This window comes from Pseudoalteromonas sp. OFAV1 (genome assembly GCF_021532595.1).
Classification (GTDB): domain Bacteria; phylum Pseudomonadota; class Gammaproteobacteria; order Enterobacterales; family Alteromonadaceae; genus Pseudoalteromonas; species Pseudoalteromonas lipolytica_C.
Genome location: NZ_JAKGBG010000003.1, coordinates 1 through 57,671 on the forward strand (window position 1 = coordinate 1; position 57,671 = coordinate 57,671).

Below are 57,671 nucleotides of genomic sequence, written 5' to 3' on the forward strand. Positions count from 1 at the left end.
AGAAGAAGAAATTTATAACATCAGTTACTGGAAAAAGCAGGAGTATTGAATTATTGATTGAAAAAGATCAGTTACCTGAATTTAAGTAGGGGCAACTGATCAAAATATATGTGAAAGAGTACTAGGTTCTAGGTTCTAGGTTCTAGGTTCTAGGTTCTAGGTTCTAGGTTCTAAAGTAAATTGTAAGAAAGAAGGCATCATTCATACCAGCTAATAAATCGGTGTAATTTAATAGAAAATTAAAGCGGGTATCGAAAGCGTGTTTAAAAAAGAGATAAGTATGAAGAAAGTCACCCAAAGAAGATTTTGGGTGGCAGTCTTACCAGCCACATCTCGGCACACACGTCACACGCTGTGGCTGCTCCCTTCCGGGCCTGACCAGATTCACCTGCTAGTGTTGCGAGAGGACCAATAAGACTACCATTGAGAGCCTCGTTCGGCGCGGGAGAGATTATCTCTAGTTTTAGCCTGTTATTCAAGGGGTATTCGAAAAAGAAAGTGCGATTGCATGCTTAGTATACAATCGCACAGTAAATAAGTGATTTTCGTTAATTACTTTTCAAGCTCAGCTTTAATGTTGCGCAGAGCTGCTTTTACTTTTTTCATGTTCTCTGGACCCATACGCAGCAATTGTTTTTGCGCATCAGGTAAATTTTCCCACTCAGAATAAGCATATTGATAAGTAACTGAGTTACGTACTAACGGCATTTCACCTTTTGGTTCTGGAGTATCAAGCAGAACGTCAATCGCCTCTTCTAGCGTGCCAGTGAATGCATCACCTTCGTAGCCAATTTCAGCATAAGCTTCGTTAATCAGCGGTTTGTATTCGTCATACATACGTATAACTTGTGCAGCACTTAAACTAGTAAATAGTTTTACGTAAGGGGTGTAACGCTCATAGCTATTTGGATCGATTGTTAAAATATCCCCTTCAATCACTTTAAATGACTCTTTAGGGCGCTCAACAGGCGCATGGCTTAATGCCACTTTACCTTTGGCGATATTATCAACATACACAACACCGCGACGAATAAGGTCATCGGTCACCATTAAGCTCATCACTTGATCGCTTAATAACTCATCCATACGTGCTACAACCACTTCATCGCTTTCATTGAGCGTAGGCAGTGGCTCTACCTCTGGTACTGGCTCTGGGGTTCGCTCTGGAGCCGTTTCAACCACAACTGGCTCTGGTTCTGGCTCTGAGGTTTCAGGTTCAGGCTCAGGGTTTTGATACTCAACCACAGGCACTTCTTCAGTGACAATGTCTTCAACAACTTGCACTGGCTGCTCTTCTGGTTTCAATAAAATAAACGCCGCAACACCGGCGATAATAATTAATATAACAACCGCAAAAATAAGATTATTATTTGATGAACCTGATTTAACTGTAGGCTCTGACGAATGCTCAGACATACACACTCCCTTTAAAAACAAACAAAAAGACGAAAATTAACGTAACTCGCGAGCTAAACTTTGCTTCTTCTAGCTTAAAGACTTACAGTTGATAAATAAAGTAAAGACGCACAACTAGTTAAATGCAAATATGGGTACTAAGTTAAAAAAAACACAGCATTCAAAAGTCGCCTTACTACTTACAGGTGGTGGCGCTCGTGCTGCTTATCAAGTGGGCGTGCTAAAAGCAGTTACTCAAAGCATGCCGCGTACTGCCCCTTTACCGTTTACTATAATTAATGGGACATCAGCAGGCGCAATTAATTCCGCTGCATTAGCATGTTATGCTTCTTGTGCTCATTTAGCGAGCAAAAAACTAGAATGGGTATGGAAGAACTTTTCTACTTCGCAAGTTTATAAAAGCGACTTCATCAGTGTTTTTCTGCATATTCTGCGCAATATGCTAACGAGCTTCCAGTCAGAGCATATAAACCACCCACCAGCGAGCTTATTGAATAACAAGCCGCTTAGAAAACTGCTCAATGAAATACTCGATTTATCACGTATTGAGCGAAATCTGCATAAAAATTATTTAGATGCTGTGTCTATTACTGCTTCTAGTTATACCACGGGTGACTCTGTGGCGTTTTTTCAGTCGCTTACTCAAAAGCCTTGGCGCCGAGCGAAGCGCGAGGGACAAGCAACACGTATAAATGTAGAGCATTTAATGGCATCAAGTGCCATTCCTATGGTTTTTCCAAGTGTGAATGTACATAACCATTATTTTGGTGATGGCTCAATCCACCAGCTATCGCCCTTGAGCCCTTCTGTGCATTTAGGCGCTGAGAAAATTTTTATCATTGGTGTAGACGAACCAAAAGCACCACATCCTCCGGGCTATCAACCACACTACCCAGGACTTTCAAATATTGCGGGTCACTTACTCGACAGTGTATTTACCGATACCTTACAGTCTGATTTAGAGCGTTTACAACGTATCAACCGAACCTTGAGCCTGTTGCCTGCTCGCGACAAACATCAAGAATTAAAGCAAATCGAAACCTGCGTGATTAACCCCTCACAGAACTTTAATGTAATTGCCGCACAGTTTTATGACGATATGCCAATGGCGATTAAAGTGTTATTACGTCTTATCGGGGTAAAAAAACGCTCGCAATCAAGCTTAACCAGCTACTTATTGTTTGAGAAGCGTTACACACAAAAGCTCATCGAGATTGGCTACCAAGATGGCCTTAATAAACTCCCTGAAATTCGTAAATTCTTAGAGCTGGATTAGCTACTCCAAACCATCCAGCAAAAACCGCTCTACTCGCTCTACTCGGCGCGGTTTACCTTGTAGCACTAAAATGTCGCCAGCCAGTAAAATAGTTTGCGATGATGGAGCGTCAATTTCACGGTCTTGCCTACGAAGTGCCCTTACAGATACACGGCGCTGTTCAAGTTTTAATTCGCTGATTTTTTGGTTCACAGCATAAGCTCGCTCGGGTAAAGCAATAACATGCAAATATTCTAGGCGGTCTGAACTTGCTTCTTCTCCATCGAGCTTGTCGCCGGTAAAAAAGCCATTTAAAAATTGGTAACGGTTACTACGTTCTTTACTTACTCTGCGGATAATGCGAGTCATAGGCACTCCCGACATATAAAGAACATGAGAAACTAGCATCAAGCTTGCCTCAAGGGTTTCGGGCACCACTTCTGTCACACCCAGTTCTTTTAGTGTTTCGAGTTCACTATCATCACGCATACGCACAAGAATCTTGACCTTGGGAGCGATTTGCTTGATGGCATCAACCACTATTTGTGTTTGCTCAAAGTCGGTAAAGGTAATGATCACTAGCCTTGCTCGCTCTACCCCAGCTGACTTTAAAATATCTTTTTGATTTACATGACCAAATATAACAGGCTCGCCAGCGGCTTTTGCTTCTTGCAATAAGATTGGATTACTCTCTACTGCTACGTACTCAATTGCCTCGGGCTTTAAAAACCGCGCGATGGTTTGTCCAACCCGTGAAAACCCACAGATCACAACATGGTTATGGTACAACGGACTACTCGCAGCGGGTTGCTGCCAATGTTGCCCTGTTTGACTTAAAAGGCCGAGTTTTTTTATAATTAACGGTGTTTTTTCGATAAGATAAGGCGTGAGTGCCATCGATAGCACCCCTACTGCAATTAAAAACGATGCTTGCTCTGCACTGATTAAAAGGTGCTGCGAAGCAAGGGCAATAAGTACAAAACCAAACTCCCCCATTTGCCAAAGCATGATCCCCGCAGAAACAGCATCTTGCTTACGCTCACCCATTACTTGAGCAGCAATCGATAACACCGCTATTTTAAAGAACAACAAGCCAACCAGTACAGTGATGATCCAATACCAACTACTAAGCACATAAAGTACATCAAGCTGCATACCTACTGTGACAAAGAACAGCCCCATTAAAATATCGCGAAATGGCCGAATATCCGCCTCTAGCTGGTGACGGTAATGACTTTCTCCTAACATCATCCCTGCTAAAAAAGCGCCTAATGCCATTGATAAGCCAAACAAGTATGTAAGCCCAGCTGCGAATAATGCAACCAATAGCGTGGTTAACATAAATAGCTCATCGGTTCTCACTAATGCGATTTCGCTAAATACCTTGGGGAGTATCCACTTACCTATAGCAAAGAGTAAAACACAAACCAATGCGCCTTTAGTGAGTGCAAACGCCAATGCGCCTACAATTTCCTCTGAGCCGCTTTGTGCTAGCAGTGGATAAACAATAAGTAATGGCACAACCGCGATGTCTTGGAATAGCAATACGCCAATGGCAAGTTGGCCTCGTCGTTGGTTAAGCTCTCCAGATTCTTTAAGTAGCTTTACAACCACTGCGGTTGAAGATAGCGCCATTAAGCTGGCAATAGTAAAACTATTTAGTAAGCTGTAATCAAGCAGCAACAAAATCAGCATAAACACAATGCTGGTGACAACCACTTGTAATGAGCCAAGGCCGAAAACGATATTACGCATAGCCCTTAAACGGGGTAACGAAAACTCTAGACCTAAACTAAATAATAAAAACACAATACCTAGCTCAGCCACAAAGTGCATTTCATGGCTTTGCGCCATCCAGCCAATACCGTGACTCCCCGCCAACACCCCAGTTGCCAGGTACGCAAGAATAGGTGGTAAGCCAATTCGTTTGAAGAACCAAACAAATAATACGGCAGCAACTAGCAAGCCAAACACTTGAATCAGCACATTTTGCAAGCAATAAACTCCCTTCTACTTGATGATAAAGCTGTAGCCTTCTTTAACTATAGCAACCATTTGTTTTTCAGCCAGTTTAAAAAAGTGGCACAAATCTCGCTAAGTAGGAGTAACTAAACACTCCGGGGGGAGAATTTTAATGGAAAATGTCCATATTTTGACGCAGCGAGTGTCTGCGCGAGGCGAATTTCTGCCGTTTTCGGCAGAGCATTACCGAATAAATGAAACAAATAATCCACATGACTTAATTGCTAAGCTGCAAACCACACTTTCAATTGAGAATATACTGACGATTTTTGCTAATCATGCAAAACAACTGATTAATTTATCGGGATTACAGTTCCAGTCTTCACTCGGCGTGTCTCAGAGTGCAGGGAGTGATACATCTCAAACGCCTTACTCTTTTGATTTAGATATCGAAAGTGAGCGTTTAGGGCAATTAATTTACTTTAGCCAATTCCCAATGGGTAAAGGCATAGAAGCTAAATTAGAACAGTTACACAGTGCGCTGGTTTATCCACTTCGTAATGCCATTATGTATAACCGCGTATTACGTTTGGCAACGAAAGATGCCCTAACAGGCTTAAATAACCGAAGTCAATTTAATGACAGTTTGGCGCAAAAGCTTGAACGTTGTCGTCGCCAAAACCGACCATTTAGCCTAATGTTGCTTGATTTAGATAATTTCAAACAAGTGAACGATAGTTTCGGTCATAAAATTGGTGATGATGTTTTACAAGAGTTCTCAGAAGTACTATGCAGTAGTGTTAGAGGAACAGACTCAATTTTTCGCTTTGGTGGCGACGAGTTTGCACTATTAATTGACGACCCAGAATTCACAACTAACAAAGTAGTTGCAGAGCGAATTATGCGGCTGGTGAAAAAGTCTAACTTGATGACACAATACCGCGTAACTTCTAGTATTGGTTATACTTTAGCAACTAACCAAGATTGCGAAAATGATGTATTTGCCCGTGCAGATAAAGGTCTGTACAAAGCTAAAGCAGCAGGAAGAAACTGCGCCAGAGCTTTTTAATTAACAGAAAGCCTAGCATCCCCCGCTAGGCTTTTTTAACTTTAAACTTATAGCAAAGTAATACCAGCCAAAAGCCAGCAAAAAAGCCGCTTAACAAGTAGAGCAGTGCAGCCATGGTGGTAAGGGGTGATACCATCACTAAGGCCAATGGCGTAAGTACACCTAAAATAAAGAATATACCACCTTTACCTGACCAATATCCTAGTAGCAATACTGAACACAACAGGCCGCCAGCTAAGGCATAAAGTAGTGTCAGTAAGCTCAAGTCTGTATAAACAAAACCAGCAATAACAGCAACTAACAGTGACAACACCAAACCTAGTGGTGCCTTATTAACTAGTGATAAACCAACATGTGGTTGTTCACTCATAGAATATCTCCCAAAAAATTCCATCTTCAACACTGTGCTCAGCGCTAGTGAAATAGCCCACTACTTGCACGAGTTGATCGTTATAAAAAATAAGTGGTGTTTGCGCACGTAACCAAGGGGCCACTTTGGCATCTTTAAACCAATGTTTTAAGGTGTTTGAGCCGGGTTTTTTTAATGGTTTTATACGTGCTTGCGGCTTATTAAATTCAACGCTTACTTGCTCATTTTTTAAAGGCTTTCTGATGCCCTTCCCCTGCTTAACGATAAGTTTACGGCCATCAGTGAGCTCTATAGGCTGTAAGTTAATATCCATTGCCTGTGGTATTGCCTGCTCAGTCACAAAGTACCAATGTTGCTGATGACGACGAACATCGCCGCTTTGCAAACAAATTTTTAGCTGCGCATCAGCTTGTGCCGTTAAACCTTGTTCAATAATTTGCTGTAGCTGATTTTCTGAAGGTAGTTGATGAGTAAACTGATTTAGCCACGCACGCACAAGATTTGCTTGTCTGGGCTTACTAAACTCCGCAATTGCCGCGCAGCTTAAACCACCCTGTGAATTTTGGCAGTGTGCAAGGTCACTTTGCGTATATTCATCGAGCAGCGATTGCTGTTGTTGTAACAGCCGAATACTGCGCGCTGCACTTTTTTCAAATCCTTGAAAACGCTCCATTAAAATAGGCAAAACTTGATGACGTAAAAAATTGCGGTCAAAGCGCTCATCAATATTTGAGTCATCGGTGATATGGCTAATGGCAAATTTAACGGCAAACTGTTCAATTTGCTCACGTGTGATATTAATCAGCGGTCGAAAACATACTCGCCCAGACGCTAATAACCGCGTTTGTGGCATTGATGCTAAGCCTTGCAGGCCTGAGCCGCGTTTAAGCCGCAACAAGAAGGTTTCGAGCTGGTCATTTAAGTGCTGACCAAGCAGTATTACACTGCCTACCTCGCAGTTTTCGTCAAGAGCTTGGTATCTTGCCTCGCGCGCTTGTGCCTCGAGTGAAGTTCGCGAGCGCTCTTGGATTTCAACGCGCACCGCTTTAAATGCTACACCGAGCTCTTCACATAGTGACTTACAAAATCCTTGCCACTCATCGGCATACTCACTCAAACCATGATTAACATACACAGCTTCAAGCTTAAGCTCTGGGCGCTGCTTTTGAACTTGGTTCATTAAATGTAACAACACAACAGAGTCAACACCGCCTGATAAGGCAACACTAAAGCAGCTGTGTTCAGCGTTCAGCAACGGCTGTAATTGTGCTAAAAAATGGTGATATAAGTCTGATGTTTGCATTAAAAACCAATGAGTATACAAGCGTCTGTGTTATCAGCATTATAAAACAAAAAAAGCCGCAAAAGCGGCTTTTTTCAATTTTAAGCAGTGTTTAGCAATAACCAAACGACATTAAACGCTTGTAACGCTGATCAAGCATTTCATCAAGTGAAAGGCCTTGTAATTCAGCTAGGTCGCGTTTAAGTTGGTTTTTAAGGTTACGTGCCATCGCATCGTAATTACGGTGCGCACCACCTAAAGGCTCTTCAATCACATTGTTGATTAAATCAAGCTCTTTAACGCGTGCTGCGGTTACACCCATTGCTTCTGCAGCTAATGGTGCTTTATCTGCGCTTTTCCATAAGATTGATGCGCAACCTTCTGGCGAGATCACAGAGTAAGTGCTGTATTGCAACATGTTAACGCGGTCACCCACACCAATTGCAAGTGCACCACCTGAACCACCTTCACCAATTACAGTACAGATCGTTGGTACTTTTAACGCAGCCATTACTTTAAGATTGCGTGCGATAGCCTCACTTTGACCACGCTCTTCAGCACCAACACCTGGGTATGCCCCTGGTGTGTCGATAAATGTCATAATTGGCATTTTAAAGCGCTCAGCCATTTCCATTAAGCGTAATGCTTTACGGTAACCTTCTGGCTTTGGCATACCAAAGTTGCGTTTGATTTTTTCAGCCGTGTCACGACCTTTTTGTTGGCCGATAACCATTACAGGTTGACCTTCAAAACGTGCAATACCACCTAATATAGCTGGGTCGTTAGCGAAGGTACGGTCGCCTGCTAGTTCGTCAAACTCCGTGAAAATGCGCTCGATGTAATCACGAGTATAAGGACGCAACGGATGACGGGCTAACTGAGAAACCTGCCAAGCACCTAATTCAGAGAAAATTTTCTCTTTCATTTCAGCACTTTTTTCTTTTAATCGACTGACTTCCTCTTCTAATCCAAGGTCTAATTCGCCAGCGCGGCTTACATTTTGTAATTCTTCAATTTTTGCTTCTAATTCTGCGATTGGAAGCTCAAAATCAAGATAATTGAGGCTCATGCTCTAAACTACCTAATTAATTAAATTCTAGTTCTACATCTTGCGCCGCCATCAATGACAACTTATGAATTAAGTCATCACTAGGCGTAACACACCATTCAGTCCCTAAGGTAATCTCAGCCAACGCATCCGGACGTTGATAGAATACTTTAATAGGACATGTACCAAACTTATAAGGTTCAAGTACTTTTTGTAAATTATCGAAGAAGTTTGCCTCGATCTGCACCATATTCAGCGTCATTTTAATCGCTTTTATACGTTTTTCTCGCGCTTCGGCAATGGTGCATATGTCTCTAGCGGTCATTGTAATGCCACCAGAGAAGTTATCAAAGCTGACCTGTCCGGATATTACCAAGATATTGTTAACTTGCAGCATATCTTGGTACATTTCAAACTGTTCTGGGAATAAGCGTACATCAATACGGGCACTCTTGTCATCTAAAGTTATAAGACCCCAACGATTTCCCTTTTTATTTATCAAGGTTCGGGCATTGATCACAAGGCCAGCCGCTGTTGACTGCACATCACGATTTGTGGGCTGCAAGTCTACTAGCCTTCCCGAGGTGTAATGCTTTAGTTCTTTACGATACTGGTTAATTGGATGGCCAGTTAAGTAAAGCCCTAAGGTCTCTTTTTCACCGTCTAGCCATTGCTTATCAGTTAAGTCTGTCGCTTTGATAAACGCCTGTTCAACTTCGTCTGGTTCAGTAGCCAATAAACCAAACAAATCTGCTTGCCCTAATGACTCTGCTTTATGATGTTGATCTGCCGCTCGCATGGCATCTTTTAAGCTCGCTAATAAGGTCGCACGACCTGGCTGGGTTTTATCTGGACCAAGTTGATCGAGTGCGCCTGCATAGATAAGTTTTTCGACCACGCGTTTGTTTATGCGTTTTAAGTCAACTCTGGCACAAAAATCAAATAAGTCTTTAAACGGGCCGCCTTCACTTCGAGCTTCTAAAATAGCTTCAACCGGTGCTTCACCCACGCCTTTAATGGCACCAATGCCATAAACAATCTCACCTTTTAGATTAACAGTAAACTTGTACTCACCGGCATTTACATCAGGCGGTAACAAGGTCAGTTTCATGTTTTCACATTCATCAACCAAGGTAACAATTTTATCGGTGTTATCCATATCCGCCGACATTACTGCCGCCATAAACTCAGCTGGATAATGGGTCTTCATCCACAGGGTTTGATACGACACCAGTGCATAAGCAGCAGAGTGCGATTTGTTAAAACCATAACCCGCGAATTTCTCTACCAAGTCGAAGATTTTCATTGCAAGTTCGCCGTCAACGCCATTATTTATAGCGCCTTCTTCAAAAGTCGAACGTTGCTTTGCCATCTCTTCAGGCTTTTTCTTACCCATTGCACGACGAAGCATGTCAGCGCCACCAAGGGTATAACCGGCAAGTACCTGCGCAATTTGCATTACTTGTTCTTGATAAAGAATGATACCGTAGGTCGGCTCAAGAATAGGCTTTAGGCTTTCATGTTGCCACTGAACGTCTGGGTAAGATATTTCTTCTCGGCCGTGCTTACGGTCGATAAAGTTATCTACCATGCCTGATTGCAATGGACCTGGGCGGAACAGTGCCACCAGTGCGATCATATCTTCGAAGCAGTCGGGCTTTAGACGACGAATAAGATCTTTCATACCACGAGATTCGAGCTGGAATACCGCGGTGGTTTCGGCGCGTAGCAATAACTCAATACTTGGCTTGTCATCAAGTGGAATGGCGTTAATATCAACCGGCTCTTTACCCTCGCGGGCTAGGCGCTCATTGGTCATATCAAGCGCCCACTGCAAGATGGTAAGCGTTCTTAAACCTAAGAAGTCAAACTTAACTAGGCCCGCCGTCTCAACGTCGTTTTTATCAAATTGAGTAACCGGGAATTTACCTTCATCATCACAATAAAGGGCCGCAAAGTCAGTGATAGTGGTTGGTGATATTACAACACCACCAGCGTGTTTACCGGCGTTACGTGTACACCCTTCGAGGATGCGACACATATCGATAAGCTCTTTTACCTCTTCATCACCGTCGTAGGCTTCTTGTAAACGAGGCTCTACATCAAACGCTTTAGCCAAGGTCATGCCCGGATCGCCCGGTACTAATTTTGAAATACGATCAACAAAGCCGTAAGGGTGACCAAGTACACGGCCTACGTCACGGATAACCGCTTTTGCAGCCATGGTACCAAAGGTGATGATCTGAGATACCGCGTCACGGCCATAAAGCGCCGCTACGTGGTCAATTACCTCATCGCGCCTATCCATACAGAAGTCGACGTCGAAATCGGGCATTGAAATACGCTCAGGGTTCAAGAAACGTTCGAAGAGTAGGTCAAACTCTAGCGGATCAAGATCGGTAATCTTCAGTGCATAAGCAACCAGTGAACCGGCACCCGAACCACGTCCTGGACCTACTGGAATATTGTTATCTTTACTCCACTGAATGAACTCCATTACGATCAAGAAGTAACCCGGGAAACCCATTTGGTTGATTACGTCGAGCTCTATTTTCAGACGCTCATCATACTCACCCCGTTTTTCTTTACGCTCTTGCTCATCAGGGAATAAAAACTGTAAACGCTCTTCAAGACCATCTTCAGAGACTTTAACCAAGAAGTCTTCAATTTTCAGTGAACCGGTTGGGTAATCAGGTAAGAAGTAAGTTCCTAGCTGCACGGTTACATTACAGCGCTTGGCAATTTCTACGGTGTTTTCTAACGCTTCTGGAATATCGCTAAATAGCTCAGCCATTTGCTCCGCTGTTTTTAGATATTGCTGCTCAGAAAAACGTTTTGGTCTGCGTTTATCTTCTAGGGTATATCCGTCATGGATTGCCACTCGGATTTCGTGGGCTTCAAAGTTTTCTGGTTTTAAAAACACCACTTCATTCGTTGCCACCACAGGTAACTGCTCTTTTGCGGCAAGCTCAACAGCCAGATGCAGATAATCTTCTTCTAGGGGGCGTTCAGTACGAATAAGCTCAATATAATAATGATCGCTAAAGTGCTGCTTATAAAAGCTAACCACAGACTCAATAAGGCCAGGGTTGCCTTTTAGTAGGGCTTTGCCTAAGTCGCCATCTTTAGCGCCTGATAATAAAATCAGGCCATTTTTATTCTCTACCAACCATTCGCGATCAACCACAGGGCGATGAAATAAATGCCCGCGCTGGTACGCTTTAGAGATCAATAAGGTAAGGTTTTTATAGCCTTCGTTATCTTTCGCTAAGATGGTAATGCGACTTGGTTCATCCTCAAATTCAGGGCTTCTTAACCAAAAGTCAGCACCAACAATAGGCTTAATCCCAGCGCCATGCGCCGCACCATAAAATCGCACCAAACCACATAAGTTCATCTGGTCAGTGATTGCCAGCGCTGGCATTTGCAACTCTTCAGCTTTAGCTACAATCGGCTTGGTTTTAGCAAGGCCGTCCACCATTGAGAAATCTGAGTGAACACGTAAGTGAACAAATTGCGGCGCAGGCATTACAATTGCTCTCCTTTCAACGCCAAAATGCGCTGAACAGGTTTAAAGCTCTTACGATGCTCTGCAATTGCCCCGTATTGTTCGAGTGCCGCAAAGTGCGCTTTAGTTGGATAGCCTTTATGACCTGCAAAGCCATAGTCAGGATAACGCTTATCAAGCTCAATCATTTCTTCGTCACGGGCAACTTTCGCTAAAATAGATGCCGCAGAAATCTCTTCAACGAGGCTGTCACCTTTTACTACCGCCTGTGCCGGCACAGTTAACTGGCTAGGCACACGATTACCATCAATAAAAACAAACTCAGGCTTTACACTTAAGCCTTCAACCGCACGGCTCATTGCAAGCATAGTGGCATGAAGAATATTTAACTCGTCAATTTCAGTTGGGCTGCAACGGCCAATGGCATAGCACAGAGCTTTTTCTTTTATTTCTATCGCTAATAATTGGCGTTTTTTATCTGTTAACTTTTTAGAATCAGCTAAACCTGCTATTGGCTTATTCGGATCAAGTATTACCGCAGCGGTAACAACATCACCCACTAATGGGCCACGGCCAACTTCATCTACACCCGCTATATAATTAACATTCGGTCGTTCAATTTGCATTTAGTAACTCCGCGACTGCAGCTGCAGCTTGTTCGTTGGCATTTAATCTTATGTCTTTATGAATAGCTAAAAAGCGCGCTCTTAATTCGCTGTTATCCGTATTCAACATAGGTGTTAGCGCAGCTGATAAGTTTTCAACATTACACTCAGTTTGTAAGTATTCTGGAACAAGTTCTTCATCGGCTAATAAATTAGGCAACGAAAAATATTTAATGTTAAAAGTGAATAGTGTTTTAAAAATCCAATAACTCAGTGGCTTAATTTTGTAGCCCACGACCATCGGCTTTTTATACAGCATGCCTTCAAGCGTTGCGGTACCTGAGGCAAGTAAAATGGCATCAGCAGCTTGCATTGCAAGGTTTGATTGACCATCCAATAATTGCAGTTTTAAATCAGGGGCTGTTCTTTCTAAAATCTCACAAAACTGTGCTTTTCGTTTTTCATTGACTAACGGCACTACAATTTTAAGATCAGGATTTTGCGCCTGTAATTTCGCTGCTGTTTGAATATAGGTTTCGCTTAAAAGCCCTACTTCAGAACCCCGGCTACCTGGTAACAAAGCAAGTACTTTATCTGTTTGTGATAAACCAAGCTGGTTACGCGCTTCGGTTTGGTCGTGCTCAAGCGCAATATCATCAGCTAATGTGTGACCCACAAATGTACAAGGTACATTGTGTTTATCGTAAAAAGCTTTTTCAAATGGCAATAGTGCCAGCACTAAATTAGTAGCCGCACTGATTTTATGTATACGTTTTTCGCGCCACGCCCACACTGATGGACTAACATATTGAATCGTTTTGATACCTGCATCTTTTAACGGTTTTTCAACACGTAAATTAAAATCAGGCGCATCAATGCCAATAAATACATCCGGTGGGTTGTCGATAAAATGCTGCACCAATTGTTTGCGTATTTTGAGTAGACGCGGTAATCGGCCAAGCACTTCGACTAAGCCCATCACTGATAATTCGTCCATATCGAATAATGTATTGCAACCAGCCGCTTGCATACGCGGGCCCGCAATCCCCTCAAAAATAGCATCAGGAAAACGGCGTTTAAGTGCTTTTATTAACCCTTCACCTAAAATATCACCTGATAACTCACCTGCCACCAAGGCAATACGTAACGGCTTTGTATGTTCTTTCATTCGTTGATAATTCGCAACTTTTGGCACTAATGTAAATGAGTTTACCGTGTTTTAGCAGTCGGATAAATGTCACAGAGTTAATAAATACTAGAAATCGAAATTACGCTAAAAAGTCGTCGATTCTTTATACACAGTTTACCGCTCAAAGTAGCGGTAGATAATTAGTCAGATTCTTAAAAATAATAAAAATTAACTAAGTAAGCCATAGTAAATGAGCTTTTTATAACGATTAAATATTTGAAAGTGTAGAGCATTATCTCTAACCTGTAGAAAAGATATACAGAGGCTGTCTGTCTTTTTTTCGTACTTTTCTATTGACTAAAATGGATACAAGGTTAGAATTCACAAAGCTTCAATAATTACTGAAACTTTATAACTTATTTTTGTCGTGTCTACCGCACCCGCTAACAAGGAGCTAAACGATGATAGATGAAACATTTGTGGATCTATCGCGATTGCAATTTGCAATCACTGCCCTATTTCACTTCCTATTTGTTCCACTTACCTTAGGTATGACGTGGATTTTGGTGATCATGGAATCCGTTTACGTGATGACTGGTCGCGAAATTTATCGTGATATGACTAAGTTCTGGGGGAAATTGTTTGGTATCAACTTTGCGATTGGTGTGGCCACGGGTCTAACTATGGAGTTTGAGTTTGGTACCAATTGGTCTTATTACTCTCACTATGTGGGCGATATTTTTGGCGCACCACTGGCAATTGAAGGCTTAATGGCTTTCTTTTTAGAATCGACTTTTGTGGGTATGTTCTTTTTAGGCTGGGAGCGTTTGAGTAAACGTCAGCATCTAGGTGCAACCTTCTTAATGGCATTAGGGACTAATTTATCTGCACTATGGATTTTAGTCGCAAATGGTTGGATGCAAAATCCGGTAGGTGCTGAATTCAATTACCAAACCATGCGTATGGAAATGACCAGCTTTGCTGAACTAGTATTTAACCCTGTTGCACAAGTTAAGTTTATTCATACTGTATCAGCTGGTTATGTTGCAGCATCTATGTTTGTACTGGGTATTAGTAGTTGGTACATCTTAAAAGGTCGTGACCTTGCTTTTGCCAAACGCTCATTTTCGGTCGCATCAGGGTTTGGTTTAGCGTCTATTTTGTGTGTGATTTTACTGGGTGATGAATCTGGCTACGAAGTTGGCGAGGTGCAAAAAGTAAAACTCGCAACGATTGAAGCTGAGTGGCACACCGAAGAGGCCCCTGCCGCATTTACGCTGGTAGGTATTCCTGACTCAGAAGAGCAAGTCACTCACGCCGCTGTAAAAATCCCCTACGCACTGGGTATTATTGCTACTCGCTCAATTGACGAGCAAGTAACGGGCATTAAAGACCTTGAAGAGCAGCATGAAAAGCGTATTCGTAATGGCATGATTGCATACGAATACTTAGAAAAGCTTCGCAGCGGTGAAGACACTCCTGAAAACATTGCAAAATTCGATACCTTAAAAGCTGATTTAGGCTATGGTTTGCTACTTAAGCGCTATACGCCTAACGTGGTTGATGCAACAGAAGAGCACATTCAAAAAGCAGTGAAAGATTCAATCCCTCAAGTGGGCCCAATGTTCTGGTCATTTAGGATCATGGTTGGTTGTGGTGTGATCATGCTTGGCGTATTTGTCTTATCGTTTTATTACAACGCACACCGAATTATTGAGCAAAAGCGTTGGTTATTGTGGGCTGCGGTATGGAGTATTCCACTGCCTTGGATTGCTATTGAGTTTGGTTGGATTGTTGCTGAATACGGCCGTCAACCGTGGGCTATTTCGGAAATTTTACCGACCTTCTTGGCAACCTCATCACTGACGGTCAATGACCTATTGATTAGTATTACTGGTTTCTTAGTATTCTACACAGGTCTTGCTGCGGTTGAAGGTTGGCTGATGCTGCGCTTTATAAAACAAGGGCCAAGCTCGCTTCATACTGGTAAATATCACCATGAACTTGTCAAAGCAGATAGTCTTGCAAGCCAAGGAGCTCAATCATGATTTTTGATTACGAAACTCTTAAACTAATTTGGTGGCTGTTAATTGGTGTATTACTGATTGGCTTTGCAGTGACCGATGGTATGGACATGGGTGTGGCTATTTTGCTTCGCCTAGTGGGTAAAACCGATGTTGAACGCCGAACGGTTATTAACACCATTGGTGCTCACTGGGATGGTAACCAAGTTTGGTTCATCACTGCTGGGGGGGCGCTTTTTGCAGCCTGGCCTATGGTCTACGCGGCTGCGTTCTCTGGCTTTTACTTTGCCATGATGCTGGTATTATTTGCGCTATTTTTCAGACCACTTGGCTTTGATTACCGCTCAAAAATAGATTCACCGCGCTGGCGTAATAACTGGGATTGGGGCCTATTTGCAGGTAGTTTTATTCCGGCTCTAGTATTTGGTGTGGCATTTGGTAACTTGCTACAAGGTGTGCCTTATCACATTGATGACCTACTGCGTGTTAGCTACCAAGGCTCATTCTTCGCGCTATTAAATCCATTTGCCATTGTTGCAGGCCTTGTGAGTGTACTTATGCTCGTTGGCCACGCTGGTATGTGGCTACAACTTCGTACTGATGCGGAGGTTGCAAAACGCTCAGCACAATATGGCCGATATGCACTGATGGCGTTTATTGTATTGTTTGCTTTAGCAGGTGTGTGGGTATCTCAACTTGATGGTTATACAATCGTCAGCATGGGCGATACTCAAGGCTATGCCAACCCACTGGCTAAAACAGTCAAGCAGGCACCGGGTGCATGGCTTGATAACTATACAAAAATGCCATTAACCATGCTGTTCCCTGCCCTTGCATTCGTTATGGCGGCATTGGCAATAGTGTTATCTAAATTACAAAAACCAGCGATGGCACTGATCGCTTCAAGCCTAATGCTTGCTGGCGTGATACTCACTGCGGGTATGTCAATGTTCCCGTTTGTTATGCCTTCGAGCAACAACCCTAATATTAGTTTAACCATGTGGGATGCGGTTTCGAGCCATATGACACTTAACGTGATGTTTATTGCTGCGGTTATTTTTGTACCACTTATTCTTATCTACACAACATGGTGTTATGTGAAGATGTGGCGCAAAGTAACCATCAGTGAAATTGAAAACAACACTCACGGTAGCTATTAAGGAGATTAAAATATGTGGTATTTTGCCTGGATTTTAGGTGTTCTATTAGCCTGTACACTGGGAGTGATCAACGTAATGTGGTACGAATTTCACCAACATAAAGATTCGATTGCTGATGATGAGCTAGAGCTGTACGCGAGACTCAAAAACACCGATGACAACTAAACCCCGACCAAATCGCGCGCAGCAGCAAACGCTGCGCGCTTTTTTAAAGCAGTATAGCCAGTCCGCTTCAGGACTTCTTAAATTAAGCATTAGTCTGGGCACACTCAATGCCCTGTTAATGATTGCCTCTTGTTACCTTCTTGCGAACGCGGTTCATCAAGTTATGTTTGAACAAGCAAACTTGCAAGCCGTAAGCCCATTGTTATGGCCTCTTGCGGGGCTCATTTTAGTTCGTGCTTTGTTGGTTGCGCTAAGTGAACGGGTGAGTAACCTTGCCGCGTTAAAAATAAAAAACGTGATGCGTAATACATTGCTAGAAAAGCTCAGCAAACTTGGGCCAGCATACACTGAACAAAAAGGTCACGGCGCAACACTTAACACCTTACATAATGGGGTTGAAGCACTGCATCAATATTACGCCAACTACATTCCAAGTGTGACTTACAGTGCACTTATTCCATTAGCGATATTAGTGGTGATTTTTCCAACTGATTACAAAGCAGGCCTCATATTCCTTTTAACAGCCCCGCTTATCCCCTTTTTTATGATTTTAGTGGGCCATAAAGCGGAGCAGTTAAACCAAGAACGCTGGCAACAGCTAGCGGTACTTGGCAATTACTTTTTTGACCGATTACAAGGACTGACTCAACTTAAGCTTTTTAATGCAACCAAGCGTGAGCTAAATAGCATAAGTCAGATATCTGATGATTACCGTGGTGCAACTATGGGGGTGCTGAAAGTTGCCTTTTTATCGTCTTTCGCCCTTGAGTTTTTAGCAACCATTAGTGTTGCCCTTGTTGCTGTGATCATTGGCTTTAGATTATTTTTTGGTACGCTCGATTTTGCGACCGGTTTTGTGGTGCTATTACTGGCCCCTGAGTTTTACTTACCACTTCGGCAAATGGGCACTCATTATCATGCAAAACTCGAAGGGATCAGCGCCGCTGCTGATATGGTCGATATAATCAATCAAAGCGACGCCGATGAACATTTGGGTACCTCTAAACTTGAGTTACCGATAAAAGACATACAGCTGAATGCGCTTACTTTTCACTACCCTGAGACAAACGAAGGGGTGACTGATATCAGCTTAAGCCTGCCAAGCACAGGCTTAGTTGCCTTTGTAGGTGAAAGCGGCTCGGGTAAAAGTACTTTGTTTGATTGTCTATTGGGTTTTCATCATCAAGCCAACAATGCCATTCACATTAACGGACAGCCACTGAGCGATACCGCCTTAGCTGATTGGCAAGCACAGCTTGCGTGGATCCCACAACAAGCCACATTATTTTATCGAACCGTTGCAGAGAACCTACGATTAGCAAAACCAGATGCAAGCCAAGCTGAACTTGAGGAAGCGGCTAATAAAGCTGGTGCGCTTGAGTTTATAAACGCCCTACCTAATGGCTTTGATACACAGCTTGGTGAACAAGGAGAAGGCCTCTCAGGGGGGCAAAAGCAGCGTATTGCCCTTGCCCGTGCATTTTTAAAAAATGCCCCTGTGCTAATGCTTGATGAGCCTACAGCTCACTTAGACAGCCAAACAGAGCATTTAATCAACCAAGCAATCCGAGATTATGCAAAAGATCATTTAGTGCTGGTTATTGCTCACCGACTGAATACAGTTAAACATGCCGACACCATTTACGTTATGCAACAAGGTCAAATTGTTGAGTCTGGTCATTATCAGCAACTCACCGAACAAGCAGGCCTATTTGCTAAGCTTGTGAGCCAAGGTGAAGCCCATGCATAACTTCATACGTTTATTAAAACTTTGCAAACCTCATGCAAGCATGCTGCTTTTGGGGGCTTTTTTAGCAAGCTTAACGGTACTTGCAAATGTCGGTTTACTCGCCATCTCGGGCTGGTTTTTAGCAGCCATGGCAGCGGCGGGTATTGCCGGTGTGCAGATGAACTACTTTACCCCTGCAGGGGTGATCCGCTTTTTAGCTATCGTGCGCACAGCGTCTCGTTACGGCGAGCGAATGATAACTCATAACGCTACCTTTTTGTTACTGAGCGAAATTCGCGTAAAAATGTTCAAGATTCTTAGCCAACTCAACAACGTTGACTTAGCAATGACTCGTAGTAGCGACTTGTTCAACCGCCTACAAAACGATGTTGATGCGTTAGATAAGTTTTACCTAAATGTGCTGCTGCCAATTATCGTCGCTCTTATCAGTATTCCTATCGTAATGGCATTCATGGCAATGTATAACGCTGATGTTGCGTTGCTATGCTTTATTTCATTAATGATTATTGGCGTGTTACTTCCGGCTCTATTGAGCCATAAACTTCGCCAACAAGCACATGCTGAAACACAGCTTTCAGCAGAGTTAAGATCTGAGCTTGCTGATACACTATCAGGTGCCAGAGAGCTGGCTGTATATCAAGCACACGCCGCGCAGCTTGCCCATTGTGATTCACTCAGTAAGCAATACAACAGCTTGCTATATAATCGACACAAAGCCATAGCAAACAGTAATGGCTTAAGCACTTTGGTGATCCAACTCACCATGCTTGCCAGTGTATTTATGATAATTCCACTGGTCGCAACAGCTACTATGAAAAACGTTGAACTAGCTATGCTCGCGTTATTTGTATTAGCCAGCTTTGAGACTGTACTAACTTTGCCAAGTGCGTTTATAGAATTACCAAATGCTGTAAGCGCAGCACAGCGACTATTTACACTTGAAGACAAACTCGAAGAGCATAATGAACAGAAGCAAACACATGCAATACCACACAGTGCTCTTGGCCTTGAGTTCAAAAATGTTAATTACCGATACCAAGGCGCAACCAGTAACGCACTGAATGAAATTAACTTATCAATTGCTTCAGGCAGTAAATTAGCTCTAGTTGGTGCCAGCGGCAGTGGCAAAACCACTCTGGTTAACTTACTAACAGGGCTTTGGCCTATCCAATCAGGCACGCTTGAACTAACCACTAAAGAAAATACTTTTGAGCTAAGCAAGCTTAGTCATCAGCAGCGCTTCAAATGCATGACTATCGTGGCTCAGCAGCATCATATTTTTGATGGCACGCTTCGGGAGAATCTTCGCTATGCAGCTTTTGATGCGACAGATGAAATGCTTATTGAAGCCTGTGAACAAGCAGAACTTGGCTCATGGTTAAGCAATTTAAAAGATGGGCTAAACACTCGTTTAGGCACCGCAGGCAGAAAGCTATCTCATGGTCAGTCGCGTCGTGTTGCCATTGCCCAAGCTCTATTAAGGCAAGGTAATTTAATCATTCTTGATGAGCCAACAGAGAGTCTAGATAACCACACTAAGCAAAACTTGCTGACTACGCTTGAGAAAATATGGGCAGATAAAACCATGCTAACCATTACTCACGACCCAGCAATGCTAAGTCGTGTTGATAAAGTGATTTGGTTAGAACAAGGACAAGTGAGAGCCCTTGCAAGTCATGCTGAATTAGTTGCTAATGAAGCTGACTACGTAGAGCTTATTACCCGCTTTTAATCTAGCTGTTCAACGGTAACGTCAATCACACCTTGCTTTGTTGATGCGATTTGTGAAAACGCCTTTTTTGATAAATCAATAATGCGACCGCGGATAAATGGGCCGCGGTCATTAATGGTCACAATCACGCTTTTATTATTAGCAATATTAGTGACTTTTACTTTACTACCAAAGCCAAGTGTTTGATGAGCCGCGCTCAATGCCTGTTGATTAAATACCTCACCACTTGCAGTAGTTCGGCCATGATATTTATCAGCGTAATAACTGGCTTTGCCTTTTTCTATCGTTCCCTTAGTTACCGAAGGCGCAGTACTACAACCAGTTATAATTAAACTTAATAAAGCAAAGAGGATAAGTTTGTTCATATTATTGAATCCTTTTTTTGCCATAAAGGTAGCAAGCGCTTACTTAGCGAAACCTGAACTATACTGATTTACCTAATTAAGCGAATTAGTATAAAAACAAAAAAGCCACCTTACGGTGGCTTTTAGTGTATCGCTTATAATTAGCGAATAATGCCGCGCTCAGAGCTTTTCACAAAGTCTATCATCAGCTGAACAGCAGGATACTTTGCTGCATCTTCAGTTAACTCGGCGATAGCTTCTTCAACACCTAAACTCTTACGGTAAAGCGTTTTATATGCACGACGGGTTGCCATAACTTCATCACTTTCAAAACCACGGCGTTTCATGCCTTCAGTATTGATTGCTACAGGGCCAGCCGGCGTGCCAATAGTAGTTACAAATGGTGGTACATCTTTATTTACGCCAGAGTACATACCTACAAAGGCATGAGCACCAATTTTACAAAATTGATGAACACCAGAGTTACCCGCGAGAATAACCCAGTCACCTACGTGTACGTGACCAGCAACAGAGGCATTGTTAGCAAATATAACGTTATCACCAATTACAGCATCATGTGCAACATGGGTGTACGCCATAAATAAGTTGTTACTACCAATTTTTGTCACACCTTGGTCTTGGATAGTACCACGGTGAATTGTTGCACACTCACGGATCACATTGTTATCACCCATGATCAGCGTAGTTGGTTCATTCGCGTATTTTTTGTCTTGGCAAGCTTCACCAACCGATGCAAATTGAAAAATATGGTTACCAGAACCAATCGTCGATGGGCCTTTAACAACCACATGAGATTCGATGATACAGTTGTCACCAATAGTTACATCGTTTCCGATATAGCTATAAGGGCCAACTGACACATTTTTGCCAAGTTTTGCACCTGGTTCGATTATTGCCGTAGGATGAATCACTATTAAAACTCTCTTCTCGCACACATGATTTCGGCAGTACACACCACTTTGCCGTCAACTTTTGCTTCTGCTGCAAACTTCCATATATTGCGGCGCTCTTTTACAAACTCTACATGCAAATGCATGGTATCGCCAGGTAATACCGGCTGTTTGAATCGTGCATTATCAATCGCAGCAAATAAATACAGTTCATTGTCACTACGGTTTTCAACTGTTTTAAAACCTAACAAGCCCGTAGCTTGAGCCATTGCTTCTAGGATCAACACACCAGGAAAAATTGGTTGGTTAGGGAAATGACCCGTAAAAATAGGTTCGTTCACTGTTACATTTTTAATTGCATGTAACGACTTGCCTGGCGTGTAATCTAATACACGGTCAACAAGTAGCATCGGATAACGATGCGGAAGTAAACTCAAGATATCTTGGATATCAAGACTATTTAATTCATTTGCCAAAATAGCATCCTTATTTGTCTTCAATATTGAGTGACTTTGTTAGAGACTCAAGTGCTTTAATGCGGTCTTTCATATCACCGAGGTTTCGGATATGGGCAATACTACGTCGCCATTCTTTATTGGTTAGATGTGGCAAGCCCGAAGAATAAATCCCAGGTTCTGTGATTGCCTTAGTCACCATACTCATGCCGGTGATTATAGCACCATCGCATACGCTAATGTGACCATTAATTGCAACCATGCCACCAATCTGACAATTCCGACCAATAACTGTACTGCCAGCAAATACCGTACAACCAGCAACTGCAGTACCTGAACCGATCTCGACATTATGCGCTATTTGACATTGATTATCGATAATTACATTACTATGAATGATAGTATCGTCAAGTGCACCACGGTCAATGGTCGTTGATGCACCTACTTCAACCTTGTTACCAATAATTACACGGCCTAGCTGTGGAATTTTAATCCACTCACCACGCTCATTCGCATAGCCAAAACCATCGCTACCCACAACTGTATTCGCTTGAAATAAGCAGTCACTGCCGATTTCGACTTCATGGTAAACACATACATTTGCCCAAAGCTTAGTGCCTTGGCCAATTTTTGTATTTTCACCGATAAAGCAGCCTGGACCAAGTTGTACGTCGTTGCCGATTACAGCCCCCGCTTCAATCACCACATTAGCAGCGATCGCGACATTATCACCAATACTGGCTGAATCGTGAATGACTGCACTTGGGTGAATACCAGTAGCAGCTGAACGCGGCGTGGTATCCATAAGCTGGGCAAGCTTGGCGTAACATACATAGGGGTTAGCAACCACAAGCTTATTGCCTGTAAAAAACGCTGCATCAGCCTCGGATAAAATCACCGCACTGGCTAATGTATCGTTCAATTGTGAGCGATATTTCTTGTTCGCTAAAAATGCAATATGCCCAGGTTGGGCATTTGCAAGTGTTGATATTTTTGTAATCTCTGTGGCGCCATCACCCTGAAGTTCGGCGCCTAAAAGATCCGCAATCTGCGAAAGCGTGTAATTATGCATATATGATTTCTATTGCTTACTTACTTTTTCAACTACTTTATCTGATAAATCAGATACTGTTTTAGGGTTAAAATAAATTGTTGTTTCTTTAACTTTAACTTCATCAAACTTGCCAGCTTTAGCCACTTCTTCGATTGCATCTAAGATTAGCTTTTGAACTTTAGCTAACTCTTGGTTTTGACGCATCTTGATTTCTTGCTCTAAAGGACGGCCTTTTTCAGCAAGTTGTTGCTGCATACCTTGAATCTTAGTACGTAATTCATCTTTCTGCTTATCGCTCATCGTTGTTGATTCACGCTTGAACTTTTCAGCTTCAAAACGAATATCGCCTTGTAACTTTTCTAACTCTTGACGACGCTCAGAAAACTCAGCTTCAAGTGACTGCTCAACTTTCGCCATTTGAGGGATTTGCTTGTAAATTTCTTGCATATCAACAACACCTACTTTGTGCGCAAATGCATTTGTTGAAAGGCCCATAGATAAAGTAGCAAGCAATGCGAAGGCTGTTGATTTAATTGATTTTTTCACGTAAAAACTCCTTTAGAATGTATTACTAATATTAAAGCTGATGGTCTTCGTATCGTCATCTTCTTCTTTTTGCAATGGATACGCAAAACTAATCAGCATTGGACCCATTGGAGAGATCCATTGTAATGAAAGACCCGTTGAAACCCTAAAGCGCATTGGATCTGAATAATCATCCAATTTTGCGCGTTGATCGGTCGACAGGTTTTGATAACGGTCAATGTTAAACTCTGTGTCCCATACGTTTGCTGCATCTACGAAGAAGCTAGTACGTACAGAGCTGGTGTTTTCTTCATCTAAGAAAGGTGTTGGAACGATTAGCTCCATCCCTGCTACCGCTTTGGCGTTACCACCAATTCGGCCTGCTGTGTATAACTCGTCAAACTCTGATGCACCACCAATGCTACCTGTTGTAGTACCATCAGGTAATGGTGTACCAGGAATACTTTGCGGAACACGAGAAACAGCACGTGGTAGAATCGTATTTCGATCGAAGCCACGTAATTCCATTTCGGTAATTCTGAAGAACTCCTGGAACGGCAATGTTTGGTCATAACCATTAGTTGTTCCATAACCATTACCATAACCAAGTGCTGCACGTGTTGAGAATACCCAACGGTGATCATTACTAATTGGCCAGTAGAAACGCGAATCATAATTTATCTTAAAGTACTGTAAATCAGAGTTCGGCGTTGTCGCTGTTAAGTTAAGTGATTGACGCGAACCAGCCGTTGGGAATAAACCACGGTTTACGGTAACACGCGACCAACCTGCACTAAGCTCATACTTAGTAAAGTCAAAACCTGCATCAGGGTTTTCTGGGTCTAAGAAAGTTTCACGCATTACACGAGTTTGCTCGTATTCAGCAATGTCAGATAACTCTTCTTGGATCCAACGAACACCAAAATTGATACGGTTAACAGCATCGATTGGGAAGCCAATATTGGTACCAATACCATAGCTCTTTGATTTATAGTCGATTAGACTGAATTTACTTGCATCATAGTTGCTGTAGAAGATACTACTCCCTTGCGATACACCATCTGGCGTAAAGTAAGGGTCTGTATAAGAAACACTGATGCGTTCAGAACCACGTGAGGTATTAATATTAAAACCAATTTGGTTACCGGTACCTAAGAAATTTGATTCACTAACACCGATATTAAATTGCAGACCTAAGTAAGAACCATAAGCAAGGCCAGCGTTAAAGCTACCAGCTGATTGTTCTTTAACAGTAAAATCGACATCTACTTGGTCATCAACTCCCGGTACTGGCACAACATTAAAATCAACACTTTCCATGTAAGGTAAACGTTGAATTTGTAGTTTAGAGCGCTCTAAGCTTTGATTTGATAACCACGCACCTTCAAGCTGGGTCATTTCACGGCGTACTACTTCATCAGAGGTATTTTGGTTACCACCTACGATAATACGACGAACATAGACGCGCTTACCTGGGTTAACTGACAAGGTTAATTGAACTTCTTTTTTCTCGTCATCAATCTCTGGGATTGTGCGTACTTCAGCGTTGGCATAACCAAAACGCGCTAAATAGCTTTTAATGAATTCTTCAGAAGACGTAACCACCGAGCCATTATAAAGCTCACCCGTTTTCAGCGGGATAACACTTTTGATTAACTCTTCGCGACCAAGCAAGTCACCAATAAAATCAAACCCTTTTACGGTGTACTTTACACCTTCAGTGATATTAGCTGTTACGTAAACTGAGTCACGTTCAGGACTAACTGAAACTTGGGTTGAATCGATATTAAAACGAAGGTAACCACGGTCTAAATAGTAACTACGAATTTTTTCTAAGTCGCCTTCAATGGTTTGCTTTTGATAGCGGTCGCTCGACATGAACTTCCACCACGGCAAATCTTGTTGTGACTCAGCTAATTTAAGTAGCTCTTCATCAGAGAATAATTCGTTACCAACGAGGTTAATTTGACGAATAGAAGCGGCATCGCCTTCATCAAATTTAAACAATAGCTTCACACGGTTACGTGGCAGCTTAGTGATAGTTACATCCACTTTAGCATTGTACTTACCGATACTATGGAAAAACTCAACTAAACCTTTTTCTATATTATCAAGAACAGTTTTATCAAGTGGCTCACCCGTACGAATATCTTGCTGATCGAGCGACTCATTTAACTGCTCATCTTTGATGTCTTTATTACCATCAAATTCGATCATGCTGATCGTTGGGCGCTCTGTTACGCGGAAAATAACACTGTTGCCATCGCGTAATGCTTTAATATTATCAAAGTGACCTGAACGATAGAGAGCCTTTATGGTTCTTGAAATTGTATACTCATCAATATTATCGCCCACGTTGATTGGAATATGCGTTAGCGCTGCACCTAGAGCAACACGTTGTAAACCTTCAACTTTTAAATCATCTACAATAAAGGAGTTTTGGCCTAGGGCTGCAAAGCTTGCACCTAATAAACTTGAAACTGCCAAATGTTTTTTTATAGCCATTTTATTATCTTTATCCTTTACAACTGTATTACCGCTCAACACCTTGTAAGTTAAACTTTTGCGGTGTTTTACAATCGTGTTCAAATTGGAATTTTTCGCTCATTTGTTATAAACGCGATACATCATTGAACAAAGCGAAACATGTTAAAAACAGGAGCAGCAACGCACCCACTTTAAAACCAAATTCTTGCGTCTTTTCAGAGACCGGCTTTTTGCGAAAAAGTTCAATTATGTAATACATTAAGTGCCCACCATCAAGCACTGGCAACGGTAATAAGTTAAATACACCTAGGTTTACACTTATTAATGCTAAGAAGCTTAAAAAAGCAACCAAACCATAGCTTACGCTAGTTCCCGCACCGACTGCAATGCCTACAGGGCCACTTAAATTTTTAACCGACACCTGACCGGTAATTAAATTACCAATCATGTCGAAACTTAGTGTGATTAAACGCCATGTTTCTTGTATGCCCAGCACAATACTATCGACAGGGCCATAATGTCTAGTTTCAATATAATTTTCTGGCCATGGCTCAACCACTGGAGACACACCTAAGAAACCTTGTTCAACACCTGAATCATTGATTTGGCCTTTAGGTGTAACAATAAGCTCTTTAATACTATCTTGTCTTTGTACACTAATTTGTAAGGATTTGTTAGGTGATTGCTGAATTAGTGAAACTAACTCGTTCCAAGTGCTGATATTTTCACCATTTACGGCAATAATTTTATCATTTACCTGTAATCCTGCCTGTTCTGCAGCTGACCCTTTACTGATCATCGCTACCTGCAGTAAGGCGTTAGGTCGAAAAGGTACTATACCAATCGATGTTAGTGGTGGTACATCTTGCTGATCTAATTTCCAGCCATCTAAGTTAAGGGTACGCACATGCTTTTGATAGTTTTGGTCACGAAGCGTAACAACAACGCTTTGCTCGCCTAAACGGCTCATCAATGAGAAGGTGGCATCTTGCCAAGTGCTGATATCGTCTTCACCGATTTTAATAATTTGTTGGTTCGGCTCAATATTAGCAGCTGCAGCACGGCTTCCTTGAGTCACTTCCCCAACCACAGGTTTTAATGACTGAACGCCCACCATGTACATGACAGCTAAAGCAAAAATAGCAAATAAAAAGTTCGCCATTGGTCCGGCTGCAACTATCGCTATACGTGCTTTTACTGATTTGGCATTAAATGATAAATGACGCTGTTCTGGCGGTACTTCGTCAACACGCTCATCAAGCATTTTGACATAACCACCTAGTGGGATTGCCGCTATCACATATTCTGTTTGCTGTTTGTCATACCACTTGATCAACGGCTTACCAAAGCCAATTGAAAAACGCAGTACTTTGACACCTGCCTTACGTGCAACCCAAAAGTGACCATATTCATGCACTGTCACTAAAATGCCTAAGGCAAGAATAAATGAACCCAGATTCCAAAAAAAATCAAACATGCTAATTAATGCCTCTTCTAACAAACTCAGTGGCTTTAATGCGAGCAGCTTCATCACAAGCCAGGATCTCGTCTAATGTATGCACATTAACATCCTGTGTTGCTGCTAGGGTTTGTGAGTTAATACGAAAGATATCTGTAAACTTAATCTGGCCAGCTAAAAATGCAGCAACTGCAACTTCATTTGCAGCGTTGACAGTGGTTGTTGCACCCTGCCCCATTTCGCATGCTTCAATCGCAAGTTTTAAATTTGGATATCGTGCATAATCTGGCTTAGTGAAAGTAAAGTCTGCAATCTGTGCAAAGTCGAGAGGTTTAACCCCAGCATCAACGCGCTCAGGAAATGCTAAAGCGTGAGCTATAGGAGTGCGCATATCTGGATTACCCATTTGCGCAAGCACTGAGCCATCTTGATATTGCACCATAGAGTGAATAATACTTTGCGGGTGTATCACCACTTCAATATCGCTTGCTTGGCAATTAAATAACCACTTAGCCTCAATAAATTCAAGGCCTTTATTCATCATGGTTGCTGAATCAACAGATATTTTTTGGCCCATCGACCAATTAGGGTGCGCCACAGCTTCAGTCACGGTCACAGCTGATAATGTTGCGACATCGCGAGTTAAAAATGGCCCACCAGACCCTGTTAATAAAATTTTGCTAACGCCATTATCGGCCAGTAAACCCGACCCGTTTTGTAAAGCCGCAGGCATACATTGAAAAATAGCATTATGTTCACTGTCGATAGGCAATAAAGTAGCACCATGCTGTTTTACTTTATCAATAAACAGCTGCCCCGACATAACTAGAGACTCTTTATTAGCAAGCAATACTTTTTTGCCCGCCTCAACGGCGCTTAAAGTAGGTAACAAGCCTGCTGCACCGACAATAGCCGACATAACAGTGTCAACATCAGTATGAGCAGCAAGCTCGCTCATAGCACTTGTACCTGCAAGAATCTCTGTTTTACAAGAGCTACTGGCAAGTAAGTTAGACAGCGCAGCCGCGGCGTGTTGATCTGCCATTACGGCAAACTTAGGTTGATGTGCAATACATAGTTCAGCCATTTTCTCGGCATTTTTACCAGCAGCTAAGGCAAAAACAGCAAAGCGCTCTGGGTTACGAGCAACAACATCTAAGGTGCTTAAACCGATTGAACCAGTTGCGCCTAATACGACGAGTTGTTCTACTTTGCTCATAAACTCAATGTCCATGCGTAACAAAGTACAAAAATAGGTGCAGCAGCTGTTAAGCTATCGATGCGGTCTAGAATACCACCATGACCTGGTAAACATGAACCGCTGTCTTTCAAGCCAACTTCACGTTTAAACATACTTTCTAATAAATCGCCTACCGCTGAAAACAGCGCAATAAATGCTGTCATAATCGCATAAATTGGCCACACAGCCATATCAACATTGCTGTAATGACAAAATACTAAAACAAAAATAACTGAGGCCACCACGCCACCAAGTAGGCCTTCAATGGTCTTATTTGGGCTCACTTTTGGCATTAGTTTGTGTTTGCCTAAGTTTTTACCAGTAAAATATGCACCGATGTCTGCGCTCCAAACAATGCCTAAAACCACAAGAATAAGCATAGAGCCGAAATGGGTTGATTCGCCATAGCCTGCGCTACGCAGGGTATTTAAAGCTAACCAAAGTGGTACGAGTGTTAAAAATCCGGCAATGGCACGCATCACAATGCCTTCATTCCACGCTTTTGCCATAGCGGGATAACGCCAAACTAAGTAAGTAGCTACAATCCACCAAGCAAACGATAGCGTGAATAGATAGTTTGCATCACCTACTAGTTGACCATTTTGCCAAAGCGAGTCAATCGGCCAATGCCAATTTAATAATGCAAGAAACACCGCTGTTGCAGCGACAAATCCAAAACGTTTAACTTTATCGCATAGCCCCATAAACGCAGACCATTCCCATGCACCGAGTAATACGATACCGGCGGCGATATAACTAAATAGAGTTAATGGGGTATAAAATACCAATACAAGTGCAAGTGGTGCCAACACGAGCGAGGTTAAAATTCGTTGTTTTAGCAATGTGTGTACCTTCAACTAGTAATTAGGTCTCGGCGAGTAATTGTTTTATTTGTTCGCCTGTACAACCAAATCGTCGCTCTCTGGCAACGTAACATGCGATAGCATCGGCAAAAGCAGCTTCATTAAAGTCTGGCCAAAGCGTATCGGTAAAGTAAAGCTCAGCGTAAGCTGCTTGCCATAAAAGAAAGTTACTAATGCGCAAATCACCACCTGTGCGGATCATTAAATCAAGCTCAACTTGATCTGCCATGCTCATGTGTTCACTCATGAGCTCTTCGGTAATCTCTTCAGCGGCCATTTCACCGGCTGCGACTTTTTTTGCAAGCATGGTTGCGGCATTGGTAATATCCCAACGGCCACCATAATTAGCAGCAACGTTTAATTGCAAGCCCGTATTATTACGGGTTAACTCGTGTGCTGCATCAACTTTATTACGCAAATTCTCAGAAAAGCGTGATAAATCACCAATTATATTGAGCTTTACATTATTTTTATGAAGCTTTTTAACTTCTTTGCCCAACACGAATAAAAATAGCTCCATGAGCGTATTTACTTCGTCCTCTGGGCGTCGCCAATTTTCGCTACTAAATGCGAATAGTGTTAACGACTGTATACCTAAGCGAGTACAAAATTGCACTGATTGACGAACCGCATCAACGCCTTTTTTATGCCCATAAACACGTGGGCGATTTTTCGCTTGAGCCCAACGACCGTTACCATCCATGATTATAGCGACATGCTTAGGCAAACTTTGCTGGGAAATTTTATCAGCGTTAAGAACCATAAATATCGAGTATTCCATAAAAAAACGCCGTCTAGTATACCCCAGCCGGCGTTTCAAAACTAATAAATTTGCAATGACCTGCTTGCCTTTCAGGATTCATCCCGAAAAGAAAAACAAGAGCTTTTAGATTTCCATCAATTCAGCTTCTTTCGCTGTTAATTGTGTATCCATCTCTTTGATGAACTTATCTGTAAGCTTTTGGATTTCGTCTTCTGCTTGACGCGCTTCATCTTCAGAAATTTCTTTGTCTTTCAATAAGCTCTTAATGTCGCCATTTGCGTCACGACGAATGTTACGAACAGCAACACGGCCGCCTTCAACTTCACCACGTACAATTTTGATAAGGTCTTTACGACGCTCTTCTGTAAGTGGAGGAAGTGGAACACGGATCACAGTACCAGCAGACATAGGGTTTAAACCTAAATCTGATGCCATTATTGCTTTTTCTACCGCTTGCGCTAATGACTTGTCGAACACGCTGATTGCAAGTGTACGCGAGTCTTCAATTGTTACATTAGCTACTTGGTTTAGTGGCGTGTCAGCACCGTAGTAAGACACTTGAATACCGTCAAGTAATGCAGGGTGAGCACGGCCTGTGCGAATTTTAGATAATTGACTGCCTAGTGCCGCAACACTTTTTTGCATACGTTCTGACGCATCTTTTTTGATATCGTTAATCACGGTTCAATCCTAATCTATTTATTAATTTCATCCGAGGCTTGTGAAGAGATAAGCGTTCCTTCATCTTCGCCCATAATTACACGCTTAAGCGCGCCTGATTTATTCATGTTAAATACACTTAAAGGCATATTATGATCACGGGCAAGCGTGAATGCCGCTAAGTCCATAACCTTTAGTTCTTTATCAATGATCTCATTGTAGCTTAAGTGGCGATATAATGTCGCGTCTGGGTTTTTCACTGGGTCATCTGAATAAACACCATCAACTTTTGTCGCTTTAATTACGGTATCAGCTTCAATTTCAATACCGCGTAAACACGCTGCAGAATCAGTGGTAAAGAATGGGTTACCTGTGCCTGCAGAAAAGATAACAACACGACCAGACTTTAATAAGCTGATAGCTTCTGCCCAGTTGTAAGCATCACACACGCCATTTAATGGAATGGCAGACATTAAGCGACAATTTACAAATGCACGATGCAGAGCATCACGCATTGCCAAACCATTCATTACCGTAGCAAGCATACCCATGTGGTCGCCCACTACGCGGTTCATACCTGCTTCTGCTAATGAACCACCACGCAAGAAGTTACCGCCACCGATAACTAAACCTACTTCTACGTCGAGCTCTACAAGTTCTTTAATTTCTTGAGCCATACGGTCAAGTACTTTCGGGTCGATGCCGAAGCCTTCGTCTCCCATTAATGCTTCACCGCTAAGTTTAAGAAGAACACGTCTAAAAATAGGTTTACGATTGATAGTCATAATATTTGGGCCAGCCTTAATAATGAGATAAAAAATAACCGCGCTATGGTTACACATAAAACGCGGTTATTTTAAAGAATTTTCATCAGTGACGCAAAAGCTAATAACAGATTAATTTCATCTAATTGTCCTACGTCACTAAGTTAGAAAATTACTCGCCTTTTGCAGCAGCGATTTGAGCAGCTACTTCAGCAGCGAAGTCTTCTTCTTTACGCTCGATACCTTCACCAACTTCTAAACGGATGAAGTTAGTAACAGTTGCGCCTTTCTCTTTAAGAATTTCGCCAACAGTTTTCTTAGGTTCCATGATGAAAGCTTGACCAGTAAGAGAGATCTCACCAGTGAATTTCTTCATACGACCAACAACCATTTTCTCAGCGATTTCAGCAGGCTTGCCTTCGTTCATCGCGATGTCGATTTGAACTGCTTTTTCTTTTTCAACAACGTCAGCTGGAACGTCTTCTGGGTTTACGAACTCAGGCTTAGACGCAGCTACGTGCATAGCAACTTGCTTAAGTGTTTCTTCGTCAGCTTCACCAACTACAACAACACCGATGCGGTCGCCGTGGCGGTAAGAAGAAAGTTTGTCACCGTCGATGTACTCAACGCGACGAACATTGATGTTTTCACCGATTTTAGCAACTAGTGCAACACGCGTTTCTTCGAACTGTGCTTTAAGTGCATCGATGTCTGCTTTAGATTCTGCAGCAGCGTCTAATACTTCATTCGCGAAGCCAAGGAAGTTTGAATCTTTAGCAACGAAGTCAGTTTGACAGTTAACTTCAAGAAGCGCAGCGAAACCGTTACCTTCTTTGATTAAGATTGTACCTTCAGCAGCGATGTTACCTGCTTTTTTAGCAGCCTTTGCAGCGCCGCTCTTACGCATGTTTTCAATCGCTAACTCGATGTCACCGTTAGTTTCAGTTAACGCTTTTTTACAATCCATCATGCCAGCGCCAGTACGCTCGCGTAATTCTTTAACTAGGGCAGCAGTTACAGCCATTAGAATATCCTCAATTGAATTCTGTTATAGGGAAGCGGTATGGGCCGCTTGACAAGAATAACAAGTCTTCACCTTGATTAGATGAAGACTTGATGACAGCTAATTATTCAGCTTCTACGAAGTCGTCTTTTTCAGCTTGAGCAACGATGTTGTTCTCACGACCTTCAGTGATCGCAGCTGATACAGCGCCAGTGTAAAGTTGAATAGCACGGATCGCATCGTCGTTACCAGGTACGATGTAATCAACACCGTCTGGGTTAGAGTTAGTATCAACGATAGCAACAACTGGAATACCTAGGTTGTTAGCTTCACGGATAGCGATGTGCTCGTGGTCTGCATCGATAACGAAAAGTGCGTCAGGAAGACCGCCCATATCTTTGATACCACCAAGGCTCTTTTCAAGCTTTTCCATTTCACGAGTAAGCATTAACGCTTCTTTCTTAGTTAACTTTTCGAAAGTACCGTCTTGGCTCTGCGCTTCAAGGTCTTTAAGACGCTTGATTGATTGACGAACTGTTTTCCAGTTAGTCAACATACCACCTAACCAACGGTGGTTTACGTAGAACTGCTCGCTTTGAATAGCTGCTTCTTTAACTGCTTCGCTTGCTGCGCGCTTAGTACCAACGAAAAGTACTTTACCTTTGTTAGAAGCTGCGTTCGATAAGAACTTAAGTGCTTCGTTGAACATTGGTACAGTTTGCTCTAGGTTGATGATATGAACACGGTTACGAGCGCCGAAGATGAAAGGCTTCATCTTAGGGTTCCAGTAACGTGCCTGGTGACCAAAGTGAACACCAGCTTGAAGCATATCGCGCATTGAAACGTTTGCCATTTTATAATCCTCTATAATTTAGGGTTAGGCCTCCACATATCCCATAGCACCAACACCGTAGTTAATTTGTAACTTAAGTGCACCCAAGTGTATGTGACGATACGTGTGTGTGTTAAAATAAAATTGTGTTTGTCTTAAATACAAAAAATCAGTTAAGAATTTATTTGTAAAAAGACGGCGCGCTTTATACCATATTAAAATTGAAAACTCAACGTCTAGTGCAAAATTTGTGCACTAAAAACTGACCTGAAAAACAACTTTGGAGCCTCAATGAGTGCTGTGATCAAGACCCCTGAAGAAATCGAAAAAATGCGTGTTGCCGGGCGCTTAGCCGCCGAGGTACTTGAAATGATAGAACCGCATGTGGTGCCAGGTGTAACCACAGATGAACTAAATACAATTTGTCATGATTATATTGTTAATGTTCAAGATGCTATTCCAGCACCGCTTAATTATCACGGTTTCCCAAAATCAATTTGCACCTCAGTGAACCATGTAATTTGTCACGGTATTCCGAATGACAAACCGCTCAAAGAAGGTGATAGCGTAAATATTGACGTTACTGTGATCAAAGATGGTTATCACGGTGATACTTCTAAGATGTTCCATGTAGGTACACCTAATATTCAAGGTAAGCGCCTTGCGGATATCACGCAAGAAAGCCTATACCTTGCTATTAAAATGGTTAAACCTGGCGTGCGCTTAGGTGATATCGGTGCTGCAATTCAAAAGTACGCTGAGAGCTTTAACTATTCAATTGTTCGCGAATACTGTGGTCACGGTATTGGTGCTGAGTTCCACGAAGAGCCACAAGTAATGCACTATGGAAAAGCAGGTACTGGCGAAGTATTGAAAGCTGGTATGTGCTTAACAATCGAGCCAATGGTCAATGCCGGTAAACGTCAGTGTAAATTACTAAAAGACAACTGGACAGTTGTAACAAAAGACCGTTCTTTGTCTGCGCAGTGGGAACACACACTACTAGTGACTGAAAATGGTGTTGAAATTTTAACGCTCCGATCAGATGATACTATCGACAGGATCATCGAACACTAGGAGCCAGCCCCTGTGGCATTACCCAATAAAGTAAAAAAGTTGCTCAGCCAAGCTGAGCAACTTAGCGATTATCGCGACTGTTCTAGTTATTTTTATAAATGGCTACAGAACGAATTCTCAAAACAACCCGTTAGCAACTTAATCAATGCCCGTGCTGAGTTTATCGACCGCTTATTAATTAAACTGTTTCATGATTACGACCTTGCTCACGAAAGTGACTTAGCACTTATCGCTGTGGGTGGATATGGTCGTGGCGAACTACATCCCTACTCCGATATCGACTTTATGCTGCTGGTTAGTGAACAGCCCAGTGAAGCCGTATGCGAGAAAATTGGCCAGTTCGTCACCATGCTTTGGGATCTTAATTTAGAAATTGGTCACAGCGTTCGTACAATAGAACAAGCATTAGAACAAAAACGCGAAGATGTGACATTTGCCACCAGCTTGCTCGAAAGCCGATTAATTTTTGGTAATCACATTGAATTTGAAAAACTCAAAAATCATTTGATTGATACACCAATTTGGCGCTCAGACGAATTCTTTTTGGCAAAAGTACAAGAACAAAGTTTACGCCATAAAAAATGTCATGGTACGGCTTATAATCTTGAACCAAACATCAAAGAAAACCCAGGTGGCCTGCGCGATTTACAGACCATTATTTGGGTAGCTAAAAAGCACTTTAGAGCCGAAACATTACAAGAATTAATAAATCACGGCTATCTTACTCACGAAGAATACCAAGAGCTTTCTGAATGTTTAGAAAACCTTTGGAACATTCGTTTTGCGCTGCACATCGCTGCGGGGCGATCTGAAAACCGTTTACTGTTCGACCACCAACCTCACGCAGCAGAAATTCTTGGCTTTGGTAGTGAAGGTAAAGCCTCAGTTGAGCGCATGATGAAGCGCTTATTCCGTATTATGAGCCGCGTGCGTGAACTCAACCAAATGCTACTTTCATACTTCGAGCAAAGTATTTTACCGGGTGCCGGTGAGTTACCAGTGGTTGAGCTTGACCGTAACTTTGAACGTATTGGCCATCAAATTCGCGTAAAAAACCCGTCGGTGTTTTTCCGCCGAGATCAGCTATTTGTGTTGTTCGAGCATATTGCTGATAACCCTGAAATTACCCATATCTACCCAAGTACGATACGCACAATGCGTCAAGTACGTCGCCGGTTACTCGGTGATTTACAAGATTACGCCGCTTGCCGTGAAGCATTTTTGCGCTTAATTAAACACCCAAATGGTATGGGTCGCGCATTTACCTTAATGCACAAGCACGGCATTATCGCGGCCTATTTACCGCAGTGGCGTAATATCTTTGGGCAAATGCAATTTGATTTATTCCACGCCTATACCGTAGATGAGCACACCCACAAACTAATCAACAATATTTATAAATATTTTGATAAGTCAAAAGTCAGCGAGTTTCCGCTTTGTAGTGAAATCGTCACCCGCATGGATAAACCTGAGTTACTTTATTTAGCGGGTATATTCCATGATATCGCCAAAGGCCGTGGCGGCGACCACTCTGAACTAGGCTCGGTTGATGCGATTGCGTTTGCTAAATTGCACCGTTTCCCGTCATCAGACGGCAAACTTATTTCATGGTTAGTGGCTAATCACTTACTTATGTCGGTTACAGCACAACGTAAAGATATTAATGACCCAGACGTAATTAAAGACTTTGCAAGCAAAGTAAAAAATGAGCGCCAGCTAGATTATTTATATTGCTTAACCTTGGCCGATATTCGTGCCACTAACGATAATCTATGGAACGATTGGAAAAACACCCTACTACGTGAGCTGTATTTACATACCCAGCGAGCACTGCGTTTAGGTCTTGAAAACCCAATGGATCAGCGCGACCAGATTCGTGATAAAAAACAGCAAGCCAAGCAGCGCTTATTGAATCACGGCTGCAATGAAGACCAAATCGACTTAATTTGGAGCCGCTTTAAAGCGAATTATTTTACCGCCTTTAGTGAGCAACAAATTTCGTGGCAAACAGAGCACTTATTAAATTGTGAAGATTTAAGCCTACCAAGCGTCACTGTTTCTGACACCGCAATGCACGGGGGGACGCAAGTATTCGCTTACAGCCCATACTCAGGGGGTTTATTTGCACGCTTGGTGAGTGTAATTGGTTCGAAAAAAGCGCAAATCCAACATGCCCAGGTGTTAACGACTAAAGATGGCTATGTGATTTTTAGCTTTGTTATTTTAGAAGTTAATGGTGACCCGATTGCAAGTAGCCGTGCGCAAGGCATTAAGCGTGCATTAGAGCTTGCGATTAGCGATCCGAAAAAGAAAATTCGCATCAAAAAGAACCGCTCACAGCGCTTTAAAGACTTTAATATCAAACCAAAAATTGTGCTTAGACCGCATGCTCGTAAAGATCGCAGCTTAATTGAAATCCAAGCGGTGGATATTCCGGGTCTATTAACGAAAATTGCGGAAGTATTTCAAGCACACTTATTACATATTCATGCCGCGCGGATCACCACTGTTGGTGAACGTGCAGAAGATTTCTTCGTGGTATCAAATAACGAATACCAAGCATTAACAGACGAAGAACAGGCTAAAATTCATCAAGCATTGCGTAAAAAACTCAACGCAGAAACCGAATAAGAGGATCTTATGTCAGATTTAAAAACCATGATCGAAAACGCCTGGGACAACCGCGATAGCATCAGCCCAAGCACGGTATCAAGTGAAGTAAAGCAAGCGATTATCGATGCGCTTGAATTACTTGATAGCGGCGCTGCCCGTGTTGCTGAAAAAATCAGTGGTGAGTGGGTTGTACATCAATGGTTGAAAAAAGCGGTGCTACTGTCTTTTCGTATTCGTGATAACCAACCTATGAGCGATGGTGTTAATCAGTTTTACGACAAAGTACCACTTAAATTTAGCGACTACACACCAGAGCAATTCCAACAAGGCGGTATGCGTGTTGTGCCTAATGCAGTTGCGCGCAAAGGCAGCTTTGTAGGTAAAAACGTGGTGCTAATGCCATCTTATGTGAACATTGGTGCCTACGTTGATGAAGGTACGATGGTTGATACATGGGCAACGGTTGGCTCATGTGCACAAATTGGTAAAAACGTTCACTTGTCGGGCGGTGTAGGCATTGGTGGTGTACTTGAGCCACTGCAAGCAAACCCAACGATTATCGAAGATAACTGTTTTATCGGTGCACGCTCTGAGATTGTTGAAGGCGTTGTGGTAGAAGAAGGTGCGGTTATTTCAATGGGTGTTTACATCAGCCAAAGCACGCGCATCTATGACCGTGAAACAGGCGAAACTCATTACGGCCGAGTACCAGCGGGTGCAGTTGTTGTTCCAGGTTCTTTACCGTCAAAAGATGGTTCGCACAGCCTATACGCTGCTATCATCGTGAAAAAAGTTGACCAGCAAACTCGCGAAAAAGTAGGTATTAATGCCCTACTTCGCTCGATTGATGAATAACAGAACTGAGCTGTAAGTTTAAAAATTTAAGAAGCGCGATACTAACTAGTTTCGCGCTTTTTTATTTGTAATGCAGTGATTTTTAGTTAGTTTGTTGAGATATACTGACAAATATGTTTTAGTATAAAAAACAAACAAAAATAATAGAAAAATGTTTAAGTCTTTTCGGAGTTTCACTCACACGGAGTTATTTTATTACACAGGTCTATTCTATCTTGTGGCAATCTTGCTGTTTGTATCACGCAGCTACCTATACGAATTGTTTGTAACCGATTCGAATTCACACCGCGCTGAGGTCAAAAAACTTGAAGTTGCTTTAACATCGCATGTTCGTAAAGAATATGTGTTTGAAGCATTGCAAACAACCTTAGATGGCCTTGCAACCCCAGATCGAGTTGCAGTTAAAATCCAGTGTTATACATCTTTCTGTGATGTTAGTTTCACTAATCCCTTTATCACCATTAACAACCACAATCACTACAGTGCAGAAGTAAAACGTCTATTTGAGCAAAACGTTACTACTCTACGCCAAAAGGATACTGCTAACTAGTTTCGCGCTTTTTTACTTAAAACTGAGCGCTTAAGCCTTAAAGCTCCCTGTTAAATTGTTACATCTTATTTCAAATACACATTTTATCGCGAATTAACGGCTATTCAGCGTTACTCCTGACATACATTTCATTTACCTCACTGGCACTTTTTTTACATCGCACTACAATGCACACAAACTGATTTTGGAACACACACAATGAACCTGACACGTAGTTCGCTGAAGAACCCTGCGAGTGTTATTGTCATCTTGGTGTTGATTATGTTGTTTGGCATGTTAAGTATTTTTAAGTTGCCAATTCAGCTCACACCAGATATTGAGCAACCGCAGATCACTATTTTCTCTGGCTGGCGCCAAGCTGCACCTGAAGAGATTGAATCAGTGATCATTGAACCGCTTGAGAACGCGGTAAAAAACACCCCGGGTGCGCTAGAGGTTAATACTTACATTAACCGTGGCAATGGCTCTATCACGTTAACTTTTGCAGTTGGGCAAAACATGCAACAGGCGATGCTTGATGTATTAACTAGCCTTAACCAAGCGCCACCTCTGCCGTTAGATGCATTTGACCCTGTGGTTTTCGCTGGCGGTAATAATGGTGAAGCTGCAGCAACTTTATTAGTCACACCAAAAGATTTTAATAGCGACAGCCTTGATTTAGACATGGCGCAGTTCCAAAAACAAATTGATGAATTTGTTGAGCCCCGTTTGGCACGTATTCCTGGTGTTGCTCGCGTTGACTTAGCCAGTGAACGACCAAAAGAATTACGTATTACCTTTGACCCTCACAAAGCCGCAGCACTTGGCGTCAGCCTGGACCAAATCAGTAATGTATTAGCCAGCTCACGCGATACCTCAGGTGGTCTTGCCAATGTTGGCCGTCGTCAATATACAGTTCGCTTTACGGGGCAATATGATTTATCGAGCATGGCACAAATGCGCGTTGGCTATTCAGGCGATAGACCTATTTACCTTGGCGATATCGCAAGTGTAGAGCGCACTTTTTCTGACCGTTTAGGGATGAGTGGTCGAAATGGTAAACCCGCGTATTACATTCGTATTTCGCGCGCTAACGAAGCCAACACCGTTGCGCTACTTGATGACATTAATCTTGCCATTAAAGAACTAAACGAAGGGCCGCTGGCTGAAAATGGCTTATCGATTGAATTAAGTTTTGATGCCTCAGTGCATATTCGTAATGCCTTGTCGTTGGTTAAAAGTAACTTAGGTCTAGGTGTTTTGCTGTCGTGTTTAATCTTGTGGTTGTTCTTTAGGGGCTTAAAGGCCACGTTTGTGATTGCAGCGACAATTCCTGTCTCTTTGTTAGTCGCGTTTTTAACGTTGAATATTTTTGACCGCAGCTTAAATGTTATTTCACTGGCCGGCCTTGCCTTTGCTGTTGGCTTAGTACTTGATGCCGCCATCATAGTGCAAGAAAATATCGCAAGGCTCAGAAGCGAAGGCTTTGATAGTAAAAAAGCAGCGCTAAAAGGCGCTGCTCAAGTAACAGGTGCCTTATTTGCCTCAACCACCACCAGCGTTGCTATCTTCTTGCCAATTTTATTTATGGCAGGTATTGAAGGGCAGTTATTCTCTGACTTAGCGCTCACCTTATCCATTGCTGTAATTGCCTCGATGATTTGCGCAATTACACTGATTCCGTTGGCTAACCACTTTTGGCCAGACAAAGAGCTAAAAGCGGATCCTTATCGTGAATATTGGCATAAGCTGACTAACTTCATCATGGCGCTTACCAATACCCGCGTTAAACAAATAGTGTGGATAGTGTCGTTATTAGGTGGCTCACTCGTCGCGACCATGACCATGCTCCCGAAAACTGATTTTATGCCGCGAGCACCAACCGATGGCTTTTTCTTTAACTTAAATACCCCACCTGGCGGCAATGTACAGTTTATGGAAGAAGAGCTGCTGATGCGTATTAAAAAGCGCTTAATGCCTTATTACACAGGTGAAAAAGAGCCGGGGATAAAAGATTTTAACTTTTATGCATTTGGTTCGAATGCTGGCGGCTTTATTTATTCAGCCGATCCACAACGTGTTGAAGAATTAATGAAGGTCGCCCGAGAAGAGATCTTCATTGATTTACCCGACACCCAAGTATTCTTCTTTAGAGGGTCGATGATCCAAGTTGCTAATGGCGGTGATGGTCGCAATATCAATATCGATTTAACTGGCCCAAATATGGACGAGCTAATAGCCGGTGCTAATGTTGCGCTGCAAGCAGTTACAGAAGCAATGCCAAATGCTACAGCAAGGCCACAACCACGACTCGATATGGCAGAGCCAGAGCTTAGGCTCACACCCAATGACCGTCGTATAACCCAAGCAGGGCTAACTCGTCGTGATGTATCTCAAGCAGTGCAAGCCTATACAGGTGGGTTATTTGTTAATGAATACTTTGATGGCAACGAACGTATGAACGTGATTTTGCGCGGTATTCCATGGCAAACTCCAGAGGAGCTTAAAGCACTGCCCATTGTGACCCCACAATCAGGTATTCAAACTTTAGGGGAGCTTGCCAATATTGAACGCACCGTAGGCCCAACCCAGCTTAGACGTGTTAATGGCCGCCGTACCGTGAGTATTGTTGTCACGCCACCAGCAGACATGAGCTTACAACAAGCACAAACCATTCTCTCAGAGCAAGTTATGCCAAAAGTTCGCGCAAGCTTGCCCGACAGCTCTGGCGCGATTTTGGCGGGTAACGCACAAAAAATGAATTCGGCCATGCAAGAAATGACAATCAACTTTATCTTGGCTCTGTTTATTTTATTCTTGCTAATGACCGCATTGTTTAAATCAGTCAAAGACAGCGCGTTAGTTTTACTGGTCATGCCATTGGCAATTGCAGGCGGTGTACTGGCTTTATTTGTACTTAACTTATTTACCTTTCAATCGCTCGACTTACTAACCATGATTGGCTTTATTATCCTGCTGGGTCTGGTGGTAAATAATGCCATTTTATTGGTTGACCAAACCCGTGTTGCGATGGCCGCAGGACTCAGCCGAGAAGACGCTGTTCGCCAAGCAGTACTACTGCGCGCAAGACCCGTTTACTTAAGTACCTTAACCAGCTTATTTGGCATGCTGCCACTGATGCTAATGCCGGGGGTAGGATCAGAAATTTACCGTGGTCTTGCCACTGTGATTGTCGGCGGCATGGCCATTAGTGCCCTATTCACCCTGATATTAATGCCAAGTTTATTGCAACTTGGCAGACAACTGCCGCCCGCTAATAACAAACAGCAACCAGAAAAAACGCCTTTAAGCTTGGTATCGAATCAATGAGTATTAAAACAATGAACACACCTTTTCGTAAATTAACCGCTCGCTTTTGTGCGCTATTCAGCTTTATCGCATTTAACGCCTTCGCAGTCGTGCCGGTTACAGTAGAAACCGTCACACAAGCTCCGCTGACAAGCGAAATTGAAGTTAGCGGCACTTTGTATGGCAAAGATGATGTAACCCTAACAGCAGGCGTTAGCGGCCGTTTATTATATGTTGTAGAGCCAGGCACTCTGGTTAAAAGTGGCGACACCCTAGTTCGTATGGATACCTTACCGCTTGAACTTGAAAAAGCACGCCAGCAAGAAATGCTCAATCGCGCCAAAATAAACTTACGTTTATATCAACAAGAGCTCGCTCGTTTACAAAAACTCGCCAAAGCCAGCAGTGCTGCAGCAAGCCAAGTCGATGATATGCAAAATAAGCATGACCTTGCGTTATCTGATATTGCACTGGCGAAGGTTGAATTAAAAGTAATAGACGATCAACTTTCGCGTGCAACCGTTCGCGCCCCATTTGATGGCGTGATCAGCGAGCGTTTTAAACGCGCTGGTCGCGAAATAAATCGCGCAGATGAACTGGTCACTCTGCTCGATATTAATAACTTAGAAGTGCGTTTGTACGTGCCTGTTAAATACTTAAAGTTTTTACACAAAGGCATAGAGTTACCCATTCAAGCCGGGGACTTATCAGCCCCTGATATGACAACAGCCACCGTAACTGCGGTGATCCCATCAACCGATCCGCGTTCACAAACCGTAGAAGTACGTGCCTTACTACCAAATGATGCTGAGCAAACATGGGCAATTGGCCAACTGGTGGATGTAGCCGTGCCACTAAAAAGCAAAGGGGATGTACTACTGGTGAATCGCGATGCGCTGATCTTACGCAAAAAAGGCACCCATATCGTCAAAATCGACAACGACAACAAAGCCCTGCAAATTCCCGTAAAAGTCGGTAATGGCAAAGATAAACTGGTTGAAGTCACCCCGACTTCAAACATCGCTTTAAATGCGGGCGATAAAGTGGCAGTACGAGGCGCCGAGCAACTACAAACTGGGCAAGAAGTCGAAGTTCAGGTAAAGCAATAACTAGTTAGCTATGTAAGTAATAGACTGCCAGCAAATGAATATGTTGTGAGCTGGCAGTTATGACTATTTCAAAGATCAATACCAACACCTCTTCACTTTATTACAAACAGCCAAACCCTTTTAATGAAATTTCTTGAGTATTCGCGCCACTTTGGTTTTTATGTTGAATGATCAAACGCGAATCTTGGCTAGTAAAGGTAAAGGTTCCGAGCCAAGGTAGCTGGGCTATTGGTTGCATGTGGTAAAAACCCTTTGCATCAAAGCATATAAAAGAGAACTCATGATGTACCGGAGCAAATACGCCATAATCAGCGGTAAATACAGCAATGTTGTCTTGCAGCATAAAGTGTTTCGCTTGCGTGCCCGCTACTAAATACCAAAAGCATATTGCTGTCATTATCACCACTTGTAAGCCGCCGAGTAAAAAGACTGAAAATTTAAGAATACGGGTCGATTTACTAGCTTCCATATAAAGGCGCTTTGCTTTGAGTAATAACCAAAGCCCAATGGCAACCATAGTGAGCTTTATAATCATCAGCGCCACGCCTACTTGATACATCAGCTTAGGGCTATGCCATTGAATGCCAAATGTTTGCGGGATAAACAAACTATCAATTAAGGGCAGTAAAATGAGTAGGAATGGCAGAATAAGCGCTTTGTTTTTCATTCTTTACTTTTCTAGTGTTCTTGCATAGATAAGTGCCTAATGTTAATTCTTGGGCTCTAAAAAAGCAAAAAGGCGCAACCTGAGGTTACGCCTTTTATCGTTCTGGGCAGAACTTAAAATCTACAGTGCAGCGAATACATCGTCTGTTTTAGCAGCACAGATAAAATCATTTTTGTGTAACCCTTTGATAGAGTGGCTCCACCAAGTAACGGTTACTTTGCCCCACTCGGTTAACAGACCTGGGTGGTGACCTTCTTCTTCAGCCATATCGCCCACTTTATTAGTGAACTCAAGTGCTTGTTTGAAGTTTTTAAACTTGTAAACACGCTCTAATTGCATAATGCCGTCGCGCACTTCAGGAACCCAGTCTGGGATCATTTTGATCAATTCTGCTAATTCAGCATCAGATACTTTAGGCGCATCCGCACGACACGCTTCACACTTTTGTGTGCTTAATGAAGACATTATAAATCCTTAACTTGCTAATTTTTCTTTAGGAGGAAACTTTGGCTCATGTAGCCCTAATTCTTTTGCTTTACTCACCAGCGACATGATATCCATTTGTGAAATATCAAATAAGTCATTGATTGAGTTTATGGTGTAGTACACAGGCTGCATAATATCAATACGATAAGGTGTACGTAATACATCTAGCACATTCATCGCATTGATTTCAGGCTTATCTGAGTACACGTATTGTGTTTCGCCTGGGCTTGATAAAATACCACCACCATAAATTCGCAGACCCTGTTCGGTTTGCATTAAACCAAACTCTACAGTAAACCAGTACAGGCGCGCTAAATAAACACGATCTTTCTTTTCAGCGGCATAACCTAACTGACCATATTTGTGCGTAAACTCAGCAAATGCAGGGTTGGTAAGCATGGCACAATGGCCAAAAATCTCGTGGAAGATATCTGGCTCTTGTAAATAGTCAAACTCTTCACGACTGCGAATAAAGGTCGCAACAGGGAACTGCTTGTTTGCTAATAATCGAAAGAACTCATCAAAATCAATCAGTGCTGGAACAGGCGCGACTTGCCAGCCCGTTGTTTCGAGTAGCACTTCGTTGAGTTCACTAAGTTGTGGAATACGATCTGTTGGTAAATTAATTTTCTTAAGACCTGCTAAATATTCATCACAGGCTTTACCTTCTATGCAAGCGAGTTGGCGAGCAACTAGCTCAGACCATATTTTATTTTCTTCTTCGCTCCAATGGATAACCCCATTTTCATCAGGTTGCTTGGAGGTGTAATTACTTGCTTTAGCCATAATAACCTTCTTCGTTAAATCTTGATCAGCATTGATCAGAATCTCATTAACTTGTTAAGACGATACTATGTAAAAGTAAGCTAAATTTTAATAGTTTTGGCTGTTTCTAAGGTTTGCAGAAACAGCCCTAACGTAAAGATTAAATTACACCAAAGGATCTAAAAGTTTACACACCCCGTTTTTAAAGGTATTAAGGCAAGCAAAACCGTAAACTTAAAATTACAAGCTAACCAATGAATGTAAATGCAGTTTTAAGATCGTTAATAATGTCGTTAACATCCTCTAGACCAACTGATAGTCGAATTAGACCATCACTTATCCCAGCTGCTGCTCTTTCTTCTGGTGTATAAGGCGAATGTGTCATCGATGCAGGATGTTGAATGAGGGTTTCAGCATCCCCTAAACTGACCGCCAGAGTGCAAAGCTGGGTGTTATTTATGAATGTTTCGCCATCTTCTAGGCTGCCTTTAATTTCAAAGGCAATAACACCTCCAGCCGCTTTCATCTGCGAGCCAATAAATTTATGACCCGGATGTGATTTAAGTCCTGGATAATAAACTTGGCTTACTAGCGGGTGTTGCTCTAAATATTCAGCAACTCTTTGGGCACTCGCACAGTGACGCTCCATGCGCACAGCAAGGGTTTTTAAACCGCGATTAATTAACCATGCATCATGAGGGCTAATCGTTGCACCAATATCTTTTAGCACCGTCATTTTGATTAGGTTGATATGCTCCTCTGTGCCACACACAAGCCCAGCTACCACATCACCATGGCCATTTAGGTATTTAGTTGCGCTATGCACCACAATATCAATACCAAACGAGGTCGGTTGCTGTAGCAGAGGCGTTAAGAAGGTATTGTCGATAACGCTTATCAATTGATGCTGCTTGGCAACATCAGCAATTAAACTTAAATCAAGCACCGCCATGGTCGGATTAATTGGCGTTTCTGCAAAAATCATTTTTGAATTGGCTTTAACCGCGCCGCGAAGTTCAGCCTCGTTGGTCATATCAACAAAAGTAACTTCGATACCAAAGCGCGGCAACATGTGAGCAAAAAATGCAAAAGTACAACCGTATAACGCACTTGATGCGACTAGGTGGTCACCTTGTTGTAAAAAGCTTAGCACAGACGCAGACACGGCTCCCATACCGGTCGCTGTTGCAGCCGCTGCTTCACAGTTTTCTAACTGAGCCACTTTTTGTTCTAGCTCTTGGGTTGTTGGGTTACCTAAACGGGTATAAATAAAGCCCTGCTCTTCACCGGCAAATCGGGCTGCACCTTGGGCGGCATTAGCAAAGGAGAAGGTAGAGGTTTGGTAAAGTGGCGCACTCAGTGCGCCGTGAGGATCGTTTGGTTTTTCTGGACCATGAATACATTGTGTATGTAAGTGATGCTTAGTCATTGTGTGTTCTCGTTTTTATTATCAGTACTTCATACTCATAAATAAAACGTAGATACCCACAATGCACAAGCATGCCGGATGCTCAGATGGCTAAATATCACTCAGCTGTTTTTATTAACTGTACACAAAAGTTGTCATTTTGTATTTTCGGTCTCTTTGTCACCCGTGCGTGAGGCAATTTTACGGGCAATACTATTGGCGGTTTCTTTTAACAAGCTTCGCTTATGCTCTAAACGAGGTAACGGGCGGCTAAGCTCCATCGCTTTATAGCCTATACGCGCGGTAAAAATACCTGCACTTAGCCCTTGCGCTGCACGGCCCGACAATTTCCCCAGTAATTCAGCGCTTAGTGCCGTCGCAGCTAAATCTGAGACTAACTCTGCACTACCAACAAACAGCACCTGTTTCACTAATAAGCGATACAATTTAATACGGCTTGCATAACCAAAACCAATACCGTAAATACGGCCAATTTGCTCAATGAGCTTAGTGCCACGCCATAGCACCGCCATCATATCGACTAAAGCCAGTGGGCTTAGCGCCACCAATAAGCCAGACTCAGTGGCAAAACGGTTAATCAGTTTTTTCGCTTGCTGATCTTGGCTTACCAATAAACTATCGGCGTATAAGGTCATGATTTCTTTATCGGTATGGTGACTTGCTATTTGCTGCTTAAACTCTTCAAACCCTGTAAGCTCCTGATGCTTATTAAGCTTTTCAAGCCACGGCAGTGCTTCACCTACTTGCTCGCTATTGAGTAAACGGTCGGCCTCGGTGCGATGCAATTGATTACGCTTTAAACTTCTTAACATGCGGTACTCGCGCCAAATAACACGAGCAATTAGTAGTACACCACTAAGAACTGCCGTTAAATACACCGAGCCTAAAATAATTGATTGCTGAAACGTCACAAACAATGACATCGCAAACTCAAGTAACACTAAAACTAAAAAGCTAACAACAAACACCCCTTTTAGGGTTTGCCATTTCGACTTTTTATACACAGGCTCAAGCTCAATGCTATCTTGCTGATCTTCTTCAGTGTCGATAAATTCGGCGTTTTCTATGACTTTAGCAACAGTTAACTCCTCTGCTGTAACCTCATTACTTGCAGAGCTTGAAATACGACGACCAGCCTGAAAGTTCATCTCCTTTGGTTGCTCACTCATGTTAGCTTGTCTCCTATCAGGTACTGCATGACATGATCTAAACGAATATGCTTTAACCGTTTATCAGGGCATGGCAGTGGCGAAAACGATAAGAACTCAAAGCCTTGTTTTGGCCACTCTTGTTTGTTTAGAAGGCGTGATGGTGGCTGCGGCGGTAAATACGTTAGCCATTCTTGCTCGCCCAAAGGTTTGCCATAAATACAGGCTAACTGCTGGCCTTTTTCAGCCACTTGGCGTGGCTCTGTTGCGCAGATAGATGACATTGCCATGGTTTCGATTTGCACGCCTTCGAATTTTAAATGATTCGTTTGGTCATGTACGATTGAATCAAGCAATAGCGCTAAATCTTTATGATATTGCGCACTAATATGATCTGACTTATTGGCCGCAAACAGTAGCTTGTCGATATTTGGTTTAAACAAACGTTTAAAGAAGCTTGCTTCACCATAATTAAAGTGCGCAAGTAATTGGTTAATAACACGGCTTTGCTCATGCAAGGTTTCGCTGCCTTCATTCAAGGCGCTGAGCACATCCACCAGCACAATTTGTCGGTCAAAATGACGAAAATGCTGCTCGTAAAAAGGTTTTACAACCTCTTTTACATAGGCCTTATAGCGCTTTTTAAGATGCGCTAGATTTGACCCTTCGGTTATATCGTCAGGCACATTCGCAACCGGGAAAAACTGTAATAACGGCGCGCCTTTTAGCTCACCGGGCATCAGCATGCGACCAGGTTGTAACATGGCAAGTTTGGTGTCTTTTTTAAGGCCGAGCAATAGCTGCTGATAGAGCGAAGCAACATCAGCAAGTTTACTTTCATCAACACTGGCTGATAAATCAAGTTCAGCAAGGGCTGTTAAAAATGGCTTAGCCTTTTCGTTACGGGCTGTTTGCTGCAACAGTGAGTATTGTGACTCACACCAATCAGCAAATGATTGCTCTAGCATTGGTAAATCAAGTAGCCATTCACCAGGGTAATCAATAATGTCTAAATAAAGTGTTGATTGCGGTGCGAAGTGACCACGTAGCCCCGAGTTACTTTGGTACTTAATTGCTAAACGTAGCGTATTTATACGCTCGGTAGAGGCAGGCCATGTTGGCTCACCTTCAACAGGTAACAACGCCGATAATGCATTGTTATATTCAAATGTGGGTATTGTCAGTGCTTGCTGCGGCACTATTTTTGTGGCGATATGACGCTTTTCGCGCATCACATCAAAAAAAGGTAAGTTTTTTTCGTCAGCTTGACTTGTTAGGTGTTTAACTAAGGCTGTAATAAACGCGGTTTTGCCACTGCCACTTAACCCCGTGACGGCTAACTTCACGTGTTGGTCTAAACTACGATGAAGGGCTTTTTCCGCTTTATTTTTTAACGAATTAAAGGTGTTCTTTGCAAATGATTGGCTCATAAAGTGTCTGGCACCTTATTTGCGCTGGGTATCACGATGCAAACAAGGTGCGTTTATATCCTTTAAAGTTTGTTGATTTCACGGCTAACCGTAAATTCTGTTGATGTGACATAGCGTTCCATCTCTTGTAAACGACCATCAACTCGAGCAAGACGATCTTTTAAATCTTGCAATGCACGGCGAGGTGGTTCCCCTTTTTGCCATACTTTAAATTTTACTTCAAGCGGGTCTTGGTGAATGCTATCTGCGCTTTTCACTGTTTTTTCAGTTGGTTTTTTATCTAAAATAAACCACGCTGCGATATAAGCAACAACAATAAACGGGCCGCCTGATAATAGTACTGCTGTCACCACTAAAATACGTACCAGCCAAAGTTCCATGTTGAAGTAATCGCTGATACCTGCGCATACACCTGCTATTTTGCCACGCTCAGGGTCTCTAAATAATTCGCGTTTGGTACTCATACTTTACGTCTCCACTGTGGAGCCTCTTGGTCTAATAAGGCTTCTAAGGTTTCAACACGCTCTGCCATTTTGTCTGCTTTTTGTGCAAGCTCTAACAATTGGCGGTGCTCATGTTCACTTAAACCTTGGCTAACTTGCTTTTTACTACGGTAATGTAAAATTAACCAAAGTGGGGCAACAACCACCATAAAAACGATAATGGGTGCCATCAAAACTTCTGCATCAAACATGCTACTCTCCTGTCAATCCGTCATGTGTTTAAGCATTGGGGGACACGCCCCCATTTATTATTTTTTATCTGCTAGTTTTTTCTTAAGCTCAGCTAGCTCATCATCAATCTTTTCGTCTTGCTGAAGACCAGCAATTTCGTCAGCTAATGATTTTTTACCAAGATCATAAGACTCTATTTGTGATTCTAGACCATCGATCTTGTTTTCGTAACGTTCGAAGCGGTTTAAAGCGTCTTCGACTTTTGAGCTGTCGAGTGCTTTTTTAACTTCAAGACGAGACTCAGCAGAGCGTTGGCGTAAGATGATTGCTTTTTGACGCGCTTTTGCATCAGCTAGCTTCTCTTGTAACGTGCTTACTTCTTGCTGTAGTTTCTCGATGTGAGACTCTACATGTTCAAGCTCAGTTTCAACTGCTGCGACTGCATCTGCTGACTTTTGCTTTTCAATCAGTGCTGCACGTGCTAAATCATCACGGTCTTTACTGAGTGCTAATTCAGCTTTTTCTTGCCAATCTGCAACTTGAACTTTTAACGTGTCAACGCGACGTACTAGCTCTTTTTTCTCAGCAAGTGTTTTTGCTGATGTAGAGCGAACTTCTACTAATGTATCTTCCATCTCTTGGATGATCAGGCGAACCATTTTTTCTGGGTCTTCTGCTTTATCTAAGATGGCATTGATATTAGAATTAACGATGTCTGCAAAACGTGAAAAAATTCCCATAACATTTACCTCTTTGGTGTTTTAACTTAATCAGTTGGTATATCTAGTATCAATATGCTTGCCAACTTTTATAAACCTAGAATAACCAAATAAATTCAAATAGTTAAACTAAATTTATAAATTTCTTTAGTTCTCAAAGATAATGAAATACACTAGATCTTAGTAAAAATGACTAAGAGTTAGGGAATATGAGCCAATTTCGCCAACAGGATAACTTACTCGGCCAATCTGACAGTTTCTTAAGTGTGCTTGATCAAGTTTCACAACTAGCAAGTTTAGAAAAGCCTGTCCTTATTATTGGTGAGCGCGGTACGGGTAAAGAACTTATTGCTGCCCGTTTGCACTTTTTATCTAAGCGTTGGGATCAAAACTATATAAAGCTTAACTGTGCAGCGCTTAACGAAAACCTGCTCGAAAGCGAATTATTTGGTCATGAAAGCGGCGCATTTACAGGTGCTAGCAAACGTCACGAAGGCCGCTTTGAACGTGCTAACGGCGGTACGCTATTCCTTGATGAATTAGCCAATACCTCTGCGATGGTGCAAGAAAAACTTCTACGCGTTATTGAATATGGCGAATTTGAACGCGTTGGTGGTAAGCAAACGGTTAAAGTAGATACTCGTTTAGTGTGTGCCACCAATGAAGACTTACCTACGCTTGCTGAACAAGGCGAATTTAGAAGCGACTTACTTGACCGTCTTGCCTTTGATGTTATTACCTTACCTCCACTTCGTGAACGCCAAGAAGATATCATGCTACTAGCAGAACAATTTGCAATTAATATGGCTCGCGACCTTGAATGGGAGCTATTCAGTGGCTTTACTCGTAGCGCCATCGAAACACTGCAATCTTATGAGTGGCCCGGTAATATCCGTGAGTTGAAGAATGTGGTTGAACGTAGCTTATATCGCCATGGTAATGAACATATTCCCGTTCACCAGATTATTTTAGACCCATTCGCGAGTAAATTTAGACCTAAACAACGGGTTAAAGCTGCGGTTGCAAGTGCTCCAGTTGCTAGTGTCGAACATGCTGCCCCTATTGCTACAGTTCAAAATCAAGAAACGGTGACACTGAATAAACCTGAAATTCAATTTCCTTGTAATCTAAAACAGCTATCAAATGACTTTGAGATAGATGTGATCAAAAAAGCACTCGAACATAGCCAATTTAATCAAAAGAAAACTGCAGAACACTTAGAATTAACGTATCATCAATTACGTGGCTATTTGAAAAAATACAATTTATTAGATCAGCAGCAATAGTTAGAGGCTAATCAGGTGTTTAAACCGTTACTTGCTTTGTCTTTGGTGTGCTTAGTCGGCTGCCTAGACAGCGAAGAAAAAACCACAGAACAAAAAAACCAGGGCTTAGTCTATTGCGCTGAAGCAAACCCTGTGTCGTTTAATCCGCAAGTGACAACGACAGGTTCGACTATCGATATTATCGCTAATCAGTTGTATGACCGCTTGCTGAGTATTGACCCTGTCACCGCTGAGTTTCAGCCTGAGTTGGCAAGTGATTGGAAAATTAGTCCTGATGGTAAAGCCATTACCTTTACCCTGCGTAAAGGGGTAAAGTTTCATACTACAAAATACTTCACTCCTACTCGGGAGTTTAATGCTGACGACGTTATTTTTACCTTCAGTCGCCTATTTGATGTATACAACCCTTATCACTTTGTTGGCGATGCCAGTTACCCTTATTTTCAAAGTGTGGGTATTGATCAGCTAATTCGTCGCATAGTCCGTGTTTCTGATTATCAAGTACGGTTTGAGCTATATAATGCAGAAAGCAGCTTTTTAGCAAACCTTGCAACCGATTTTGCCGTGGTGTTATCTGAAGAATACGCCATGCAGCTTAAAGCACGAAACCAAGAAAACTTATTTGACCAATACCCAGTGGGTACCGGCCCTTATGTGTACAAAGAGTATCGTCGCGATCGTCTAATTCGCTATTATCGTCACCCCGATTATTGGAAACACCCAGTAGTACTTGAGCAATTGGTGTATGACATAACACCAAACGGCACAACACGGGTTGCGAAAATGCTCACTAAAGAATGCGATGTAACTGCGCACCCAAGCAGTGCACAGCTTAGTATTTTATCGCAGCGAGACGACATCACTGTTCAAAAAGAACAAAACTTAAATATTGGTTATTGGGCCTTTAACACTGAGCGACCACCTTTTGATGACGTACGCGTTCGTCAAGCACTGGCCAGTGCCATCGATATCGACAAAATAATGCAAGCGGTTTATTACGGCAACGGCATTAAGGCGCAGTCATTACTGCCTCCGGCCTCTTGGGCATTTGAAGCGCAAAAAGCCATGCCTGAATTTAACCCTGCACTTGCCAAAACATTACTTGCCGAAGCAGGCTATAAAAATGGCTTTGATATGAATATTTGGGCCATGCCGGTAAGCCGTATTTATAATCCCAACGCACGTAAAATGGCAGAGCTAATGCAAAGCGATTTACGCAAAATTGGTGTGAACGTTAATATCGTCGAGTACGAGTGGAATACCTTTTTACAACGGGTTGGCGAACACCGCCACGACAGCGTTTTACTGGGCTGGGCTGCCGACACTCCTGACCCAGATAACTTTATGAGTCCATTATTAAGTTGTACTGCTACCTTTAGCGGTAAAAACCCAGCTAACTGGTGCAACCCTGAATTCGATTTATTACTGACCCAAGCGCTTGATACCACTGATTTAGAAAAGCGTAAGCAATTTTATAATCAGGCACAGCGTATTATCGTGCAAGAACTTCCTATTTTACCGATAGCCCATGGTATGCGCTTTCAAGCTGCAAGTAGCGATGTTAAAGGTATCAATTTAAGCCCGTTTGGCGGTATATCACTGGCTAATGCGAGGAAAGAATAATGATACTCGATTATATTCTTCGCCGCCTAGCGCTATTAATGTTTATGATGCTGACTCTGAGCGTCTTTACGTTTTCATTAAGTTTTTTATTTCCCGGTGATGCCCTTACTAACTTAAGTGGTATTACAAACAGTACCTTTTCACAAACTAATGCGCTTGAAGAAAGGTTTCATTTTACTGAAAACTATGTGGTGCAGTATTTTGCATTCTTAGAGCGAATTATTCAGGGCGATTGGGGGGTCTCTTTTGCATCTGGCGAGAGTGTTTTCCAACACATAAAAGACCTATTTCCTGCCACACTTGAATTAAGCCTTTATGCGTTATTTGTATCTGTGGCCGTTGGTGTGCCAAGCGGTATTATAGCATCAGCCTACTACAAGCGTTGGCCTGATAAACTGATTAACTCTGGCACGCTTATTGGCTATTCGATGCCAGTGTTTTGGCTCGCGCTGCTATTAATCATGGTTTTTTCACTGCAACTAGGCTGGTTTCCTATGTCTGGTCGCATGGGCTTACTTTACGAAATAGAGCCGGTTACTGGCTTTATTCTTATTGATATTATTGCGACTGATTTTCCCTATCACGGTATGGCATTTTTAGATGCGCTACATCATCTAACACTGCCAACAATTGTCCTTGCAATGTACCCAACCACCGTACTGGTGCGCTTTACCCGTGACTCGATGCTTAAAGTTTTAGATCAAAGCTACATTAAAACAGCCCGTGCAAAAGGCTTAAATCGTGCACAATTAATCCTGCACCATGCGCTTCGTAATGCTCTTTTACCGGTTATCAAACAAATCGGTTTACAGTTTAGTACTTTGATCACCCTTGCAATGATCACCGAAGTTATTTTCTCATGGCCGGGCATTGGTCGTTGGTTAATAGACAGCATTTATCAACGTGATTACCCCGCAATTCAAGGTGGGTTGTTGGCTGTGTCTATGTTTGTAATTTTAGCAACTATCGTTGCCGAGTTAACCTATACCCTTTTCGACCCACTCTCGCGGAATCAAGCTCATGGCAAAGTTTAATTTATTCTCTGAAGAGTCGAATAAATCGCCACTAGCGCGATTTTGGCGGAAATTCAAAAATAATCACCCAGCCCTTGTTGGCTTGTGGTTGTTTATTGCTTTTGCACTACTGGCAATTTCAGCACCATTACTTGCGCCATATGGTGTAAATCAACAACATAGCGACGCCCTATTGCTGCCTCCATCATGGCATGACGCAGGCGATGTGCGCTTTTTATTAGGTACCGATGATTTAGGCCGGGATGTACTCTCACGGCTAATGAATGGCGCGACCTACACTTTTGGTTTGTCGGTTGTTGCGGCCTTAATTACTACTGTGATTGGCGTGTTAGTGGGCACCTTTGCGGGTATCAGCCGTGGTATTCGCTCAAGCTTTTTGAACCACTTACTCGATATTACCTTATCAATTCCATCACTGTTGCTGGCTATCATTATTATTGCAATTTTAGGCCCTGGCCTGATGAATACCGTTTGGGCGATTATTTTAGCCTTATTGCCACAGTTCATTCACTCGGTACGTAATTTGATTGTTGAAGAACTCAACAAAGACTACATTACAGCGTTTAAACTTGATGGCGCCTCAAACTGGCATATTCTTGCTCGTGGGATCTTTCCGAACATTTACGAACACATTGTGGTTATTTTTACCATGGCGCTCTCTACAGCCATCTTGGATATCTCGGCACTTGGCTTTTTAAAACTGGGGGCACAGCCACCCACCACTGAGTGGGGAGCAATTTTGGCAGAAAACCTTGGTTTAATTTACCTTGCCCCTTGGACTGTAGGCTTACCGGGCGTATTATTATTTTTAGCGGTACTGTCTACCAATTTAGTGGGTGATGGGTTACGCCAAGTGCTTAAAGAACGTAAGGCCGACTAACTATGCAATTACTCGACATTCGCAATCTAACGATAGAGTTACGCACCTCAGATACCGTTATTCGTGCGGTTGATAGGGTCAGTTTGACCTTAAAAGAAGGTGAAGTACACGCATTAGTTGGTGAATCAGGTTCAGGTAAAAGTCTCATCGCTAAAGCTATTGTCGGCGTATTAAATAAACGTTGGCATATTACGGCTGATCGCATGCACTGGCGTGGTGTTGACTTAATGCGTTTATCAAACGAACAGCGCCGTAAACTGGTTGGTCAAGACATTGCAATGATTTACCAAGATCCAAGCCGCTGCCTTGACCCAACTGCTAAAATATTTGACCAAATTGCCGAAACTTTACCTACACAAGCGACCAGTGGCTTTTTCTTAAAACGTAATAAACAGCGTAAAGACAGAGTAAAAGCGTTAATCCACAAGGTAGGTATTAAAGATCATAAAAAGGTACTCGACAGCTACCCTCATGAGCTCTCTGAAGGTATTTGTCAAAAAGTGATGATTGCCATGGCCATTGCGCGTACCCCAAAACTATTGATTGCCGATGAGCCAACTACCGCCCTTGAGAGCACCACGCGTGCGCAAGTATTTAGACTATTAAAAAGCTTGAATCAGCTAAAGAATATGTCGATTTTGATGATCTCTCACGAGCTTGAAGAGATTATTGAGTGGTCTCACGGTATGCATGTTTTGTACTGCGGACAAATGGTTGAAGCAGGCCCTACGAACCGTATTTTTAGCCAGCCACATCACCCCTATACACAAGCGCTATTAAAAAGCTTACCTGACTACGAACAAGGCCTTGCTCATAAAGAACCTTTTTATGCGCTTAAAGGAACAATACCTACATTGCAGCATTTACCAATAGGCTGCCGACTAGGGCCGCGCTGTCCGCAAGCGCAAAAAGAGTGTGTGGTTACACCAAAATTAACTAAACACCATAGTCACAGTTATGCCTGTCATTTTCCGTTAATTAAGGCGATGAAATAATGCAACCGCTGCTAAAAGTTCAAGCGTTATCGAAAAGTTTTAACTTGCGAGCAGGTTTGTTTGCTCGAAAACGCTTTTCTGTTTTAAAAGATATTTCGTTTTGCTTAAGCCAAGGTGAGACCATTGCTATTATCGGTGAAACCGGCTCAGGCAAAAGTACTCTTGCAAAGTTATTAGCGGGCGCTGACAGTGCCGATAAAGGACAGATATTGCTCGATGGCAATATTATAGAAAATGATGGCATACGTGATAACGACTGCCGCCACATTCGCTTGATTTTCCAAGATTCTGAGGCGTCATTAAATCCGGGTTTAACTATCGGCGACATGCTGAACGATTGTTTACAGTACAACACTGATTTAAATAAAGATGAGCGAGAAGAAAAAATTAAACAAACTCTCGCAAAAGTGGGCTTGCTGTTAGATCATCAACATTATTACCCACACATGTTTAGTAGTGGCCAATTGCAACGTATAGCACTTGCACGGGCTTTAATTTTAGATCCCAAGGTTGTAGTGCTTGATGAAGCGTTATCGTCTCTAGACCCTTCTGTGCGCGCACAAACGGTAAACTTATTACTACGCCTACAAAAAGATACTGGACTTAGCTATGTACTTATTACCCATCATCTAAGTCTGGTGCGCCACATCAGCGACCAGCTCGTGGTACTTGATCACGGCGAGATTGTTGAATACGGCCAAACCGAAGCAATTTTCCAAGACCCACAATCTAAAGTGACACAGAAATTGTTGAACTGCTGACATTGAAGTGTCAGCCGTCAACTTTAAATTTAATTCGGCGTTAAACGCCTCCCTTCGCGAGTATGTTGATATCTCTATTAACTTTACTCTTTTTCCTTGCTGCTTTTCACATCAATTCTATCACCATGGCTTGGTGGTGTAGATGTAACAATAAAATGCAGTGGTTCAGTACCTTGATTACTTAGCTGATGAACTCGGCCAGCACTTACATGCAAACCTTGTTGCGCAGTCACTTTGTGTATTTGGCCATCAAGTTCAATGGTGGCACAGCCACTAAGTACAAAGAAAAATTGTTCGGCATGTTTATGATAGTGTTTTACTTCACTCTCACCTACTGGGACATGCTCTTGAATAACACTCAGCGCATTAGATTTTACCAAATGCCAACCGTCGCAATTGTTACCCCACTTGTAGTGCTCTGCTGTTTGTTTATCTATAGTGCTCAAA

52 protein-coding genes and 1 other RNA gene (1 of these 53 running past the window's edge) are annotated in these 57,671 nt (G+C 42.5%); 19 read left to right on the top strand and 34 right to left on the bottom strand.

The genetic code is table 11. The features are described 5' to 3' along the window. Positions 1-317: 317 nt before the first annotated feature. Positions 318-414, bottom strand: an RNA gene (ffs, locus tag L1267_RS02165) — signal recognition particle sRNA small type. 138 nt (positions 415-552) lie between these two features. Continuing rightward, complete coding sequence (locus L1267_RS02170; RefSeq protein ID WP_135924031.1) at positions 553-1,416, bottom strand: DUF3014 domain-containing protein; 864 nt, start codon at positions 1,414-1,416, stop codon at positions 553-555. 130 nt (positions 1,417-1,546) lie between these two features. Between L1267_RS02170 and L1267_RS02175 the strand changes: the two genes are divergently transcribed. Next, positions 1,547-2,692, top strand: coding sequence for a patatin-like phospholipase family protein (locus L1267_RS02175; protein ID WP_135924030.1), 1,146 nt, complete (start codon positions 1,547-1,549; stop codon positions 2,690-2,692). Here L1267_RS02175 and L1267_RS02180 read toward each other — a convergent pair whose 3' ends face one another. Further along, positions 2,693-4,666: a monovalent cation:proton antiporter family protein gene (locus L1267_RS02180; RefSeq protein ID WP_235382015.1), complete on the bottom strand. Its 1,974-nt coding sequence runs from the start codon at positions 4,664-4,666 to the stop codon at positions 2,693-2,695. Positions 4,667-4,805: 139 nt separating this feature from the next. Between L1267_RS02180 and L1267_RS02185 the strand changes: the two genes are divergently transcribed. Next, positions 4,806-5,702 carry a GGDEF domain-containing protein gene (locus L1267_RS02185; protein ID WP_135924028.1) on the top strand — a complete coding sequence of 299 codons (897 nt, stop codon included), beginning with the start codon at positions 4,806-4,808 and terminating at the stop codon, positions 5,700-5,702. A 25-nt stretch (positions 5,703-5,727) separates the two neighbouring features. Here L1267_RS02185 and L1267_RS02190 read toward each other — a convergent pair whose 3' ends face one another. From L1267_RS02190 to lpxB, 6 genes are all read right to left on the bottom strand, one after another. After that, positions 5,728-6,072: a hypothetical protein gene (locus L1267_RS02190; RefSeq protein WP_135924027.1), complete on the bottom strand. Its 345-nt coding sequence runs from the start codon at positions 6,070-6,072 to the stop codon at positions 5,728-5,730. Next, positions 6,065-7,375: a tRNA lysidine(34) synthetase TilS gene (gene tilS, locus L1267_RS02195; protein WP_235382016.1), complete on the bottom strand. Its 1,311-nt coding sequence runs from the start codon at positions 7,373-7,375 to the stop codon at positions 6,065-6,067. The genes L1267_RS02190 and tilS overlap by 8 nt, the downstream gene beginning before the upstream one ends. 91 nt (positions 7,376-7,466) lie before the next feature. After that, positions 7,467-8,423 (bottom strand): acetyl-CoA carboxylase carboxyl transferase subunit alpha, encoded by a 957-nt coding sequence (accA, locus tag L1267_RS02200; protein WP_135924025.1) that lies wholly within the window; start codon positions 8,421-8,423, stop codon positions 7,467-7,469. Between the two features lie 16 nt (positions 8,424-8,439). Beyond that, positions 8,440-11,931, bottom strand: a complete 3,492-nt coding sequence (dnaE, locus tag L1267_RS02205; RefSeq protein ID WP_235382017.1) for a DNA polymerase III subunit alpha — start codon at positions 11,929-11,931, stop codon at positions 8,440-8,442. Continuing rightward, complete coding sequence (gene rnhB / locus L1267_RS02210) at positions 11,931-12,536, bottom strand: ribonuclease HII (RefSeq protein ID WP_199525896.1); 606 nt, start codon at positions 12,534-12,536, stop codon at positions 11,931-11,933. The genes dnaE and rnhB overlap by 1 nt, the downstream gene beginning before the upstream one ends. Further along, positions 12,526-13,683 carry a lipid-A-disaccharide synthase gene (gene lpxB / locus L1267_RS02215; protein WP_235382018.1) on the bottom strand — a complete coding sequence of 386 codons (1,158 nt, stop codon included), beginning with the start codon at positions 13,681-13,683 and terminating at the stop codon, positions 12,526-12,528. Before lpxB ends, rnhB begins: the two co-directional genes overlap by 11 nt. 422 nt (positions 13,684-14,105) lie before the next feature. Here lpxB and L1267_RS02220 point away from each other — a divergent pair, with 422 nt between their 5' ends. Genes L1267_RS02220 through cydC form a run of 5 tightly spaced genes read left to right on the top strand, consistent with a single transcriptional unit; the run spans position 14,106 to position 20,475 of the window. Next, on the top strand, positions 14,106-15,692 hold the full coding sequence (locus tag L1267_RS02220; RefSeq protein WP_135924021.1) for a cytochrome ubiquinol oxidase subunit I: 1,587 nt from the start codon (positions 14,106-14,108) through the stop codon (positions 15,690-15,692). Next, the gene (cydB, locus tag L1267_RS02225; RefSeq protein ID WP_235382019.1) at positions 15,689-16,828 is read left to right on the top strand and encodes a cytochrome d ubiquinol oxidase subunit II; all 1,140 of its coding nucleotides are present in this window, start codon (positions 15,689-15,691) and stop codon (positions 16,826-16,828) included. The genes L1267_RS02220 and cydB overlap by 4 nt, the downstream gene beginning before the upstream one ends. 12 nt (positions 16,829-16,840) lie before the next feature. Further along, positions 16,841-16,993, top strand: coding sequence for a cytochrome bd-I oxidase subunit CydX (gene cydX, locus L1267_RS02230; RefSeq protein ID WP_054553108.1), 153 nt, complete (start codon positions 16,841-16,843; stop codon positions 16,991-16,993). Beyond that, positions 16,983-18,743 carry a thiol reductant ABC exporter subunit CydD gene (cydD, locus tag L1267_RS02235; RefSeq protein ID WP_235382020.1) on the top strand — a complete coding sequence of 587 codons (1,761 nt, stop codon included), beginning with the start codon at positions 16,983-16,985 and terminating at the stop codon, positions 18,741-18,743. The genes cydX and cydD overlap by 11 nt, the downstream gene beginning before the upstream one ends. Beyond that, positions 18,736-20,475: a thiol reductant ABC exporter subunit CydC gene (gene cydC, locus L1267_RS02240; protein WP_235382021.1), complete on the top strand. Its 1,740-nt coding sequence runs from the start codon at positions 18,736-18,738 to the stop codon at positions 20,473-20,475. Before cydD ends, cydC begins: the two co-directional genes overlap by 8 nt. Here cydC and L1267_RS02245 read toward each other — a convergent pair. From L1267_RS02245 to rpsB, 14 genes are all read right to left on the bottom strand, one after another. Then, complete coding sequence (locus L1267_RS02245) at positions 20,472-20,840, bottom strand: septal ring lytic transglycosylase RlpA family protein (protein ID WP_135924017.1); 369 nt, start codon at positions 20,838-20,840, stop codon at positions 20,472-20,474. The two genes, cydC and L1267_RS02245, sit on opposite strands and share 4 nt — an antisense overlap. 140 nt (positions 20,841-20,980) lie before the next feature. After that, the gene (gene lpxA, locus L1267_RS02250) at positions 20,981-21,751 is read right to left on the bottom strand and encodes an acyl-ACP--UDP-N-acetylglucosamine O-acyltransferase (RefSeq protein ID WP_135924016.1); all 771 of its coding nucleotides are present in this window, start codon (positions 21,749-21,751) and stop codon (positions 20,981-20,983) included. 2 nt (positions 21,752-21,753) lie between these two features. Then, positions 21,754-22,206 (bottom strand): 3-hydroxyacyl-ACP dehydratase FabZ, encoded by a 453-nt coding sequence (gene fabZ, locus L1267_RS02255; protein ID WP_135924015.1) that lies wholly within the window; start codon positions 22,204-22,206, stop codon positions 21,754-21,756. 10 nt (positions 22,207-22,216) lie between these two features. Next, a complete protein-coding gene (gene lpxD, locus L1267_RS02260; RefSeq protein ID WP_135924014.1) occupies positions 22,217-23,257 on the bottom strand; it encodes a UDP-3-O-(3-hydroxymyristoyl)glucosamine N-acyltransferase in 1,041 nt (346 codons plus the stop codon). Positions 23,258-23,266: 9 nt separating this feature from the next. Next, complete coding sequence (locus L1267_RS02265; RefSeq protein ID WP_135924013.1) at positions 23,267-23,785, bottom strand: OmpH family outer membrane protein; 519 nt, start codon at positions 23,783-23,785, stop codon at positions 23,267-23,269. A 12-nt stretch (positions 23,786-23,797) separates the two neighbouring features. Beyond that, on the bottom strand, positions 23,798-26,269 hold the full coding sequence (gene bamA / locus L1267_RS02270) for an outer membrane protein assembly factor BamA (RefSeq protein WP_199525885.1): 2,472 nt from the start codon (positions 26,267-26,269) through the stop codon (positions 23,798-23,800). Positions 26,270-26,375: 106 nt separating this feature from the next. Beyond that, positions 26,376-27,728: a sigma E protease regulator RseP gene (gene rseP, locus L1267_RS02275; RefSeq protein WP_135924011.1), complete on the bottom strand. Its 1,353-nt coding sequence runs from the start codon at positions 27,726-27,728 to the stop codon at positions 26,376-26,378. 1 nt (position 27,729) lies between these two features. Beyond that, a complete protein-coding gene (gene ispC / locus L1267_RS02280) occupies positions 27,730-28,929 on the bottom strand; it encodes a 1-deoxy-D-xylulose-5-phosphate reductoisomerase (protein WP_235382022.1) in 1,200 nt (399 codons plus the stop codon). Beyond that, positions 28,926-29,792: a phosphatidate cytidylyltransferase gene (locus tag L1267_RS02285; protein ID WP_135924009.1), complete on the bottom strand. Its 867-nt coding sequence runs from the start codon at positions 29,790-29,792 to the stop codon at positions 28,926-28,928. The genes ispC and L1267_RS02285 overlap by 4 nt, the downstream gene beginning before the upstream one ends. A gap of 22 nt (positions 29,793-29,814) precedes the next feature. Further along, a complete protein-coding gene (locus L1267_RS02290) occupies positions 29,815-30,594 on the bottom strand; it encodes an isoprenyl transferase (protein ID WP_135924008.1) in 780 nt (259 codons plus the stop codon). Positions 30,595-30,699: 105 nt separating this feature from the next. Continuing rightward, positions 30,700-31,257, bottom strand: coding sequence for a ribosome recycling factor (gene frr, locus L1267_RS02295; protein WP_135924007.1), 558 nt, complete (start codon positions 31,255-31,257; stop codon positions 30,700-30,702). A 14-nt stretch (positions 31,258-31,271) separates the two neighbouring features. Beyond that, complete coding sequence (gene pyrH / locus L1267_RS02300; RefSeq protein ID WP_135924006.1) at positions 31,272-32,021, bottom strand: UMP kinase; 750 nt, start codon at positions 32,019-32,021, stop codon at positions 31,272-31,274. Between the two features lie 151 nt (positions 32,022-32,172). After that, positions 32,173-33,024, bottom strand: coding sequence for a translation elongation factor Ts (tsf, locus tag L1267_RS02305; RefSeq protein WP_135924005.1), 852 nt, complete (start codon positions 33,022-33,024; stop codon positions 32,173-32,175). 103 nt (positions 33,025-33,127) lie between these two features. After that, entirely contained in the window at positions 33,128-33,856 is a 729-nt protein-coding gene (gene rpsB / locus L1267_RS02310; RefSeq protein ID WP_054562046.1) for a 30S ribosomal protein S2, read from the bottom strand. 246 nt (positions 33,857-34,102) lie between these two features. On the opposite strand from rpsB, the gene map reads away from it, so the two are divergent. From map to L1267_RS02340, 6 genes are all read left to right on the top strand, one after another. Next, positions 34,103-34,912, top strand: a complete 810-nt coding sequence (gene map, locus L1267_RS02315) for a type I methionyl aminopeptidase (RefSeq protein WP_268833789.1) — start codon at positions 34,103-34,105, stop codon at positions 34,910-34,912. A gap of 12 nt (positions 34,913-34,924) precedes the next feature. Then, on the top strand, positions 34,925-37,543 hold the full coding sequence (glnD, locus tag L1267_RS02320) for a [protein-PII] uridylyltransferase (protein ID WP_135924003.1): 2,619 nt from the start codon (positions 34,925-34,927) through the stop codon (positions 37,541-37,543). 9 nt (positions 37,544-37,552) lie between these two features. Continuing rightward, complete coding sequence (dapD, locus tag L1267_RS02325) at positions 37,553-38,380, top strand: 2,3,4,5-tetrahydropyridine-2,6-dicarboxylate N-succinyltransferase (RefSeq protein WP_063706839.1); 828 nt, start codon at positions 37,553-37,555, stop codon at positions 38,378-38,380. A gap of 151 nt (positions 38,381-38,531) precedes the next feature. Beyond that, positions 38,532-38,930, top strand: coding sequence for a hypothetical protein (locus L1267_RS02330; protein WP_171040438.1), 399 nt, complete (start codon positions 38,532-38,534; stop codon positions 38,928-38,930). Positions 38,931-39,128: 198 nt separating this feature from the next. Beyond that, positions 39,129-42,239, top strand: coding sequence for an efflux RND transporter permease subunit (locus tag L1267_RS02335; protein ID WP_235382023.1), 3,111 nt, complete (start codon positions 39,129-39,131; stop codon positions 42,237-42,239). An 11-nt stretch (positions 42,240-42,250) separates the two neighbouring features. After that, positions 42,251-43,327, top strand: coding sequence for an efflux RND transporter periplasmic adaptor subunit (locus L1267_RS02340; protein ID WP_138558169.1), 1,077 nt, complete (start codon positions 42,251-42,253; stop codon positions 43,325-43,327). A 100-nt stretch (positions 43,328-43,427) separates the two neighbouring features. On the opposite strand, the gene L1267_RS02345 is transcribed toward L1267_RS02340, so the two are convergent. The 9 genes from L1267_RS02345 to pspA form a co-directional block, all read right to left on the bottom strand. Next, the gene (locus L1267_RS02345) at positions 43,428-43,994 is read right to left on the bottom strand and encodes a hypothetical protein (protein ID WP_138558153.1); all 567 of its coding nucleotides are present in this window, start codon (positions 43,992-43,994) and stop codon (positions 43,428-43,430) included. 120 nt (positions 43,995-44,114) lie between these two features. Next, positions 44,115-44,459 carry a 4a-hydroxytetrahydrobiopterin dehydratase gene (locus L1267_RS02350; RefSeq protein ID WP_036969771.1) on the bottom strand — a complete coding sequence of 115 codons (345 nt, stop codon included), beginning with the start codon at positions 44,457-44,459 and terminating at the stop codon, positions 44,115-44,117. A 9-nt stretch (positions 44,460-44,468) separates the two neighbouring features. After that, positions 44,469-45,266: a phenylalanine 4-monooxygenase gene (gene phhA, locus L1267_RS02355; protein ID WP_054553132.1), complete on the bottom strand. Its 798-nt coding sequence runs from the start codon at positions 45,264-45,266 to the stop codon at positions 44,469-44,471. A gap of 226 nt (positions 45,267-45,492) precedes the next feature. Beyond that, complete coding sequence (gene megL / locus L1267_RS02360; RefSeq protein ID WP_235382025.1) at positions 45,493-46,674, bottom strand: methionine gamma-lyase; 1,182 nt, start codon at positions 46,672-46,674, stop codon at positions 45,493-45,495. A 134-nt stretch (positions 46,675-46,808) separates the two neighbouring features. Beyond that, positions 46,809-47,843: a YcjF family protein gene (locus L1267_RS02365; protein ID WP_235382026.1), complete on the bottom strand. Its 1,035-nt coding sequence runs from the start codon at positions 47,841-47,843 to the stop codon at positions 46,809-46,811. Continuing rightward, positions 47,840-49,252 carry a YcjX family protein gene (locus L1267_RS02370; protein ID WP_138558156.1) on the bottom strand — a complete coding sequence of 471 codons (1,413 nt, stop codon included), beginning with the start codon at positions 49,250-49,252 and terminating at the stop codon, positions 47,840-47,842. The genes L1267_RS02365 and L1267_RS02370 overlap by 4 nt, the downstream gene beginning before the upstream one ends. Before the next feature lie 62 nt (positions 49,253-49,314). Further along, positions 49,315-49,716 carry an envelope stress response membrane protein PspC gene (pspC, locus tag L1267_RS02375; protein ID WP_135923996.1) on the bottom strand — a complete coding sequence of 134 codons (402 nt, stop codon included), beginning with the start codon at positions 49,714-49,716 and terminating at the stop codon, positions 49,315-49,317. Beyond that, positions 49,713-49,946 carry an envelope stress response membrane protein PspB gene (gene pspB / locus L1267_RS02380; RefSeq protein WP_036969793.1) on the bottom strand — a complete coding sequence of 78 codons (234 nt, stop codon included), beginning with the start codon at positions 49,944-49,946 and terminating at the stop codon, positions 49,713-49,715. Before pspB ends, pspC begins: the two co-directional genes overlap by 4 nt. A 57-nt stretch (positions 49,947-50,003) precedes the next feature. Further along, positions 50,004-50,666 carry a phage shock protein PspA gene (pspA, locus tag L1267_RS02385; protein WP_135923995.1) on the bottom strand — a complete coding sequence of 221 codons (663 nt, stop codon included), beginning with the start codon at positions 50,664-50,666 and terminating at the stop codon, positions 50,004-50,006. Positions 50,667-50,854: 188 nt separating this feature from the next. Between pspA and pspF the strand changes: the two genes are divergently transcribed. Genes pspF through L1267_RS02415 form a run of 6 tightly spaced genes read left to right on the top strand, consistent with a single transcriptional unit; the run spans position 50,855 to position 57,224 of the window. Further along, positions 50,855-51,931 carry a phage shock protein operon transcriptional activator gene (pspF, locus tag L1267_RS02390; RefSeq protein WP_135923994.1) on the top strand — a complete coding sequence of 359 codons (1,077 nt, stop codon included), beginning with the start codon at positions 50,855-50,857 and terminating at the stop codon, positions 51,929-51,931. Between the two features lie 15 nt (positions 51,932-51,946). Beyond that, complete coding sequence (locus tag L1267_RS02395) at positions 51,947-53,554, top strand: ABC transporter substrate-binding protein (protein WP_135923993.1); 1,608 nt, start codon at positions 51,947-51,949, stop codon at positions 53,552-53,554. Further along, positions 53,554-54,588: an ABC transporter permease gene (locus L1267_RS02400; protein ID WP_135923992.1), complete on the top strand. Its 1,035-nt coding sequence runs from the start codon at positions 53,554-53,556 to the stop codon at positions 54,586-54,588. The genes L1267_RS02395 and L1267_RS02400 overlap by 1 nt, the downstream gene beginning before the upstream one ends. Then, complete coding sequence (locus L1267_RS02405; protein ID WP_135923991.1) at positions 54,575-55,468, top strand: ABC transporter permease subunit; 894 nt, start codon at positions 54,575-54,577, stop codon at positions 55,466-55,468. Before L1267_RS02400 ends, L1267_RS02405 begins: the two co-directional genes overlap by 14 nt. Before the next feature lie 2 nt (positions 55,469-55,470). Beyond that, the gene (locus L1267_RS02410; RefSeq protein WP_135923990.1) at positions 55,471-56,463 is read left to right on the top strand and encodes a peptide ABC transporter ATP-binding protein; all 993 of its coding nucleotides are present in this window, start codon (positions 55,471-55,473) and stop codon (positions 56,461-56,463) included. Then, positions 56,463-57,224, top strand: a complete 762-nt coding sequence (locus L1267_RS02415) for an ATP-binding cassette domain-containing protein (protein WP_135923989.1) — start codon at positions 56,463-56,465, stop codon at positions 57,222-57,224. The genes L1267_RS02410 and L1267_RS02415 overlap by 1 nt, the downstream gene beginning before the upstream one ends. An 83-nt stretch (positions 57,225-57,307) precedes the next feature. Here L1267_RS02415 and L1267_RS02420 read toward each other — a convergent pair whose 3' ends face one another. Next, complete coding sequence (locus tag L1267_RS02420; protein WP_235382027.1) at positions 57,308-57,670, bottom strand: cupin domain-containing protein; 363 nt, start codon at positions 57,668-57,670, stop codon at positions 57,308-57,310. Beyond that, positions 57,667-57,671, bottom strand: partial view of a GNAT family N-acetyltransferase gene (locus tag L1267_RS02425; protein WP_235382028.1) — the 3' portion only. Its footprint extends 394 nt past the window's final position; only the last 5 of its 399 coding nucleotides appear in the window; its start codon lies beyond the right edge, outside the window — the gene reads right to left on this strand; it ends in the stop codon at positions 57,667-57,669. The genes L1267_RS02420 and L1267_RS02425 overlap by 4 nt, the downstream gene beginning before the upstream one ends.

What these genes read in the sequence shown, in the direction of transcription:
- pspB (WP_036969793.1), bottom strand. Translation starts at nt 49,946, where the DNA reads ATGTTTGATGCAGAAGTTTTGATGGCACCCATTATCGTTTTTATGGTG.
- L1267_RS02190 (WP_135924027.1), bottom strand. Translation starts at nt 6,072, where the DNA reads ATGAGTGAACAACCACATGTTGGTTTATCACTAGTTAATAAGGCACCA.
- L1267_RS02170 (WP_135924031.1), bottom strand. Translation starts at nt 1,416, where the DNA reads ATGTCTGAGCATTCGTCAGAGCCTACAGTTAAATCAGGTTCATCAAAT.
- L1267_RS02220 (WP_135924021.1), top strand. Translation starts at nt 14,106, where the DNA reads ATGATAGATGAAACATTTGTGGATCTATCGCGATTGCAATTTGCAATC.
- L1267_RS02330 (WP_171040438.1), top strand. Translation starts at nt 38,532, where the DNA reads ATGTTTAAGTCTTTTCGGAGTTTCACTCACACGGAGTTATTTTATTAC.
- L1267_RS02335 (WP_235382023.1), top strand. Translation starts at nt 39,129, where the DNA reads ATGAACCTGACACGTAGTTCGCTGAAGAACCCTGCGAGTGTTATTGTC.
- ispC (WP_235382022.1), bottom strand. Translation starts at nt 28,929, where the DNA reads ATGAGCAAAGTAGAACAACTCGTCGTATTAGGCGCAACTGGTTCAATC.
- L1267_RS02245 (WP_135924017.1), bottom strand. Translation starts at nt 20,840, where the DNA reads ATGAACAAACTTATCCTCTTTGCTTTATTAAGTTTAATTATAACTGGT.
- accA (WP_135924025.1), bottom strand. Translation starts at nt 8,423, where the DNA reads ATGAGCCTCAATTATCTTGATTTTGAGCTTCCAATCGCAGAATTAGAA.
- L1267_RS02340 (WP_138558169.1), top strand. Translation starts at nt 42,251, where the DNA reads ATGAACACACCTTTTCGTAAATTAACCGCTCGCTTTTGTGCGCTATTC.
- L1267_RS02410 (WP_135923990.1), top strand. Translation starts at nt 55,471, where the DNA reads ATGCAATTACTCGACATTCGCAATCTAACGATAGAGTTACGCACCTCA.
- lpxB (WP_235382018.1), bottom strand. Translation starts at nt 13,683, where the DNA reads ATGAAAGAACATACAAAGCCGTTACGTATTGCCTTGGTGGCAGGTGAG.
- L1267_RS02290 (WP_135924008.1), bottom strand. Translation starts at nt 30,594, where the DNA reads ATGGAATACTCGATATTTATGGTTCTTAACGCTGATAAAATTTCCCAG.
- cydD (WP_235382020.1), top strand. Translation starts at nt 16,983, where the DNA reads ATGACAACTAAACCCCGACCAAATCGCGCGCAGCAGCAAACGCTGCGC.
- dapD (WP_063706839.1), top strand. Translation starts at nt 37,553, where the DNA reads ATGTCAGATTTAAAAACCATGATCGAAAACGCCTGGGACAACCGCGAT.
- phhA (WP_054553132.1), bottom strand. Translation starts at nt 45,266, where the DNA reads ATGGCTAAAGCAAGTAATTACACCTCCAAGCAACCTGATGAAAATGGG.
- cydC (WP_235382021.1), top strand. Translation starts at nt 18,736, where the DNA reads ATGCATAACTTCATACGTTTATTAAAACTTTGCAAACCTCATGCAAGC.
- rseP (WP_135924011.1), bottom strand. Translation starts at nt 27,728, where the DNA reads ATGTTTGATTTTTTTTGGAATCTGGGTTCATTTATTCTTGCCTTAGGC.
- L1267_RS02365 (WP_235382026.1), bottom strand. Translation starts at nt 47,843, where the DNA reads ATGAGTGAGCAACCAAAGGAGATGAACTTTCAGGCTGGTCGTCGTATT.
- megL (WP_235382025.1), bottom strand. Translation starts at nt 46,674, where the DNA reads ATGACTAAGCATCACTTACATACACAATGTATTCATGGTCCAGAAAAA.
- rpsB (WP_054562046.1), bottom strand. Translation starts at nt 33,856, where the DNA reads ATGGCAAACGTTTCAATGCGCGATATGCTTCAAGCTGGTGTTCACTTT.
- pspA (WP_135923995.1), bottom strand. Translation starts at nt 50,666, where the DNA reads ATGGGAATTTTTTCACGTTTTGCAGACATCGTTAATTCTAATATCAAT.
- tsf (WP_135924005.1), bottom strand. Translation starts at nt 33,024, where the DNA reads ATGGCTGTAACTGCTGCCCTAGTTAAAGAATTACGCGAGCGTACTGGC.
- cydX (WP_054553108.1), top strand. Translation starts at nt 16,841, where the DNA reads ATGTGGTATTTTGCCTGGATTTTAGGTGTTCTATTAGCCTGTACACTG.
- L1267_RS02185 (WP_135924028.1), top strand. Translation starts at nt 4,806, where the DNA reads ATGGAAAATGTCCATATTTTGACGCAGCGAGTGTCTGCGCGAGGCGAA.
- tilS (WP_235382016.1), bottom strand. Translation starts at nt 7,375, where the DNA reads ATGCAAACATCAGACTTATATCACCATTTTTTAGCACAATTACAGCCG.
- dnaE (WP_235382017.1), bottom strand. Translation starts at nt 11,931, where the DNA reads ATGCCTGCGCCGCAATTTGTTCACTTACGTGTTCACTCAGATTTCTCA.
- rnhB (WP_199525896.1), bottom strand. Translation starts at nt 12,536, where the DNA reads ATGCAAATTGAACGACCGAATGTTAATTATATAGCGGGTGTAGATGAA.
- L1267_RS02415 (WP_135923989.1), top strand. Translation starts at nt 56,463, where the DNA reads ATGCAACCGCTGCTAAAAGTTCAAGCGTTATCGAAAAGTTTTAACTTG.
- L1267_RS02400 (WP_135923992.1), top strand. Translation starts at nt 53,554, where the DNA reads ATGATACTCGATTATATTCTTCGCCGCCTAGCGCTATTAATGTTTATG.
- lpxD (WP_135924014.1), bottom strand. Translation starts at nt 23,257, where the DNA reads ATGCATAATTACACGCTTTCGCAGATTGCGGATCTTTTAGGCGCCGAA.
- L1267_RS02405 (WP_135923991.1), top strand. Translation starts at nt 54,575, where the DNA reads ATGGCAAAGTTTAATTTATTCTCTGAAGAGTCGAATAAATCGCCACTA.
- pspF (WP_135923994.1), top strand. Translation starts at nt 50,855, where the DNA reads ATGAGCCAATTTCGCCAACAGGATAACTTACTCGGCCAATCTGACAGT.
- pspC (WP_135923996.1), bottom strand. Translation starts at nt 49,716, where the DNA reads ATGAGTACCAAACGCGAATTATTTAGAGACCCTGAGCGTGGCAAAATA.
- L1267_RS02175 (WP_135924030.1), top strand. Translation starts at nt 1,547, where the DNA reads ATGGGTACTAAGTTAAAAAAAACACAGCATTCAAAAGTCGCCTTACTA.
- L1267_RS02350 (WP_036969771.1), bottom strand. Translation starts at nt 44,459, where the DNA reads ATGTCTTCATTAAGCACACAAAAGTGTGAAGCGTGTCGTGCGGATGCG.
- L1267_RS02345 (WP_138558153.1), bottom strand. Translation starts at nt 43,994, where the DNA reads ATGAAAAACAAAGCGCTTATTCTGCCATTCCTACTCATTTTACTGCCC.
- cydB (WP_235382019.1), top strand. Translation starts at nt 15,689, where the DNA reads ATGATTTTTGATTACGAAACTCTTAAACTAATTTGGTGGCTGTTAATT.
- L1267_RS02370 (WP_138558156.1), bottom strand. Translation starts at nt 49,252, where the DNA reads ATGAGCCAATCATTTGCAAAGAACACCTTTAATTCGTTAAAAAATAAA.
- pyrH (WP_135924006.1), bottom strand. Translation starts at nt 32,021, where the DNA reads ATGACTATCAATCGTAAACCTATTTTTAGACGTGTTCTTCTTAAACTT.
- bamA (WP_199525885.1), bottom strand. Translation starts at nt 26,269, where the DNA reads ATGGCTATAAAAAAACATTTGGCAGTTTCAAGTTTATTAGGTGCAAGC.